Below are 55,372 nucleotides of genomic sequence, written 5' to 3'. Positions count from 1 at the left end.
CGGTCTGGATCCTCGCCTTGACCTCGCCGGTGATTTCAGCACCCGGTTGATACTCAGCCGCCGCCGCCGCAACGACGCGGACCTGCTGCGGCGGCGGCGCCACTTCAGCTTTCTCCTCGCAGGCAGCCAGAACTGCGCAGGCGAGACCAATTCCCAGCAATCGAAAGGACTGCATTTTTTGCTCCGGTACGGTTTGCGAAGAGAGCCGCGTTGTTGGTCGGCCAGCTTCAATCTGCTGCTGCCAGGCTGTTGCCCGATGTTGACAACGCCCACTTAGAGGCTAAAGTAGGCGCTGTCAACATCATCGCTGGGAAATGTTGACATAAGCAACATGGACATGGATGAAGCAGATGCGGTTAGCCGCCGGATATCCGAACAATTCCAATTGGATGATCGAACGAGTTGTTAAAAAAGCATCGCGGGCGGAACGGAAGGCGCGCCGGCCTCATGAAATACTGGAGGCCGCGTTCGAGGAGTTTGCGGCAAAAGGTTATGCGGCAACGCGAGTTGAAGACGTCGCAACCCGACTGGGGATAACAAAGGGAACGGTCTACCTCTATTTCCCAACCAAGGACGTTCTCTTCCAGGAGATGTTTCGCCACGCGTCGACGTCATCAGCAGACCTGTCGACCGCTATCTGCAGCCTTCGGGGATCCTGCGCCGAGCGGATCCGCGCCCTGCTGCTTATCGCTTATGAAAACACGGCCAACGACCGAAAGACGAGAGAACTCCTGCGCTTGTCCGTCGCCGAAGGAGCTCGTCTTCCCGAAATGGTCGACTGCCGTCATGAGCTATTCATCGCACCGACGCTTGCAGCGCTCACTGCTTTGATCGAGGAAGGCGTGAAATCGGGAGAGTTGAGACATGATACGGCGGCCGATACGCCTGACGTGCTCGCGAGCTCGATTTTTCATGTTGCCGTCTGGCGTCTTATGTTTGCCGATCGAAAGCCGATCGACGGCAAGGCGCTTATGGAGGCGCACATTGACCTCGTTATGAACGGACTTCTGCGCCGTTCGAAACGAATGGTCTGATTTGCGAGGTGCGCCGTTCGGCGGACGGAGCCGGGCAGTTTTCGATGCTGGCAAAGGCCGGATGTCGTGCGACTCCGGCCTAGACCTCTTCTCCATGCTGAGCTGAATCTAATTTCCGCTAGGAACGCGATTGTCATCCGACGGCGGGACTTCGCCCGTGACCGAGATGTTTCCCTGGATCTTATAGACGATCCGTAGATTGGCGGCCGCCGCCTGAAGCCAACCGACCGCATCTTCCGATGTCCATGCCGTGCCCTCCGGCGGCAGGCTCTCGAACAGGCCGGCAATCAGCGGATTCACGGACTGGGAGTTGCCATTGCCGCCGCCCTGGTTCGTCCCGCCCTCCGTGCCGCCAACGGGCGGGCCGGAGCGGCTTTGATCGGAAGAACTCGCATATATTCCGCCGGAAAAGCCTGAAGATCTGGCATGAGAACCCGAAGAATCCCCGTGAGACGAACCCGGCGACGCCGCGTTAGCAGAGCTCGCGCTGCCTTGGGACGAACTCGATGACGTTGCGCCAGAGGAACCCGTAGAGGATCCAGACTGATCTCCATAGGAAGAATACGTCCTTCCGCCAGTGCTGGAGGCGGCGGCCGCACCAGTGACGACGCCCGCCGCATACCCGCCCAGGATATAGGCGTCGCGGCGATAGTATCCACGCCCGTAGTCTCCACCGCCATACTCTCCCTGACCATAGTCGCCGACACCATGGTCTCCACGACCATAATATCCACGGCCAAAGTATCCGTTGCGGTTGCCCGAGACCTTGAGATCGCCTGAGTTGTTGACGGTGAGATTGCCCGAGTCCTTCGCGACGATATTGCCCCCGGAATTCATGAAGGTGCGGTTCCCGTTGATGTTGCCGCCCGAGTTCAGCGTGTTGCGGACGCTTCCGGACACGTTACTCCCTCTGCGGCCTGGCCCTTCCGCCAATCGCCCTTTTGCGCCGCCGACACCTGGCATGCGAGTATGTGGGTTCACTGGTGGGCGGTTCTGCGCGCCCACCGGCGGCCGACCGTGGCTCGCCATCGGCGGACGCGGCGTGCGGCCTATCTGCGGACGTGGGAACCCGCCCGGCCCTCCCGACGGGAAATGGGGTGGCCCTCCAGACGGCAGGGGTGGCGGACCGCCGGGAGGCGGCCCAAACTGAGCGAAGGCTGCGTCCGATGTGATGGCCGTTAAAGCGAGAAAAGCAAGGCAGGTGCGCTTAAGATAATTCATCACTTGCTCCCTTCCGTTCCCGACGCGACGGCTGGTGTCGGGTCGATCTTTTTCACATCGGCGGGAGGTTCAAAGATGAATTCGGAATCCGATAGACGAGGCTCGGTCTTCCAACTGGTGAATTCGGCAACGAAGCTTGGTTGACCCTGCAGCAACGGGTAGGTGACGACCAGGCGATGAGGCGTCGCCGCGTCATTCTTCTCGACCCACAATTCCACATCGATGCCGGACTTCTGCGAGAAAAGCAGATGCCGGCACTCGATCCCGTCGACGGTAGCCGTGCCCACCTGCCAGGCTGCCATGGCATCGCCCAGCAGAACTTCGTCCGGAGAGCCTGCAAAAAGGACGCCGAGCGGAAAATCGAGATCCAGCTTGTCTGCGATCTCGTCGAGCGCGGACGGTATGTCGCCCGACGCGGGGATCGTCATATATTTCTTTCTGTCGGGAAAGAAGACCGAAGCTTTCTTGCCGTCGTAGAATAGATCGTGTCTGCCGTCATCGCCGATAAACTCGACGGCGATCCGATCGGGCCGGCGGGCGGCAATTTTGATCGTATGGAAAATGTGAAGCGGTTGTCCGGATTCGTCCAGATAGACGCTGACCGTTCTTGCCGTGATCGACATGTCCCTGGCATGCAGCGCCCTTGCCATCTGCGAAATGGCAGTCGCGGCCTCGTCGCTGATCGCCGGCTTGAACGGAGGTGCCGGTTCATCCGCGCGGGCTGTCGGCAGCGTGGCGAATCCCACAAGAACGCCGAACGCGGCAGTCTGAACGACATTCCGCAGCAACGTCGTCACTCCATGCGCGCCTGCGCCATCGACAGAGCGGTTCGTACCCGCCGCAGGTCGCCGGGCCCTCGTGAAGGGCCGGTGCAAACCATTACAGACTTCCATGTTCATTTCCTTTGACACTAAACGAGATAGCGCGAGCGCGCTGCAGCTCGGCGCGAGGTAGAGTTGGTTCGGGGTGCTGGAGTGTTTCTGTCAGACGGCACCGCAAAGGGTGTCGTCCGCCTGCCCCAGTCGGATCCTACTGCATGAACCAGCCGTGGCTCACGACCAGCGACTGACCCGTCACGGCATTGGATCTGGCCGCCGCGAAATAGAGAACGGCGTCGGCCACGTCATCGGTGCTGGTAAACTCGCCGTCGACCGTGTCCTTGAGCATTACCGTCTTGACCACCTGCTCCTCGCTGATACCGAGCTCCCGCGCCTGCTCGGGGATCTGTTTGTCGACGAGCGGCGTTCGCACGAAGCCGGGGCAGACCACGTTGGCCGTGACGTTGTGCTCGGCCCCTTCCTTTGCCAGTACCTTGGCCAGTCCGATCAGTCCGTGCTTGGCCGTGACATAGGGCCCCTTCAGCTTCGAGGCTTCCTTGGAGTGCACGGAACCCATGTAGATCACCCGGCCGTAATTGGCGGCATACATGTGCTTGAGGCAGGCGCGAGTGGTCAGAAAGGCACCGTCGAGATGGATCGAAAGCAGCTTTCTCCAGTCCGCAAAGGGAAAGTCGACCAGCGGCTTGACGATTTGGATGCCGGCATTGCTGACCAGCACGTCGATCTTGCCGAACCTGGAGATCACCTCGCCGACGGCCTTTTCCACCTGCTCTTCGTCGGCGACGTTCATCGCCACGGCGAAGGCATCGCCGCCCTTGCTTTTGATCTCGGCCGCCGTTGCATTCGCGGCGTCGAGATTGAGGTCGGCGATCACGGGAATGCCGCCCTCGGCTGCGAAGCGAAGCGCGATTTCCTTGCCGATGCCGCTCGCAGCTCCGGTGATAACAGCTACTCTTCCATCAAATCGAGACATGGATAGTTCCTTTCAATTGCGGGAGATCCGTCGTGTTGGAGGTAGTCGAATACAACCTCGCCGAGGCCGAGCGTCAGGTCGGCGATATAATGGCTGGCCGACTTGACCTCGCGCACGGGTAGACGCGCGACGTCGCACATTGCGTGTTCGAACAATTGCAGGGCGGCAGGTCCGACCCATGCGCCCTTCAGCGTCACATCCTCGAGATAGTAGCGCACGAGTTCGCAAATCCGGGGCGAACCGTCGACGTGCGGGATGACCTTCAGCACGAAGGCGGGCTTCGCCATCGCCTTTGCCAGCGGCTCCAGCGGGAGTTCGCGGTGTTTGTAGCCCATGGTCGCCCTCACGCACAAAACCGAGCCGTAGTGCAGCGTCCCGACGAGCGTCTCCTGCTCGTGCGACAGCTTCGGCGTCGCCAGCTTCTTCGGAAAGCCCCAGATCTCGCGGCCGCCGGCGATCGGAGAGTTGTCGTCAAGGTACATGGCATGCACGTAGCTGCCTTCCTGCACCTTGCCTGATGGCGTCGTGAAGCGCACCGGAATGACCTGCCCGGTTTCCGTATAGTCCCCGAAGCCGGTCGAATCCGGCATGCGGATGAATTCATAGGCGACGGTGTCGCCGATCACTTCCAGCGGCTCCGGAACGACGGCGCGCAGGGCCTCCGGATCGGTCCGGTAGTTGATGACGACAAATTCGCGGTTGTAGAACTTGTAGGGTGGCCTCGGATAGGCCGGGTTGTTGAGCGGCATCGCGAAGGCATTTTCGCGGACTGCGGCGATCTTCATGGTCGTGCTCTTCTCTTTGGGTGAAATCTCAATCGAAGTCGAAAATGGCGACGCCGTCCGGCGTGCCGGGCCGCTGCAGCACCTCGGGGTGGCGCAATGTTTGAAGGGCGTCGTTGTAGCCGGAGGCCCAGTGCTCCTCCATCGTCAGGCGGGAGAACTCGTAATCCTTGGAGCTCGCTTCGTATTTCTTGGCGCGATATATGAGCTGGACGATGTTGTAGACCTTCTCGTCGGCCTGATCGACGAGCAGCTTGATCTCCGGATCGGCTTGCAGCAGCGCGTCCTGCGGGACGAGTTCGACCAGATGGCCGAGTGCGCGGCGCAGCCGCTGCTGCGTCTTGAAATGGTCGGTCGCCGCGCGTGTGCGGCTCGAGAAGCGAATATCCTTCTGCCGCAGTTCGATTCCGAGAAGGTCACGCGGGAACTCGCCACTCGCGCTCCAAAGATCGACTTGAAAGGCCAGCGTGTCCTGACGCGGCGCGTTATCGAGGACCCATTGCAGCGGCGTGTTGGAGATGAGGCCGCCGTCCCAGTAACACTCGCCGTCGATCCTCGTCGCCGGGAAGCCAGGCGGCAGGGAGCCGCTCGCCATGATATGTTCGGGGCGGATAGTGTGGGTCGTAGTGTCGAAATACTCGAAGTTGCCGGTGCGCACGTTGACGGCGCCGACGCTGAAACGCATGGCGCCTGTATTGATGCGGTCGAAGTCCACCAGCCGTTCCAGCGTCGCCTTCAGCGGTGCGACGTCGTAGAAGCTTTCCGCCTCGATGCTGCCGGCGGCGGAAAAGAAGGGTGGCACTGGACGGGGCGTGAAGAAGCCCGCGGCGCCGTCCATAAGGGTGGCGAAGGCGTGTGCCTGATTGAGTAGGCCACGCGCGAAATCACCCTGGAGTCCCATCGCCCCTAGCATCGCCGAAAACAGAGTGGGAAACCCGTGAGCCGGGGCGGTTATCGTCTCCCAGAAGCTCCTGAGCGCCTCCACTCGTCTTTCTGGCGGATTGCCCGCAATCAGCGCACTGTTGATGGCACCGATGGAGATGCCGGCGACCCAGTCAGGATGCAGACCGGCTTCGGCCAATGCTTGATAGACGCCGGCCTGATATGAACCGAGCGCCCCTCCGCCTTGCAACAGCAGCGCGATACGCTCGAATGGCGGACGCTCCGCTATGCGGTGCCTCTTGTTTTTGACGGGATGTTGAGGGGTCATGCAGTTTACCTCGGTTGTTGATCCCACTGCCGTTCCAGATCGGCCGCAGCATATGTTGACATCGCCCACTTAAGTGCTAGAGTGGACAATGTCAACATACCCCGTCAGAATGTTGACGAGAGCAACTTAACAATCTAAATGGATGGCATGACCCAAGACATTTCCACGAAAGACCCGCGCCCGTACCACCATGGCGATCTGCATAGGGCCATCGTAGAGGCCGCACTCGACGTCCTCAGCGAGTCTCAAAGCACGGAGTTTTCGCTTCGTGAACTCGCACGTCGGGCGGGCGTCAGTCACAACGCCCCGTACAAACACTTCGCCGACAAGCGCGAATTGCTGGCAGCCGTCTCGGCGGTTGGGTTCGAACTACTGGCGAAGCGGATGGCCGAAGCGACCAAGGAACTCGACAGTCCGAGCGAGCGGCTGGCGGCTATGGCACGCGCATATGTCTCCGGCGGCGTTAACAATCCGGCGCTCTACAGATTGATGTTCGGCGGCTACCTCGGTCAGGACGATGGGCGTCCCTTGATCGAAAGAACTGCGGCCTACAGCATGAAAGCCCTTATCGTCGACGCGATTTCCGACGGCGCTCTCGGGCACCCAATTGCAGATACTGAGGCGAATACCCGCACGTTCGATGGGGCGATTCTTGTTTTCTGGTCCCAAATGCACGGTCTAACTTTGCTGCTGGCGGATCGCCTCGTCGGCCCCAGCGACAAGATGGAGGAGCTGACCGAGAGCGTCTTGCAAGGCATGCTCGAGGGATTGGCGAATTGTATCCCCGCAATACCATCAGGCGTGTGGGTGGGTCCTCCGCTTGCCGAATAGGCCGCGAGGCTCGCGGGCAACCACTCTGTCATTTGCGTGGTGCCCACTCCGGCTCGTTCCAAGAGGAGAAATCTCATGGACGCATACATCTCTGCTCTGATGGGGCTCGCCGGCATCGCGATTGGCAGCCTGACCTCGTTTGCCTCCACCTGGATGACGCATCGATCACAGGTGAAGGAAAAGCAACGCGAAGCCGAGGCTGTCAAACGCGAAAAGCTGTTTTCCGATTTCATCGCTGAAGCCACGCGGCTTTACGGTGACGCACTAAGCCACCAGAAGGACGACGTTTCCGACCTCGTGCTGCTTTATGCACTGGTCGCCCAGATGCGTCTGATCTCATCCCGTCCGGTCGTGGATGCAGCCGAGCTGGCAATGGTAAGGATCGTCGAAACCTATTTGACGCCCAATCGCTCACTCTCCGAAATCCGGGATCTTGCCCGTTCCGGCGCGATGAACTTTCTCCTCGATTTTGGTGAGGCTTGCCGGGCAGAATTGGCGACAGGGCACCTGTCTATCGGACGATAGGATCTTACGGCACGTGCTAGCAACGTTGGCAACCCCTATTTGTGGAGAGACAATCTTAAGGCCCGTTCGGTGCTCGATCACTGGCGAGGTATGCCAAGGCACTTGCAGAATACGCCAACACGGTTGTTCCTGCATCGCTGCGAAACACGAAAAATCTCCTAAAATCGTCAACCAGAACGCGGTGCTGCTGCCGTTGTCGAAACTGTCACATCAAGACGCTATAAGGATTTTCGCCCGGCGCCTCTTGCGCCGACAGCGTTTCACCTTCAAAATTACGCCATGCCTGACAGCGACCCATCCAGTAGAAGCTCCGCCCGTTCGAACCGGGATCTCCCGGCCGAGGACGCGGGTGACCGCTGTAGACGGCGTGGCGATGCCCGCCTCACCTCGGGTCTATCACGGTTCGCGCTGAGAGGGCCGCTTTCCGCTTTGCCGATGACAGGCCTCGTATGGCCGGCTCCCTCTTACCGACGGCATATGACTTCCACTTCAGAGGAGCGGTCCTTCGTGACGACGACCGCGCCTCGCCGCGTCGCCTGATGAATGCGGCATTGCAACCTCAAAGAATAGGGTCCCTGTGTTTCTGGAAATTGGAATTGTGGCGTTTCTCACCATCCTGAATGGTGTGCTCGCCATGTCGGAACTGGCCGTTGTGTCTTCTCGGCCAGCCCGCCTGAAGGTTCTCTCCGACAATGGCAGCAAAGGCGCAGCGCAAGCAATCAAACTTGCCGAACACCCCGGTCGCTTTCTCTCCACGGTGCAGATCGGCATCACGCTGGTCGGTGTTCTCTCCGGCGCTTTTTCGGGGGCGACACTCGGGGGCCGCCTGAGCGGATGGCTGGAAGCCCAGGGATTGTCGTCGACGGCCGCCGATGCCGTTGGCGTCGGCTCGGTCGTCGTGGCAATCACCTATCTTTCGTTGATCATCGGCGAACTTGTTCCCAAGCAGATCGCATTGCGAGAACCCGAAGCGGTTGCGGCGAAGGTGGCGCCGGCTATGGCGGTGCTTTCAAAAATTGCGCTGCCCCTCGTCTGGCTTCTGAACGCTTCCGGAAATCTCGTCCTCAAGCTCTTGGGCCAAGCGGGAAAAGGTGGAGACAATGTCTCTGACGAAGAGATCAAGACCGTTCTGGCCGAGGCGCAGTCGGCTGGCGTTATCGAAAGCGAAGAGTCCGCGATGATATCAGGTGTGATGCGGCTGGCGGACCGCACTGCCCGCGCGCTGATGACACCCAGACGAGACGTCGAAATTATTGATATTGACGACAGCCTTGATGAAATCCGCACCCAGTTGCACAGGACGAAGCGGTCGCGGCTGCCCGTTCGCAAAGGCAGTTCGGACGAGGTGATCGGTATCCTTCCGGTCAAGGACTTTTACGATTCGATGTCCGAACACGGCAGTGCCGACATCAAGGCTCTGACGCAGGACGTTCCGGTGGTTTCAGACCTTTCAACGGCGATCAATGTGATTGAAGCCATCCGGAAATCGCCGGTTCACATGGTGCTGGTTTTCGACGAATACGGCCATTTCGAGGGGATTGTTTCGTCGGGCGACATTTTGGAAGCGATCATGGGGGCTCTGCAGGAGGGACCTGTCGACGAACAGGCCATCGCTCGCCGAGACGACGGTTCGTACCTGGTGTCCGGCTGGACGCCGATCGACGAATTCGCCGAATTCTTGAATCTCAAGCTCGATGACGATCTCGAATATCAGACTGTGGCCGGCCTGGTGTTGGAAGAGTTGAAACATCTGCCGGAACTGGGTGAGAGCTTCACGAGAGACGGATGGCGCTTCGAAGTCGTCGATCTCGACGGGAGGCGCGTGGACAAAATACTCGTGTCTGCGGCGTGAAGGTCGGGGTGCTTTCGTTTCCGATAACGTCGCCTGCGAGATCGTCAAGCTCGACGGCCGCAACATCGACGGGATCGGCCTCCGCCACATGGGATGTGGCCTGACATCAGGAGTGAACGCCATGGCCTGGTCTGCCAGCCAATATGCGAAATTCGAGGATGAACGCACACGACCGGCACGTGACCTTCTGGCGCAAGTGCCGCTGCAAAGCATCGGCCGCGCCGTCGACCTCGGCTGCGGGCCGGGCAATTCGACCGAACTCATCATCGAGCGTTATGGGGCCGAAGGCGTCTCCGGCCTCGACAGCGACACGAACATGCTGGCGGCGGCGCGCAAACGGCTTCCGGGCACCGATTTCGTCGAGGCCGATCTTGGCAGCTGGCGACCAGCTGAACCAGCCGACCTGCTCTTTGCCAATGCCGTCTTCCAATGGCTGCCCGACCATCTCGATATTTTCGACCGGCTGATGGACGGGCTGTCCGAAGGTGGCGTACTTGCCGTGCAGATGCCCGACAATCTAGGCGAACCCTCGCATCTGGCGATGGAGGAGACCGCCCATGCCGGTCCGTGGAGGACTGCTTTCGAAGGAAAGAGCGTGCGCCGCAAGGGGCTGCCTGCGCCATCCGCCTATTACTCCAGGCTGATCGCCAAAGCCGCGCGCGTCGATATCTGGCATACCATCTACAATCACCCGATGGCGGATGCTGCCGCGATCGTCGAATGGGTGAAGGGAACCGGGCTGATGCCTTATCTCGCCCAGGCCGGCGAAGAGCATCGCGAGGCGTTTCTGGCGGATTACCTCAAGCAGGTGGAAAAAGCCTATCCCAAGATGTCGGACGGGCGGGTGCTGCTCAGGTTTCCGAGGATTTTCATGGTGGTGGTGAAGGGTTGAGGCCGCCCAGGAGGGTGTCAAATGCTCGTTATCCCTCGCCTCGCATGGTGCTTGCGGCAAAACCGGCACGGACTATAGTCGGCCGGAAAATCTCAGGAGATGACACACATGGACGCTGCCCCAACACCGCCGGTCACCCTCGTCATCTTCGGCGCCACGGGCGACCTGACGCGCCGCCTGCTGGTGCCGGCGATCATCAACCTGACGCGGAGCCGCCTCGTCGGCGACGATCTCCACATTCTCGGCATAGGCATCGAGCCGGGTGACGACGAATTCCTGCGCGGGCGGCTCGACCAATTCCTCAACCATCTGAGCGGCGAAGAGCCGACCGTGAAGGACGGAGCCTGGGAAAGCCTGCGCCGGCGCATTTCCTATACATCAGGCGATTTCACCAAGGACGATATTTTCGTCGAGATCGGCAAGCGGCTGGGGCCGAATGCCAATGCCGCCTTCTATCTCGCGGTGCCGCCATCCTTCTTCGGCACGATCGTCGAGAAGCTCGCCGCCCATGGCCTGACCGATGAAAAGGAGGGGGTCTTCCGCCGCGTCGCCATTGAGAAGCCGTTCGGCACCGATCTCGCCTCGGCGCAGGCGCTGAATGCGCAAATCCTCGCCCAGATCGGGGAAAGCCAGGTTTACCGGCTCGACCATTTCCTCGGCAAGGAGACGGTGCAGAACCTGATGACGGCGCGCTTCGCCAATATGATGATCGAATCCTTGTGGAACAGCCGCTATATCGACCATGTGCAGATCACCGCCGCCGAGATCGTCGATGTCGGCAGCCGCGGCAAATTCTACGATGCAACAGGCGCGCTGCGCGACATGGTGCCGAACCACCTCTTCCAGCTGCTGGCGATGATCGCCATGGAACCGCCGAACAGTTTCGACGCCGAGGCGATCCGCAACGAAAAGAGCAAGGTGCTGAAGGCGCTGCGCATCTATACGCCCGAGGAGGCAAAGACGCATGGCGTGCGCGGCGCCTATGGCGCCGGCCCGCTCAACGGCGCCGAGCTTCCGGCCTATCGCGACACCAAGGACGTCTCGCCCGACAGCAGGACCGAGACCTATGTGGCGCTGAAGCTCTACGCCGACACGTGGCGCTGGGCGGGCGTGCCCTTCTATGTCAGAACCGGCAAGGCGCTGACGGCGCGCGATACCGAAATCGTCATCACCTTCCAGCCGGTGCCCTTCGCGCAATTTCGCGAGACGGAAGTCACTCGCCGCCTGCCGCCGAACCGGCTGGTGATCCAGGTGCAGCCGGACGAGGGCTTGAGCATGGAAATCTCGATCAAGTCGCCGGGGCTTTCGGTCGATACCGTGCCGGTCTCCCTCGACTTCCGCTATGCCGACAAGTTCGATATCGGCAAGACGACCGGCTATGAATCCCTGCTCTACGATCTCTTCATCGGCGACCAGACGCTGTTCCAGCGCGCCGACGGCATCGAGGCCGGCTGGGCGGCGGTGCAGCCCTTCCTCGATATCTGGGCTGGGGATGAAAGCGTGCCTGACAGCTACGCGCCGGGCAGCATGGGACCGGGCTGCGCTGACGTGCTCATCGAGCGCGACGGGCGGCGGTGGCATGAACTCGGCGTTTTGCTGCACAAGAACGGCAAATAGCCGGTCCTGCTTTCTGATCCGGGACTATCCCGTCAGCGGCAGGCGTCGCTTAGCGTGCCGTCGCGTTCGGCCGCGCGATACTGGCGTGTTCCCGGACGCGGGCAAGCCGTCCGATCGGACGGGATGACGACGGTGATATTATCGCTTTCAATGGGAGCGAGATCGAGAGGAATCCTGATTCCGCCCGATTCCGCATCCGGCACGGTGCCGGGCGGCATGCCGCCGAAACGTCCGCTATTATCCATGTCGCCGAGGGCCTGGGAGAAGGCAGGAGCGGCAAAGCCGAGGAGAATGATCGAGGCTGCTGCAATCAACGTACGCATGACCATATTCCTTCTGATCTGGCCGATATGAAACGAGCGGGGATGCACCGTTCCAGCCGATCCGGCCACCAGTGAAAAAATCCGGCATCACCTAACGTAGGGTCGGTCGATGCCGATTTCCATCTTGCGACGCACGCAGCCGGATGGATTGGCCAGACCTTGGAAGCCGATCGACGCGTTGACGATCAAAGTTTGGTGATCGGCCGACGCGGCCTCGGAGTGGTGCGATATCAGGCTCAGTCGCGCCAGCGCAGCAGCAGGTTCTCGAGACCTGTCGGATAAAGGTCGATGCCGGCGTCACGCAGCATATCGCGGCCGAACCAACGCGCCGTCGCCGCCGTCTCGTCGAGCTCGGAATAGCGGATTTCGTCGCGCTCATAGAGCGATGCGTCGGCCAGTTCAATGTCGGCGGCGAAGATGAATTCGTGGCCGGTCGCGCCATGATGCTCGAAGATGTTTTCGAGCAGATGCCAGGGGCCGACGATACGGATGGCGGTCTCGAGTTCCTCCCTGAATTCGCGGTGCAGGGCCTTCTCGCGGCTCTCGCCGAACTCAATTGCGCCGCCGAGCGGGCGAACACCCTTAATGCGGCCACTGTCATCCTCCACTTCCGCAGCCAGCAGCCGATCCTCGCGCCAGGCAAGGCCGATCACCTTTACCCTGATCTGCTGCGACGGGCGCCAGACGGTCATGGGCTCTCCTTCTATCCAAGGGACAGCGCTTACTCTTCACCTCGATGCTTCCGGGGCGAGAACAATGAGCCCGCCGCGAAGCGAGGCTCCTGATGATCTGTTATTTCAAACGAACTGGCTGAGGCCCGGAACAGAGCCTACGACCTCGTCGACGACCTCCTCGCCGGCATATTGCTTGGCGATCGCGATGGTCTCCTTGGCGAGCGAGGTGATCTCGCCCATGCCGAGGCCTTCGCCCATCAGCTGCTGGCGGAGCGCCATGATGCCACCGCCGCCGAGCGAGCTCATCAGCCCGCCGAGCAGACCGCCGCCGCCGGCACCTGCGCCATTGAACTGGGCGACGAGATCGGCGCCGCCGGGGATCGCTTCGATCATCTTGGCAACCGGGCCATCGGCGGCTTCGCGCTGCAGGAAGCCAAGCATCATGCCGAGCGCCTTTTCGGCCAAATCAGGCGCAATACCCACGCGATCGGCGATCTGGGTCACAATTTCATTCATCGTCAGCCTCCTATTTTTGACGTTAACGTCAACGTTATTCGAAATTCCACAGCAACTCAAGCCGGCCCTCCCCGGGCGGCACTTTGTCCAGTTTGGCTTTTAATGCAAACAGTTGTCCGTACCCATCTCCCTGCTTATAACAGGGAAACGATGGTTCGATGAAGGCGGCGGAAGCAAGCCTTCTCATAAATGGCGGCAGAGCCCCAAGGGAGCATTCCGAATGATCGAGGAAGGCAAGATTTTCATCGGCGCGAGCCGCAATCCCGATGACAGCATCAACAAGCCGGAATATCTCGACCTGAAGTTCGGCAACCGCCACGGCCTCGTCACCGGCGCTACCGGCACCGGCAAGACGGTGACGCTGCAGGTACTGGCCGAAGGCTTCTCCAGGGCAGGCGTTCCGGTCTTTGCCGCCGACATCAAGGGCGATCTTTCCGGCATCGCCGCGAAGGGCGAACCCAAGGATTTCCTCACCAAGCGCGCCGAGCAGATCGGCTTCAGCGACTACGAATTCGACCAGTTTCCAGTGATCTTCTGGGATCTGTTCGGCGAGAAGGGCCACCGGGTGCGCACCACCATCGCCGAGATGGGACCGCTGCTGCTCGCCCGGCTGATGGATGCCTCCGAACCGCAGGAAGGCGTCATCAACATCGCCTTCAAGATCGCCGACCAGGCCGGGCTGCCGTTGCTCGACCTCAAGGATTTCAGCTCGCTGCTAAACTATATGGGCGAGAACGCCAGCCAACTTTCCAACCAATACGGGCTGATCTCCAAGGCCTCGGTCGGCTCGATCCAGCGGGCGCTGCTGGTTCTCGAACAGCAAGGTGCCGAGCACTTCTTCGGCGAACCGGCGCTGAAGATCACCGACATCATGCGCACAAGCAATAATGGCTACGGCCAGATCTCGGTGCTGGCCGCCGACAAGCTGATGATGAACCCTCGGCTTTACGCCACTTTCCTGCTCTGGCTGCTCTCGGAACTCTTCGAGGAACTGCCCGAGGTGGGCGATCCCGAAAAGCCGAAGCTCGTTTTCTTCTTCGACGAGGCGCATCTGCTCTTCAACGACGCGCCGAAAGTGCTGACCGAGCGCGTCGAGCAGGTGGTGCGGCTGATCCGCTCCAAGGGCGTCGGCGTCTATTTCGTGACCCAGAACCCGCTCGACGTGCCGGAAACGGTGCTCGCCCAGCTCGGCAACCGGGCACAGCATGCGCTGCGCGCCTATTCGCCGCGCGAACAGAAGGCGGTGAGGACGGCGGCCGATACATTCCGTGCGAATCCGGCCTTCGATTGCGCCACCGTCATCACCAATCTCGGCACCGGAGAGGCGCTGGTCTCGACGCTTGAGGCCAAGGGCGCGCCGTCGATCGTCGAGCGCACGCTGATCCGCCCGCCATCCGGCCGCGTCGGCCCGGTGACCGATGCCGAGCGCCAGCAGATCATGGACAGGAGCCCGGTTCTCGGCGTCTATGACGAGGATGTCGACCGCGAATCCGCCTTCGAGATGCTGGCGGCGCGGGCGAAGAAGGCAGCGGATGCCGAGGCCGCCAAGCGAGCGCAGGAAGCACCACAGCAACAGGGTGGCACGACCTCCGGCTGGTCCCTGCCGGGCTTCGGCGGCGGCAATGACGACAATCAGGGCCGCGGCCAATCACGCGGCCGGGCTTCCGGCTACCAGCGCGAGACGGTGGTGGAAGCGGCGATGAAGAGCGTGGCGCGGACCGTGGCGACGCAGGTCGGCCGGGCGCTGGTGCGCGGGATATTGGGGAGTTTAAAGCGGTAGGTTAGTCGCGTACCGCCTGCCCCTCATCCGCCTGCCGGCACCTTCTCCCCGCAAGCGGGGCGAAGGGGCATGCCGAGACCTTCCGTTCCCCACCAACCTCTCGCAGGGCATGTCCCCTCTCCCCGTAAAACGGGGAGAGGGTTAGGGTGAGGGGCAGCTTTTCACCCGTTTCTGGAAGAAGGCGAGATCGTTCCCCTTCTTGAACCTTCCGCCTTTCTTCCCTACATTCCCCGCCATCGACCATTTCAACAGGATGTGTGCCGCAATGGATTTCAACCCGATCGCAACGCCAACTTGCCTTGCCAACGGGGAAATCCATATCCATGCCTGCATCCATCACTCTCTCGCATCTTTCGTGGTCCGCGCCTGACGGGCGGTCGCTTTTTTCCAATCTTGACCTGAGCTTCGGGGCGGAGCGGACCGGCCTCGTCGGTCGCAACGGCGTCGGCAAGACGACGTTGCTCAAGCTCATATCTGGTGAGGTTCGTCCTCTTTCGGGGACGATATCCGTCAACGGCAGCCTCGGCATCTTGCACCAGAGCGTTCAGGTGGCGCCCGAGGAAACGGTCGCCGATCTCTTCGGCGCAACCGGGGGACTTGCCGTTCTTCGCCGTGCCGAAGCCGGCGACGCGACTGCCGACGAGCTTGCATCCGCGGACTGGATGCTGGAGGCCCGCATTGCCTTGGCGCTCAATCGGACCGGGCTCGACGTGCCGCCGGACACACCACTTGCCGCACTCTCCGGCGGGCAGCGCACGCGTGCCGGGCTTGCCGCTCTGATCTTTGCGGAACCGGATTTCCTGCTGCTCGACGAACCGACCAACAATCTCGATCGTGAGGGCCGCGAAGCCGTGATTGCGCTGATCGGGAGCTGGCAGGCAGGTGCGATCATCATCAGCCATGATAGGGAATTGCTCGAAAGCGTGGATGCGATCGTGGAGCTGACATCGCTCGGCGCGACGCGCTACGGCGGCAACTGGAGCCATTATCGCGAGCGCAGGGCACTGGCGCTCGCCGCCGCGCAGCACGATCTCGCCGATGCGGAAAAGCGCATGGCCGAGGTTGCGAGGAGCGCTCAGGCGACGGTGGAGCGGCAGGCGCACAGGGACCGTGCGGGACGAAAGATGGCCGCCAAGGGCGGCATCCCGCGCATCATGCTCGGCGGAATGAAGGAACGGAGCGAAACGACGGGCGGCGACAATGCCCGTCTCGCCGAGCGCCGGCAGGCTCAGGCACTGGAAGATGCAACAGCAGCGCGCAAAAAAATCGAGATCCTCCAGCCGCTGTCAGTAACTTTGCCGGCGACCGGGCTGCCAGCGAACAAGATCGTGCTGAAGATGGATGCGGTGATATCGGGCTATCAGCCTGACGATCCTGTCATCAGCGATTTCTCCTTCGACATAACCGGACCGGAGCGTATTGCCGTCACCGGTCGAAACGGCTCGGGCAAGACGACGTTGCTGGCGCTTGTCACCGGTGATCTCGAACCCTGGAGTGGAATGGTCAAAATCATGACCGCTTTCTCGATGCTCGACCAGAAGGTGAGCATCCTCGATCCGTCAGAGTCGATCCGCGACAATTTCCGCCGGATCAATCCGCAGGCTGATGAAAACACCTGCCGGGCGGCTCTTGCCCGCTTCATGTTCAGGGCTGATGCGGCACTACAAACCGTATCGACGCTGAGCGGCGGGCAGTTGCTGCGCGCCGGCCTCGCCTGCGTTCTGGGGTTTGCACCGCCGCCGCTGCTGATCCTCGACGAACCGACCAATCATCTCGACATCGACTCGATCGCTGCAGTCGAGGCCGGACTGCTGGCTTACGATGGCGCACTGCTCGTCGTCAGCCATGACGAGACGTTCCTTGAGAATATCGGGATCACACGGCGGCTGGAGCTGCCTTCCGGCGCTGTCTGACACGCCCCGGCCTCTTGCCTCTTTTTGCAGGCAATGTTATTTGCACCTTGCAACCTTTTCGAGAAAGGAGGATCACGCAATGCAATATTATTTCCGGCATCATCGCCAGCGTGGTCCCGTCAACGCCCTGCAAATGCGTTTGCAGGGCTGACCAGAGACCGTTTCTCGACATCTCTTCCTGGTCTGCCCTCGTGGCCAATGCGGCGCTGTATCCCAAGATTCGAGCACGCATTCCTGTAACTTCCCGGGCCTGATACGCGCAATCCTGTGATGGCTGAACGCCCCGGATCGTGCCGACCACCCGGTCAAGACCAGAGAACGATCATGACTCTCATCAATATCCGCAATCTCGGCGTGACGCTGGGCAATCCGTTGTTTTCCAAGCTCAATCTCGTCGTCAACACGGGCGACCGCATCGGCCTCGTCGCCGCCAACGGGCGAGGGAAATCGACGCTGCTTGCCTGCATCACCGGCGCGCTGGAGCCGAGCGAGGGCGAGATCACCAAGGCGCGCGGGCTGACCGTCGGCCATGTCGCGCAAAATGTGCCGCCCGGGCTTTTCGACACGCCGTTCTACGATGCGGTGCTGCAGGCGCTGCCGGCCGATCAGGCCGAAAGCGAAAGCTGGCGCGTCGACGTGGTGCTGGAATCGCTCGAGGTGCCTGAGGTGATGCGCGGCCGGCCGCTGAAACAGCTGAGCGGCGGCTGGCAGCGGCTGGCCATGCTGGCCCGCACCTGGGTGAGCGAGCCCGACGTGCTCTTGCTCGACGAGCCGACCAACCATCTCGATCTCGAAAAGATCGCCCGGCTCGAAGGCTGGCTGAATGCGCTGCCGCGCGACGTGCCGGTCATCCTGTCCAGCCACGACCGCGCCTTCCTGGATGCAACGACCAACCGGACGCTCTTTCTGCGGCCGGAGCAATCGCCGGTCTTCGCCCTGCCCTACACCCGGGCACGCGCCACACTCGATGAGGCCGATGCCTCCGAGGCGCGGCGCTACGAGCGCGACATGAAGGTGGCCGAGCAACTGCGCAAGCAAGCGGCGAAGCTCAACAATATCGGCATCAATTCCGGCAGCGACCTGCTCGTCGTCAAGACGAAGCAGTTGAGACAGCGGGCGGAAAAACTCGAGGATGCGGCAAAACCGGCGCATCTGGAGCGCTCGGCCGGCGCCATCCGGCTTTCCAACCGCGGCACGCATGCCAAGGTGCTGGTGACGCTGGAAGACGCGGCGGTGACGACGCCTGACGGGACGCTGCTCTTCCGGACCGGCCGGCAATTCATCTGCCAGGGCGACCGCATCGTGCTGCTGGGCCTCAACGGCGCCGGCAAGTCACGGCTGATCTCGATGCTGAAGAGGGCGATCGAAACGCCGGAGACGGTGCGGGACGGCATCAAGGCGACACCGTCGCTGGTTCTCGGCTACGGCGACCAGGCGCTTGCCGATCTCACCGACACCGACACGCCGATCGGCACGATCATCCGCCGTTTCGATGTCGGCGACCAGCGGGCGCGTGCCTTGCTGGTTGGGGCGGGCATGACGATCGACATGCAGGCAAAACCGATCGGCCAGCTTTCCGGCGGGCAGAAGGCGCGGCTCGGCATGCTGGTGCTGAGGCTGACGGAACCGAACTTCTACCTGCTCGACGAGCCGACCAACCATCTCGACATCGAGGGGCAGGAAGCGCTGGAGAGCGAGTTGATGGCGCACGAGGCGAGCTGCCTGCTGGTATCGCACGACCGCAGCTTCGTGCGGGCGGTCGGCAACCGGTTCTGGTTTATCGAGAAGAAGCGGTTGGTAGAAGTCGAGAACCCGGAAGGGTTCTTTGCTTCGGTGGGATAGTGAATGTTGGGCGTGCCGTACGGCACGCCCAAACACCTATCGCTTCGGCGCCACCAGGCAGAAAAAGGCACCCTGCGGGTCGGTGGCCTGGATGATCCAGCTGCCGCCGGGGACTTCCATCGGGCCGTGGACGACCTTGCCGCCGCCTGAGGTGACGCGTTCGATCGCGGCATCGATCGCCGGCACGATGAAATAATAGCACCAGAAGGGCATCGGCATATTGTCAGGCTTGGTCATCATGCCGCCGATCTGCCGGCCATTGCGAGCGAAGAGGTAGTAGACGCCCATCGGACCCATGTCCATTTCGCTGTCCTTCGTCCAGCCGAACAGCTTGGAATAGAAGGAGACAGCGTCCTTGCCGTTGCCGGCATAGAGTTCATGCCAGCCGATATTGCCGGGCGCGTCGAAGGCCAGTTCCGGCATGGGCTTCTCCATCGGCGCCGGCGTCATGATGCAGAGCACCGCGCCGCCCGGATCGGCGACGACGGCGAAGCGGCCGATGGCCGGGATGTCTTCCGGCGGACGGCGGACCGAACCGCCATTGGCGGCAAAATCCTTGGCCGACTGATCGACGTCGTCGACGTCGACATAACCCGTCCAGTTCGGCGGAATGCCCTTCCCCTCGAGTTCGCCCGGAAATTCCATCAGGCCGGCGACGCCGATGCCGTTCGCCTCGAAGATCGTATAGGGCGGCATGCCCTCCATTTTCATTTCGGAGGTCGTCCAGCCGACGACCGAGCTGTAGAATTTCGCCGCAGCCGATGTGTCGGGGGTCATCAACTCGCACCAGATGAACTTTCCATGCGTCTCAGACATCATACTCTCCCTTTTTCGACGCTCCTCTTCGGAGGCCTCTTTGCAAGGCCCCTATTTCGAGGGTGAGCGCCGTGATTGTCAGATCCTGCGGGCGTAATGCGCTTCCATGAACTGCTTCCAGGCGCCATCCGGCTGCTTGGCGCTGGAGACGAAGGTGCGGTGATCGGCATCGACGAAGATGATCTGCTCGCGGTAATCGGCAAGGCCCTCGCCGTCGAAGGCAGGCCCTGTCGTATAAAGGTCCAGCACATTGCCTGACGCGTCGAGCTCGCCCTCATAGACCCACATATAGTCCATCATGCTGCCGATCCAGTTGCCGACATACTTGCCCTTTGCGGCGTTGTAGCCGAGCGTCAGGATGCTGGTGGCCTCCTTGCCGTCCGGCATGCGGCCGGTTCCCTCGGCGATGAACCAGATGCCGTGCAGCGAGCGGACGGTCTCGGTCCAGGGCTCGCCGCCACTCATGTCGGGTGCGGTGACGGTCCAGTCGCCGATCAGTCTTTCCAGGAAGGAATGTTCCTTCAGCACTTCAGCGGTCTTCATCATCTCTTCTCCCTTGAGTGATGGTGCGCTATGTCAGTGACAGCAGGATGGCGCCTTCGGGGCCTCCTGGTATTCGTCGTGGCGGCGCACGAAATTCATCGTGCTGTCCTCGTTGCGGCCCTTCGGCGCGCGATCGAGGATCATCAGGGTGCCGATCAGTTCTTCCGGCCCGCGGGCATAACTCGAATAGGTATGGAAGATCTCGCCCTTGTCGTTGCGGTAGAAAGCGCTGAGGCCCGGCAGTTCGTCATTGGCATCAGCCGGCTGCATAGGCGTGAAATTGTAGAAGACCTTGTCTTTGGCAAGATCCTCGGGGCTAAAAGAAACGTGATAATCGAAATTGAAATCGGTGCCGAAGGAAGAGACCCAGGGAAATTTCCAACCCATGCGCTGTTTATAGGCAGCGATCTTGTCGAGCGGCGCGCGCGAAACGGCGACCCAGGTGACATCATGATGGTTCAGATGCGGCAGGGCGCCATCGACATGATCCGACAGGAAGGAGCAGCCGGTACAGCCGGCATCCCAATCCGGGCCGAGCATGAAATGATAGATCAGCAGCTGGCTGCGACCGTCGAAGAGATCGGCGAGCGACTTCCTGCCCTCGGGCGATTCGAAGAGATAATCCTTGTCGACCTTTACCCAGGGCAGCGCCAGACGGGCGGCGTTGACGCTGTCGCGCAGCCGCGTCGCCTCCTTCTCCTTTGCCAGCAGGGCACGGCGGGCCTCGAGCCACTCCTCGCGGGAAACAACGTCATTCTGCATGGAGTGCGCCCTCCTCCGGCGCTTGCCGGTGAAGCCGGCTCATCTCCTTCTCCTTGACTAAATACATTGATATCAATAGAAATGGAGCATGTCAAATTCGATCGAGATTCCCTTTTCCACGACGCTGTTGGTGCGCGACACCTGCCTCTGCCTGCATGTGCAGCGGGCAGCGCGTGCGCTTGCCCGGCTGTTCGACGATGCGCTGAGGCCGGCCGGGCTGACCAACGGGCAGTTTTCGCTGATGATGTCGCTGAACCGGCCGGAGCCACCGCCAATGGGGCCGGTCGCCGCACTGCTCGCCATGGACCAGACGACGCTGACGGCGGCGCTGAAGCCGTTGCAGCGCAAGGGCTGGGTTGATGTGATGGAGAACCCGAGGGACAGGCGCGGCCGGCTGCTGAGCCTCACCGCTGAGGGCAAGGCGGTGTTGGCGAGAGCGCTGCCGATCTGGGAAAGCACGCATGCGATGATCGACGGAAAGCTGCCGGATGGCAGCGTCGCAAGGCTGCGGCAGGATCTGCAGGCGCTGTCATGAATGATGGCAGAGACGCCGAAGCCGGCCGGATAGTCCCCTACCCGGACGGCAGATGGCGGCAGCCGATACGGCTACCAACTTTTTAAAATCGATCAGGCGACCGTGACCGGAACCTCGGTCGAGGTGCGCATGGCGTGGCTGTAGGGGCAGACGATATGGGCTGCGGCTGCGAGCTTTTCAGCCGTTTCGCGGTCGAGACCCGGAATGTCAACCGTCAGCGCCACTTCGATGCCGAAGCCGGTTCCATCTTCACGCGGGCCGATGCCGACCTTGGCGGAGACCGTTGTGTCTTCGGGAATCTTGACCTTCTGCTGGCCCGCGACAAATTTCAGGGCACCAAGGAAGCAGGCGGAGTAGCCGGCAGCAAAGAGCTGTTCGGGATTGGTGCCGGTGGCGCCGTCGCCGCCGAGCTCCTTGGGAACGGTCAGCGTCACGTCCAGAACGCCGTTTTCGGAAACGGCGCGGCCTGCGCGGCCGCCGGTGGCAGAGGCTTTGGTCGTATAGAGAATAGGCATGACGATCTCCTTTTGATTGGCCCTTCGATGGGGTTGGATTTTTAATATCGCACAATTAAATTGTACGCAAGTGAATTTTGCAAATTGCATTTCGACGTCGAAAAGAAGACAATCGCAGGCTCAGGGATGATGGATATGAAAGCGCAAACGGTAAAGACCATGGAGATACCGCAGGAGGAAAAGCGACTGGAAAAGCAGTTGTGCTTCGCGGTCTATGCGACGGCGCATGCCTTCACCCGCGCCTACAAGCCGATCCTCGACAGGGTCGGCCTGACCTATCCGCAATATCTGGTGATGCTGGTACTGTGGGAACGCGGCGAACTGCCGGTGAAGACGATCGGCGAGCAGTTGGATCTTGATTCCGGCACGCTGTCGCCGCTGTTGAAACGGCTGGAGCAGAGCGGGCTGATCAAGCGCATCCGCGACCTGCGCGACGAACGGCAGGTGATCGTGTCACTGACCCCTGGAGGTGAGGCGATGAAGGGCGAGATCGATACGATCATGACGGCGATCGGCCAGGCCGCCGGCTGCACGCTTAAGGAAATGGCCGAGATGCGCGACATGCTGCATCGGCTGCGGGGCAATCTCGGGCGGGCCGGCACGGGCGGCTGAATGCATCACCAGCCAGTCTAAATAGCGGCGCCGAGGATCAGGGCCGCCTCGCAGCCGGCTTGGCCGGCGACCGGCGCTTCTTGGCAGGCGCTGCCTTGGGTTCGCCTTCGGCCTCCTGCTGCAGACGCAGGGCCTTCAGCTTCTCCGTCTTCTTGTCACGGGCCGATGCCTCGGCGGCGATGATGGCGCGCGCCGTGTGATCGGTCGCTTCCGCCTTGTCGCGAGACGAAAGCTTGGCGGGATTGAAGAATTCTCCCTTGGTGGCGGTCATGTGCCCCTTTCTCGGGTGATGGCGCGCTGGAGCCGTGGCTCCGCGGCTGGAACCGTGGTCCCACGGGTATAGCCGTGATTCCCACGGCGGGCCGTGAGTCCACGGGTGTAGCCGTGATTCCCACGGCTAGGGTTAGCGGGCGCGGAGAACCTTCTTCGGCGCCGGCAGCAGACCTTCGCGCTGCAGCTTCTTGCGGGCGAGCTTGCGCTGGCGGCGAATGGCCTCGGCCTTTTCGCGGGCGCGCTTCTCGGACGGCTTCTCAAAGGCGCTGCGCGCCTTCATTTCCCGGAACAGGCCTTCCCGCTGCATCTTCTTCTTGAGCACGCGGAGCGCCTGATCGACATTGTTATCCCTGACGAGAACCTGCAAAACGATATCCTTCCTGTCGGCGGCGAAGCCGCGCTGTCAATGATGAAAAACGGCGGGACTACTTGCCCGTCCGGATGCTCGAAAACTTCAGCCAGGGTTCGGCGCTGTCGGCCTTGGCTGCTGCCTCGGGAGAAATCCTGGATGGCGTTTCCCCGGTATCGATGTCGGCCTCAGTGATGCGGCGTTCGAAATTCTCCGCGTCGAACTGGACGCGATACTGCACATGCCCGTGGTCGTTGGGCAAGATGCTGGAGATCCGGCACCGCTTGTCGGCTTTCGCCGTGCGGGTGAGGCCGGATTTCAGCACGATCATGTCGCCGACTTTATAGTTTGGTCTGCCCATTTCAGCGTCCCTTCAACTCTTCGGCTGCTCAACTGTCAATCTGAACGACCCGCGCTCAAAGCAAAAAGGCCGGGCTGGCACCCGACCTCTTCCAGTCACTCAGCCATTTCACTGCCGGTACGGCAGCACGGGCGAATGACAAATCATGCGGCCTGAAGGTTGTCGGCCGAATTCTTGCCCGACTTCTTGTCGCGGACGAGATCGTAACGGATCTTCTGACCTTCAACGAGTTCGCGCATGCCGGCGCGTTCGACCGCTGAAATATGGACAAAAACGTCCGTAGAACCATCATCGGGCTGAATAAAACCAAAACCCTTGGTGCCATTGAACCACTTGACGACGCCTGAATTCATAACGATCTCCTTTTCAACCGTTTGTGCTTCGCTTGCGGAAAAATGTCCGACAAGCCGTATCGATGTTGAGAGGATATCTGACGGAGCGCTTCAGCGCGTGGACAAAGGTCGCAAGCAATTCGATACGCACCATGTAGGTTATTTATCGAATTAAGCAATGGTATTCCAAAAAATAAATCTCCTGCCGGGGCAAAATGAAAACTCTTACCCCTGGGGCAAGCACCTGCTTCCCCTGAGGAAAGGGTCCGCGGCGGCCGGATCAGGGCCGCCCGGTGAGATCACTGCAAGACGACGATCGGGGCCTTTGTCGGAACGCGGTCGTAGAGATCGATGATGTCCTGGTTCATGAGCCTGACGCAGCCCGACGAGACGGCCTTGCCGATCGAGCGCCAGTCGGGATTGCCGTGCAGGCGGTAGAGCGTATCCTCGCCATTCGAGAAGATATAGAGCGCACGGGCACCCAGCGGGTTTTTCAGGCCCGGCTCCATGCCGCCGTTGTCGATCGAATATTTGACCAATTCCGGCTGGCGGGCGACCATCTCGTTCGGCGGCTTCCAGCGCGGCCATTTCTGACGCCACTGGATGACGCCCGAGCCCTGCCAAGCGAAGCCCTCGCGGCCGATGCCGACGCCGTAGCGCATCGCCATGCCGTCGGCCTGGACGAGATAGAGGAAGCGCGACGGCGTATCGACGACGATGGTGCCGGGCGGCTGGCCGGTGGGATCGACGACACGCTGGCGATAATAGCGCGGATCGATCTGCTCGTAAGGAACGGCGGGAATGAGGAAGCCGCCATCCTCAACCGGGCCATACATGACGGCAAGCTCAGGCCCGCTCGGCACGCTCGACGCAGCCGGGGACTGGAACAGGCGCATGGGCGAACGGTAGATGATCGTCGTATCGCCCGATGTTACCGTATTGGCTGAGGAGGCGCAGCCGGTGAGCGCGGAGGCTGCGGTCAACGCCGAAAAGGAAAGGAAGCTGCGGCGGGAAAGATGTCTATCGAAGCTCATGACGCGGGACTGATTTCCTCTGATGCGGGACGCCGGACGAGACGCCGCATAAACCAGCGATTCGTCCGATGCCGATAACAACAAGAGAAGATCTATCGGCTTGCGCCAAATAAACCATAGCTTCACGCAGACGTGTCCGGCTTGAAGCGGACGATATGAGCAGCGCTGTTGCAGCGCTACATCACAACGATCTCGGCCTTGGCGGGAACGCGGTCGTAGAGATCGACGACGTCCTGGTTCAGCATGCGCACGCAGCCAGACGAGGTGGCCTTGCCGATCGACTGCCAGTCGGGCGTGCCGTGGATGCGGTAAAGCGTGTCCTGCCCGTCCTTGAAGATATACATGGCGCGGGCGCCGAGCGGGTTCATCAGCCCCGGATTCATGCCGCCATTCTCCGCTCCGAAGGGGCGAACCTCAGGCTGGCGCGAGACCATTTCGACCGATGGCGTCCAGCGCGGCCATTTCTGCTTCCATTGAATGGTGCCGCGCCCTGACCAGGCGTAACCGTCGCGGCCGAGCCCGACGCCGTAGCGCATCGCCTTGCCGTTGCCCTCGACGAAATAGAGAAAACGCGCCTTGGTATCGACGACCACGGTGCCGGGCCGCTCGGTCGTCTGGTAATCGACCTCCTGGCGCAGGAACTGCGGCTGCACGCGGCTGATCGGGATCGCCGGCAGGGTGAAATCCGCGTCGCGCAGCTCGCCATACATCGCCATGTGCACGGGATTGGTGACCGGCAGGCCGTAGGTCTGGTGGAACTGGGTCTTGTAGAGCTCACGCGTCTGCGGCACCGGCTGATCTGGGATCGGCCGCACCCGGCGCGGATCGACGCCGGGCGGCTGATAGAAGACCGGCGAGGTTTCCTGAACGAAGCGGGCCGGCGAATCGGCGGCGACATCGGGAATGAGGATGTTGCAGCCGCTGAGCGACGCAACTGCGATCACCAGCCCGGCAATCGGGAAGACCCGGCGCAGAAAATTCATGGAACCACCCTTATCAACGATCGGCGAGACAGCGATATCTGCCGGGACGATGGCATATGCGGCTGGCGCGAGGCTGGCGTTGGGGTGGGAAGGCCGGGAGCTAAGACGACCAGAGCCGGCGCGAACGGAAAATCAGGAAACGAGCAGGACGCCATTGCCATAGGTGGCAGCCAGATCGCGGATCAGCTGCACCTCTCGCTCGGTCAGCGCCGGTATCGACGAAACGCCATTGCGTTCATACAGCGCGAAAGCCTCGCAGGCAGGCCGGATCACGATTCCAGACGAGCGATTTCAGCTCGGGGAAGTCGTTCGGCACGATCATTGTCTCTGCGTCCGTCGTCATGCCGGGAATATAGGCCCAATGGGCCTGTATTTGAAGCGGCCGCGAAAAATCAGGCCGCCACCCCGTGGAAGAAGCGGATGCTCTGTTCGATCTCGGCCGGCAGCGCGGAGGTGTGATTGCCGGCGACGGTGTCGGTCTCGATATGGATGCCGGCGGCGCGGGCGCGGCGGGCGAGCAGATCGGCGCGGTCGTTGAAATGGGCCTCTTCGGTGCCGTGGACAACACGGACCGGGCATTTGAAGCTCTGGGCATAACACAGCGCCGACCGCACCTCGAATTCATGCGCATTGCTGTCGTCGAAGCGGATATCCTGGGGATAGCGGCTGAAGAAGCGGAAGGCATTGGGATTGCCCGAAATCGGCGCGGCGGCGCGGAATTTATGGGTGCTCATCGCCGTCAGCATGGTGAGCGTGCCGCCGATGCTATGGCCGGCGATGAACAGGCGCTGGGAATCGACGCCCGGCAGGTGCGCCAGGCGCTCGGTGGCGGCAAGCACATCGTCGACTTCGTCATAGAAGCCGGAGAAATTGCCCATCTGGCCGTTTTCGCCGCGCAGCGACGGCATCATCACGACGTAGCCGGCATCCATATAGGGCTTCATCAACTGCCAGTGGCCGATGCCCATGGCGTTGCCGCCGTGCAGGAAGAGCACGGCGGGCTTGGGCGCGCGCTCGCGCTTGTATTTGGAAACCCAGGCCGCAAGCTCCAGCTCGCCGCCGTAACCGGAACGGTAAAAGATTTTCTCGGCATCGGCAGGCGCTGCCAGCGGCTCGTATTTGTCGGGCGCCGGGCCCTTCTGCAACAGCTTCGTGCGGAAATGGTGGCGGACCTGGGCGTAGTCATGCTTGGCAAGCCGCGGTTCATCCGGGACATCGAAAGCGGCGGCCATTTGCGGCAGGACGAGTGCACCGGCGATACCGGCAAGCACTGCACGGCGCTGAAGGAAAAAGGAATTTAGTTCACGCGAGCTCATAAGGCAGCACCCAATCATTTCCCCGGCCTGAAACAGCAGAGCAAAATCTGCACCGGAAGATCGTTGCCGCCAATACACATCATGTTGAAAATTGGCCCTGCGTCATTGTTGCGCAGGGGGTCCAGCACAGAGGGTACAGCGTCGCGTTTTCCGGCCGGTCGGTCGAGATCACGGCGGCTTGGCGTCGATCATGGCGATCAGCGTGCGCAGCCGGTCGGCCTCGTAAGTCGGCTTGTCGGGGCGAAGGCGGGCGATGCGGGGGAAGCGCATGGCGACACCCGATTTATGCCGGGTCGAGCGGTTAATGCCTTCGAAGGCCACTTCGACGACGAAGCCGAAGTCCTTGTCGGCGCGCACCGCCCGCACCGGACCGAAACGCTCGGTCGTGTTGTTGCGCACGAATTTGTCGAGCACTTCGAGTTCGGCATCGGTGAAGCCGAAATAGGCCTTTCCCACCGGCACCAGTTGCTCGCCGTCCTCGTCATCGGCCCAGACACCGAAGGTGAAATCGGAATAATAGCTGGAGCGCTTGCCGTGGCCGCGCTGGGCATACATCAGCACCGCATCGACATTATACGGATTGCGCTTCCACTTGAACCAGGGGCCCTTCATCCGGCCGGCCTGATAGATGCTGTCGCGGCGCTTGATCATCACGCCCTCGATGACCGGATCGGGCGGGGCCGCGCGCAGCGCGTCGAGCTCGTCCCAGGCCGAAAAAGGCACGAGCGGAGAGAGGTCGAAACGGTCGTGCGGAGCGCGGTCGATGATCTCGGCGAGGCGCGCGCGGCGATCGATATAGGCGCGGCCGCGAACATCCTCCTCACCGTCGAAGAGCAGGTCATAGCTGCGGATGAAGGCGGGGTAGTCGGCCAGCATCTTTGCCGTCACCGTCTTGCGGTTCAGGCGCTGCTGCAGGTCGGAGAAGGTGCGCGTCGGGCTGTTGGAGCGGGCGGTGCCGCCAACCAGCAGCTCGCCATCGACGACGCCGGAAAAACTGATCGCCTCGAGGATGTCGGGAAAGGCGCCTGAAATATCGTCGCCGGAGCGGGAATAGATCTTGCGCCTGTCGCCGGAGCGCGAGAGCTGGACGCGGATGCCGTCCCATTTCCATTCGGCGGCGTAGTCGGCCGGGTCGAGACCCGTGAGATCCCCCTCCTCCACCGCATTGGCGAGCATGACGGAATGGAAGATTGCCGGTGTGGCGAGGACCGGTTTCTCGCCGCCCCCAGCCAGCCATGCAAACAGCGCCTCGTAGGGCGGCTGCAGTCCGTGCCAGAGGGTTTCGATCTCGGTGACGTCCTTGCCGCCGAGATCGGCCAGCGCCTGCTTGGCGAGGCGAGCGGAAACGCCGATGCGCATGGCGCCGGTCGCCAGCTTGATGAAGGCGAAGCGGCCGGAGGCATCCAGCCGGTCGAGCAGATCGCGGACGAAGCCGCGCACTTCGGTGCGGCCGAGCGCATTCATGCCGGTGACGACCTCGCCGAGACGCGGCTGGGATAGGGCCGAACGGTCGATATCCCGCTCATTGTCCCAGACGAGCGAAATGGTTTCGGCGAGATCGCCGACATAATCGTAGGAATAGCGAAACAGCACCTCGTCCATGCGCTCCAGCACCAGCTCGCGCAGCATGGCCGGCTTGACGTTGCGCACCTCCAGCGTGCCGGCGATGGCGGCAAGGCCGTAGCCGCGGTCGGGGTCCGGCGTGTCGCGGAAATAATCGGTCAGCAGCTTCAGCTTGCCGTTGCGGCTGGGGGTGAGGACCAGGCGGTCGAGGAGATCGGCGAAGGCTTTCATGGAAGCCTCTCGACTCGGGAGGGGTTTTGACGCGGGATATTGCTCATCTCCTCAATCGCCCTCGTCCTCATAACCCACCAGATGCAGCGGTTTCGCTTTGATGCCCTGCAATTGGCACCAGCGCACCAGGGCCTCCTCGCGGCCATGCGTCACCCAGACCTCGGCCGGGTGCAGTTCCCGGATCGTTTCGGTCAGCTCCGGCCAGTCGCAATGATCGGAGATGACGAGCGGCAGTTCGACGCCGAGCTGTTTGGCGCGCTGGCGCACCATCATCCAGCCGGAGGCGAAGGCCGGCAGTGGCTCGTTGAAGCGCCGGGCCCAGCGGTCGGCGAAGGCTGATGACGGGCCGATGACGACCGCACCCTTGAAGGCAGACTTGTCGCGGCTTTCGATCGTCGCCGGCAGCAGCTCGCCGAGATCGATGCCCTGCCCGACATAATAGTCGCAGAGCCTTTCCATGGCGCCGTGGATATAGATCGGCTCGGCATAACCGGCGTCGCGCAGCAGCCGGATGACGCGCTGGGCCTTGCCCAGCGCATAGGCGCCGACGAGATGGGTGCGCTCGGGAAATTGCCGGAGCGAAGCCAGCAGTTTGCCGATCTCATCCATCGGATCGGGATGATGGAAGACCGGCAGGCCGAAGGTCGCCTCGGTGATAAAGACGTCGCAGGGCACCGGCACATAGGCGGCGCAGGTCGGGTCGGGGCGGCGCTTGTAATCGCCGGAGACGACGATGCGGGTGCCGTTCCTCTCGATGGCGATCTGGGCCGAGCCGAGTACATGGCCAGCCGGATGAAAGCTCACCTTGACGCCGTTGATCAGCAGTTCCTCGCCGAAGGCAGCAGCCTGCTCGCTGGCACAGAAGCCGTCGCCATAACGCAGGCGCATGATGTCGAGCGTCTGGCGGGTGGCAAGCACGTTCACATGCCCCGGCCGAGCGTGATCGGAATGACCATGGGTGACGAGCGCCTGCTCGACGGGCCGTACCGGATCGACATAAAAGCCGCCTTCCGGGCAATAGAGCCCTTCGGGGGTGGGATAGAGCAGCGCATCAGGTCTCATGAGGCTAGAGATAGCGGGAAATGGACGCGAGGCCAGAGGGATCGTTTCATGAACCGATCCCATCCAGGAAGGCCGCCACCGCCGCGTTGAACGCCGTCGGCCGCTGCAGCGGCGCGAAATGGCTCACACCTTTGAGATAGATCATCCGTGCGTCGGGAATGCTGCGGGCAAGATATTCGGCATGGTCGGGTTTGATGAATTCGTCGTGCTCGCCGAGGACGATTGCCACCGGCACCCGGATCAGGCCCAGGTCGGCGGCCTGGTAGTTCGGCTCCGTCCGCATCATCAGGCTGACCGCCTCGACGAATAGATTGAAATCGTCAGGCGTGGTGGACAATGCGGCATAGTCCTTGGCGTGCCGGCTGAAGCATCGGTCGATGACCGGGGTCGGGACGAATTCCAGCGTGCCGCTCGGATCCATGTTGCAGGCGAAAAAGAAGACCCCCTCGACACGTGAGGGCGCCGTCATGGCAAGAATCAGGGCGATACAGGCGCCGTCGCTCCAGCCGACGATGGCCGCCTTGTCGAGATGCAGTGCGTCCATGACGGCGAGCACGTCGGAGGCCATCAGCTCATACGTATAGGGACGGGCATCGCGGGTGCTTCTTCCATGGCCGCGGCTGTCAATCAGTACGACGCGGCGGCCGCGGCGCAACAGAGCCGGGGCCTGATAGCCCCAGTTGCCGCTGTGACCAAGGCCGCCATGCAGCAGAATGACAGGGGGACCTGCGCCGCAGGATGCATACCAGATGCGGGCACCGTCGCGCGCGACATGCCCTTCGACTGCTGCCGCCGGCAAAGTTGCTGCGCCCTGCGCTTCGAAACGGATGAGCTCGTCGTCGTGTGGTTCCATGGCGATAACACTCGATTGTTGCGGCAGTGATCAGCCGGCCGATGCGGCGGTGAAAACCGCCAGCTGCGCGGCGAAGGCACGTTGGTAAGCCGGCCGCGCTTCGCCGCGGGCGACATAGGCGGCAAGGTTGAGATGGTCGGCCAATAGATCCGATCCCTTCAGCCTGAGCAGAACCGTTACCATCAGAAGGTCGCCGGCGCTGAAGGCGCCGTCAAGCCAGTCGGCATCGCCAAGCCGACGGGAAAGATCGTCCAGCCGTTTCCGGATGCTGACTTCGAGGGCATGCAGGCGCTGCTCGTACCAGGGCTCGTTGCGCTCCAGGATTGTGGCGAGGGCGCGGTCGAAGACCGGCGGCTCTATCGTGTTGAGCGCGGCAAACATCCAGGCGATCGCCCGCGCCCGGGCATTCGCCTCCTCCGGCAGCAGGCCGGCATGGCGCTCGGCGATATGGAAGACGATCGCCCCGGACTCGAAGAGCGCGAGATCGCCTTCCTCATAGGTGGGAATCTGCCCGAAAGGCTGAAGGGTCAGATGCGCGGGTTCTCTCATCGTCTTGAACGAGACAAGGCGGACCTCGTAAGGCTCGCCCGCTTCCTCGAGCGCCCAGCGAACCCGCATGTCACGCGCCAGCCCCTTGCCGCGATCGGGTGACCGTTCAAAGGCGGTAATGGTAATCGTCATTGGTGTTCTCCATGGCCTGTCCGTCTTGAAGACGACCGGCTAAACGAGATTCCGACATCCTATGCTCTTGCGCGGCAAATCGTTTCGCCTTTTCCCAGCCCTGCTCCAGAAAAGCCGGAAAACAGCCCAACAACAACCAGAATCGCTTTCTAGCTGTTATATCCCTCGATGCAATCAGGAGGGGCAGAATTGGGCAGGAAGCTTTTCTGTTGCGCGGCGGCCGTAGCACTCGCTGCAGCCGGCATCTACCTCAACAATACCAGCCTTCTAGCGGAGCATCGGCCGGGAAAGCCGGTGCTGCTCGCCCATCGCGGCATCGCCCAGCGGTTCGACGAAACCGATCTGAAGAACGACACCTGCACGGCCGCCCGCATGCTGCCGCCGAAACATGATTATCTCGAAAACACCGTCCGCTCGATGCAGGCCGGTTTTGCCGCCGGCGCCGATATTGTCGAGATCGACGTGCATCCGACGACGGACGGCGAATTCGCCGTCTTTCACGACTGGACGCTCGACTGCCGCACCGATGGGCACGGGGTCACGCGTGCGCATGCGATGGCCGACATGAAGAAGCTCGACATCGGTTACGGCTATACCGCCGATGGCGGCAAGAGCTTTCCCTTTCGCGGCCGGGGCATCGGCATGATGCCGACGCTTGCCGAGGGGCTGTCGACCTTTCCGGATCGACGCTTCCTGATCAACGTCAAGAGCCGTGACCCTTCCGAAGGCGAAAAGCTCGCCGCCGTGCTCAACGGGCTTCCCGCTGCGCGACGGGCTGATATCATCGTTTATGGCGGCGACGAGCCGATCGACGTCGTCCGTCGGCTTTCGCCCGATATCAGGACCGCCTCGCGCCAGAGCCTGAAGGGCTGCCTGTTCGGTTATATCGGCTATGGCTGGACCGGCGTGCTGCCGGACGCCTGCAAGCATCGGATGATGCTGGTGCCGATCAATATCGCCCCGTGGCTCTGGGGCTGGCCGGACCGTTTTCTCAACCGGATGGCGGATGCGGGAACCGAGGTCTTCGTGCTCGGCCCCTATCGCGGCAGCGATTTTTCGACCGGCATCGACGACCCCTTGCTGCTGGCGCGACTGCCGCAAGACTATGCGGCGGGCATATGGACGAACGAGATCGAAGCGATCGGCAAGCTTGCGAAATGACGTTTGCGCAGAGACGGAATTGCGTTCGAAGTGTTCGAAGTCACGCCGCTCTTGCTTGAACGGCGGCGGCCTCGACGCGGTCGCGGCCATGTTTCTTTGCCGCGTAAAGCGCCCGGTCCGCAGCCTCGACCAATTCTGCCGACGTCGCAAATCGATCCGACATGTGCGCCACACCGATACTGACCGTCACGATCGTCTTGCTGCTTTCACGGTGCGGGATTGCCCGCCGATGCAATGTCGAACGCAGCATTTTGGCGAGCCGCAGCGCGCCATCCCGGTCGGTGCCGGGAAGCAGAATGGCAAACTCCTCCCCGCCAAATCGCGCCGCGAGGTCTGAGGGCCGCTTGGCAATCGAGCGGAGAACCTCGCCGATCATCCTCAGGCAATTGTCTCCTTCGAGGTGACCGTAGGTATCATTGTAGGCCTTGAAGTGATCGACATCGATCAATAGCAGGCTGAGAGCGGATTCGGCCCGGCGGGCGCGCGCAAACTCTTCCGAGATCGCCTCGTCGAATACGCGTCGATTGGCAATACCGGTCAATGCGTCGGTGTCCGCCAGCCCTTTCATTTTCAGGGCGAGTTGCGTCAGCCGTTCCTCGGAATGCTTCATCGCGGTGATGTCGGAAACCACCACCAAGGCGGAGCCGTCGGCCGCCAAACGCGTGCGCTGCCTGAGCCAGCGTCCATCGAACATCGGCATTTCACTATCGTGGGTCAGGAAAAGCTGTGCTGCTTCCGTCTCTATCCAGCCCTCGCCGGCCTCCGGGCCGACGTCGATCCGCTCGCCGTTTCGCATCACGGCCCGCAGGATGTCGGTTATATCGGCGCCGGGCTGCCTGGCATCGGCGGAGCGGGGAAAGGCGGCACGATATTGATCGTTGCAGAACACCAGCCGGCCCTCGGAATTGAACATGGCAAGGCCATCGGACATTTCCGTCATTGCCTGGGAAAGCACATTCTTGCTGTCGAGGGCCTGCTGAATGAGACGCTTTTTCTCGGTGACATCGCGGGTCACGCCGGAAAGCCCGATCAGATCGCCGTGGCGGTTTCTCAACGGGATCTTCGACGTCACGAACCAGCGTTCCCGGCCGTTATCTTCGACGAGCGGTTCCTCGAAGTCCACGATGGGCTCGCCGGTCACCATGATCTCCTGTTCGCGATCGAAGAATATCTGCGCCATTTCGCTGGGATAGAGATCGAAATCGGTCAGGCCGACCATCTCCGAAGACTTGGTGCGGTCGTGGTTTCGCGCGACGTTGAGGTTGGTGACGACGAACCGGCTGTTGCGGTCTTTGACATAATGGAAATCAGGCGCCTGGGTCAGCGCGGCCTTCAAGATATCCCGCTCCAGGGTAAAGGCATGGAAATAGGTAATGACGGATGCCGCGGCCAAAGTCGCTGCGAATTTCACGCCGATGACGGCAAGGCTGACGGTCGTGATATGCGACCAGCCGCCGCGATGGAAAATGCTCAACGTCAATGTGACCGCGGCCACCATGACGGCACAGGCCAGAGCTTTTTTGACATCCGCCGAGCCTCTGCCGAACCGGAAGTGAACCGCCAGTCCGAACACGGAGACCAGCAAGATCGAGATCAATGCCGGCTCGACACCGGCGCCACCCATGGAGATCCTCTGCACCGACGTGAGAGCTGCCGTCATCAGAACCGCCAATGGACCGCCGTAGACGGCCGAGACCGCCAGCAAGGTCGAACGGAGGTCGAGAAAATAGCCGCTGTCGACCTCGACCGACAGCAGCATCGACAAGACGGCTCCAAGCCCCATCATCAAGCCGAAGCCGAGTTCTGCCTGGACCTTGGAAAGACGGTAAAGCTTGTAATGCAGGTGCATCCATACCGAAATAACGAGCGAGACCGCCGCCACATTTCCGATCAAGACTTGCCAGGGCACGATATCTTCCCTCTAATATGCGCAATAACTTAATATAAATTCGTTGACAAAATCCGACTGGATGGAACCGCTGCCGATCTCGACCGTATCAAGTCGAGACCAGTAGCGGCCTATACAGCTCAGAACTCTTCCCACTCGCCGCCGGCCACCGCGGCATTGCCATGAAAGGCGGAGACAACCTTGGCGACCCTCGCCCGCGCCGGCGACGTCACAGGCTTGGAGGCAGCAGTTGCCGCGGTCGGGCGATGTTGACGTGACGCTATGCTGCCGCCGATGTTGAACTGACCCAGCAGCTGGAAAAGCGCGTCAGCTTCCTTCGCGAGGTTATGGGCCGCCGCCGTCGATTCCTCGACCATGGCCGCGTTCTGCTGTGTGCCCTGATCCATGATGTTGACGGCAGTGTTGATTTCCTTCAATCCCGTCGCCTGTTCCTTGGAGCTTTCGACGATTGCGAGAACATTACCGTTGACCTGCTGAACCTGGCCGACGATCTCCTCCAAGGCCTTGCCGGTTTCTGCAACGAGAGCGACGCCGCTTTTCACATGCTGATTGGACGTGGTGATCAGCTCCTTGATTTCCTTTGCCGCTTTCGCCGATCTCTGAGCAAGCTCGCGGACTTCCTGAGCTACGACCGCGAAACCTTTGCCGGCGTCGCCGGCACGTGCAGCCTCGACCCCGGCGTTGAGCGCCAAGAGATTGGTCTGAAACGCGATCTCATCGATCACACCGATAATATTGCTGATTTCGGCGGACGAGGTTTCGATCCTGCCCATTGCATCGACCGCATTTCGCACCACCGCCCCGGACCGCTCGGCGTTTTCGCGTGTCCTTCGCACCAGTTGGCCCGCTTCCTGGGCGCGGTTGCTGGAATCGGCGACAGTCGTGGTGATCTCTTCAAGGGCGGCCGCGGTTTCCTCGACGGAGGCCGCCTGCTGTTCCGTTCGTTTCGACAGGTCGTCCGAGGCGGAGCGAATTTGCTGGGCGCCGGCGGCGATACCGGTTGCGTTTTCCGCCACGGTCTGCATCGCGCCGCGCAGCTTGCCGACCGCAGCATTAAAGTCGGTCCGCAGTTTTTCTAGGGTGGGCGTGAACGGAGTTGTGACCTGCTGGGTCAGATCCCCGCCGGACATGGCCTGCAACGACCCGGCAAGCTCGTTCACATTGTTGACGCGGGCCGTGACGTCGGTCGCGAATTTGACGACCTTGAAGACCTTGCCATTCATGTCGAAGATCGGGTTGTAGCAGGCTTGGATATGGACCTTCTTCCCGCCCTTGCCGATGCGAAGAAACTCATCGGCGACGAACTCGCCATCGGCCAGGCGTTGCCAGAACCGACGATAATCGTCGCTGCTGACGTAGGCACTGTCGCAAAACATCGAATGGTGGCGCCCCAGGATTTCCGGAAGCTGATAACCGAGCACGGACAGGAAATTCTCATTCGCCGACAGGATCTCGCCCTTCAGCGTAAACTCGATGACCGCTTGGGCGCGTGAGAGCGCGTTCAGCTTGCCGGCATCCTCGGCCGCCTTGAGCTTTTGCTCGGTGATATCGGTTGCGAACTTGACGACCTTGTAGGGTTTCCCACCGCGGAAGACGGGGTTGTAGGATGCCTCGATCCAGATCTCCTTGCCCCCCTTGCCGATGCGTTTGTACTGGCGCCGGTCGAATTCGCCTCCGTTCAGCCGCGCCCAGAAATCGCGATAATCGGCGGACGAAGCCTCTGCCGGATCGACGAACATTCGGTGGTGCTGGCCGACAATCTCGCGCAATTCGTAGCCGAGAGCGGCGCAGAAATTTGCGTTGGCCGTGAGGATTTTTCCCGTGAGGTCGAATTCGATGATGGCCTGTGATCTGTTCATCGCCGCGAGTATCGCCTTGGCATCGGATCCGAAGCCGAATGCTATTCCGTTCATGCTGTTTCCCATTCAGGACAAGAGAGCTGACCGCTACCATCCCAATACGCTGATCGGACGAGCAATCTGAGGATAAAATCTATGAAAATCTTTAAGCATCCATTAACCCCGCAATTGCTGAGGCCTGCTCATCCCATCGAAAAAAAATGGTACAGTTTAACAAACGAAATCAGCTTGTTATAACTTTATCAACGAACGCCTTCGTGAAGGAGACGTTCCGCGAGGCGGGTGCCAAATGCGCGAGCCCAGCAATTGCGCGCCTTTCTTCGCCAATGAAATCGGACGATATATTTACCAGTTGTTAATCTAATCTCCCGCAGGATGGCGCTCGCGGCAGGCCTTGCAATTGTGTGCCTCAAGTGCATCTTGGAGCGCCGGATATAGTTGTGGAATCTACTTCGATACTACCGGATCCGAGCTGTTCAACAGCCGCTCGTCAAGCGCTCCAGCTTGACAATTGATCGGAGAAAAACATGAAGCTCGAGGCCGAATTCAGCCGTATTGAGGAAGTCGCGGCCGGCTTCAACACGCATTACGAAGTGTTCAAATATATGAAAGGTCTCACCCAGGACCTTCAGATGAATGCTTTCCTGTTCATGACGCTGCCGACCGTCGACAGTGTCGAAATCGGCGCGACCAAAATCATCACCAATTGGCCGGCGGAAATGGTGGATTATTATGACGCCCATAACCTCTTGATCGACAGCCCGGTCATCCGACGGATGCTGAAATCGACCAGCCCGTTCAATTATGACGTCGAAGCGATCAACACCAATCGCGGCGAAGGCAAGAAGTCCACGGTCATCGAGCTGTTTTACCGGTACGGCATGGAAAAGGGCGCCTATTTTCCTGTCCACGATGCTGCGGGCGGACGCGGCGCCATGTCGATTTCAGGGCCGCGCAATTTCAGCATGATCGAAATGGCGAAGCTCCTCTTTATCGCCACACTCATCTATGACCGGCTCTCACAGCTGACATTGAACGAGAAACACAGGCCCATCGAGTTTACGCCGAGCGAGCTGGACTGCCTGCGGCTGACCGCCGGCGGCAAGAAGAGCAATGAAATTGCCAAGCTTCTCGACCTCACGGAAAATGCGGTCAACAATCACATCGGCAGCGCGATCAAAAAACTGGGATGCACGACAAGAACGCAGGCCGTCGTCAGCGCTCTGCGGCTCAACATCATTCGCGTCTAGAGATCCGGGCTGAGAAGACTGCCACAGTGAGGGTCAGAGCCCCCGCCCCCGCAGCAATGCCGGGATCTCCTCCGGGGAGACCGGCTTGGAGAAGCGGTAGCCTTGCGCCTCCTCGCAGCGCGCGCGACGCAGGAAATCCATCTGGGCGTCGGTTTCGACACCTTCGGCGAGCACCGAAAGCTTCAGCGTCTGCGCCAGCGAAATGACGGCCGAGGCGATGGCGACGGCGGTTTTGTCGCCGGGCAACGCCTCGACCAGCGACCGATCCATCTTGAGGCGGTCGAAGGGGAAGGTCTTCAGCGCCGCCAGGCTGGAATAGCCGGAGCCGAAATCGTCGATCGACAGGCGCACGCCGAGCGCCCGCAGCGATTCCATCATGGCGAGCGCCCGTTCGGCATCCTGCATCACCACGCTTTCGGTGACCTCAAGCTCCAGCCAGCGCGCCTGCAGGCGGTGGCGCTCCAGCGCCTCGGCGACGTGGGTTGCGAAATCCGGATCGGCAAACTGCTTGGCGGAGACGTTGACGGCGATGGTCAGCGGCGTCAGCCCCATATCCTGCCACTGGCGCGCTTGGCGGCAGGCCTCGTTCAGCACCCAGAGACCGAGGGGAACGATGAGGCCGGTCTCTTCGGCAAGCGGAATGAAATTGACCGGCGGCACCCTGCCCTTGGCCGGATGGTTCCAGCGCACCAGCGCCTCGATGCCGGTGATGCGGCCGGTGGCGACATCGACCTGCGGCTGGTATTGCAGGAACAGCTGGTGACCGGTGATCGCCAGATGCAGTTCCTCCTGCTCGCCGAGCGGCATTCCCACAGGCGTGCCGCCGCCATCGTAGTGCTGCAACGTGTTGCGGCCGAGCTCCTTGGCGCGGTACATGGCGCGGTCGGCATTGGCGAGAAGCTCTTCCGAAGTTGCGCCCTCGAAGGGAAAGGCGGCAACGCCGATGCTCGAAGTGACGATGATCTCGCCATCGGCGCCGCGCACCGGCCGGTTGATCGCCTTTTGCAGCTCGCGAAGTCGGCGCGTGATGCCAGCATCATGGCTCGACTGGTGGACGAGCACCACGAGGAATTCGTCGCCACCGAGACGCACCACCATATCGGACGCCCTGATGCTGTTGGCCATGCGGGTGGCGATCTCCTTCAGCACCTCGTCGCCGGCAGCGTGGCCGCGGCCGTCGTTGATGTCCTTGAAATTGTCGAGATCGATATAGGCGACCGTCACCTTGCGGTTGTTGCGCCGCGCCTGGTCGAGGATATTCGCCAGCCGTTCCTTCAGGAAAGCGCGGTTCGGCAGGCCAGTGAGATCGTCATGATGGGCCATGAAATGGATGCGGTCATCGACCCGCTTGCGCTCGATGGCGATGCCGGCGATGTGGGTGGCGAGCGCCACCAGCGTCATCTCATACTCGGTTGGACGGCGGACCTCCCTGGAATAGAGCGCGAAGGTGCCGAGCACGTTGTTCTGCGCGGTGGCGATCGGCGTCGACCAGCAGGAGCGGAAACCGAACGGGGCAACCAGCGCACGGAAATCCTCCCAGAGCGGATCGCTCATGATGTCTTCGACGATCACCGCCTGGCCGCGCCACGCGGCGGTGCCGCAGGAGCCGACCTTGGGACCGATCGTGACGCCGTCGATGAGGCGGCTGTAACCGCCGGGCAGATTGGGCGCCGCGCCGTGGTACAGCCTGGTGCCCTCGCCGTCGAGCAGCAGCACCGAGCCGTCGATATCGGTCAGCTGCGCCTCGATCATCAGCACCAGCGCTTCGAGAATCATCGGCAACGGCTCGTTGCGGGCGATCATTTCGAGCAGTTTCGCCTGACCGCGATGGAGGTCCTCCTGAAGCTTGCGCTCGGTGATATCGCGGGACACACCGATCAGGCCGATGACCTCGCCGCGATCGTTGCGCAGCGGTATCTTCGAGGTCAACCGGCATATCTGTTTTCTGCTGCCGGGAACGACGTATGATTCCTCCATGTCGATGCGGGCTTCGCCCGTCGCCATGATCTGCTGCTCGATATCGAAATGACGCCGCGCCGTCTCGAAATCGAACAGGTCGAAATCGCGCTTGCCGGTGATCAGCGCCGCACTCTCCACGCCAAGGCTGCTGGCGGTGACGGCATTGGCGAAGACGAAGCGGCTGTCGCGATCCTTGACGTAGAGAAAATCCGGAAGTTCATGGACGATTTCCTTGAGGCGCAGGTTTTCGATGCCTTCGGAGAGGTGATGGGCGGTCGAGGCCATCATCGCCTCCGTCGCGGCGACGATGCGCCGCGTTTCGGCCGACAGGGCATCGGCCGATTCCCATCGCCTGACACTCGGTTCGTGCATGACGCCATTCTCCCCGGCGGCCGAAAGCCGTACCCGCATAATCCCTAAAATTCCCCTCAAAGTAGTCCTCATTCCCTTCGGCTTGCTTAAATGAAAGGGTGAACAAGAGGACAATATCGGCGGCGATATCCTGCCGTCGGCGGCAGCGGTAACGGCAATTCGGCCGGCCTGCACCAAAAAAACACAAGCCCATCTGGCACATTTCCTGCTACGGGCGCGTCATGACATGTGAGCCCCGGATGCCTTCACGCCGCGACATGCTTTTCTTTCTCGCCGCCTCGGCCGTTGCAGGAGGAACCTCGCGCGCATTTGCCTCGCCGCTGACGGCTGTTGCCGAGCCCGATCTGCGCGGTGCAATCGACGCGGTGGAATACCGCGCCATTCCCGAAAGCGGCGACCGCAAGACCCGCAACCTGCAGCAGATGATCGAACAGGCGGCGCGCGAAAACGTGCCGGTCTTCCTGCCGCCTGGCACTTACAAGGTCTCCAATCTTGCCTTGCCCGACAATACCCGCATCACGGGCGTGCCCGGCGCCTCGCGGATCGTCTATACCGGCGAAGGTCACCTGTTTTCGGCCGAGAACGTGCGTCGCATCGAGCTTTCCAATCTGGTCATCGACGGCGGCAACCGCTGGCTCGGCGATTATGCCGGCGGGCTCGTCCAATTCACCGGCGTCGACGAGGTGCTGATCGACAACTGCGAGATCGGCGGCAGCCGCAAACACGGGTTGCAGCTGGAGCGCTGCGGCGGGCGGCTCGAGCGCAGCCGTATTTCCGGTGCCGCCCAATCCGGGCTTTATGCCGTCGATTCAGCCAATCTGTCGGTCACGGGCAATACGATCGCCGATTGCGGCAATGGCGGCATCCTGGTGCATCGCTGGAAAAAGGCGGAGGACGGCACGGTGGTCTCCGGCAACCGCATCTCCAACATCCGCGCCAATGACGGCGGCACCGGCCAGAACGGCAACGGCATCAATATCTTCCGCGCCGACGGCGTGATGGTGGTGAATAACCTGATTTCCGACTGCGCCTTCACGGCGATCCGCGCCAATTCGGCCTCGGACATTCAGATCAACAGCAATCAGTGCCGGCGATCCGGCGAGACGGCGATCTATGTCGAATTCGCCTACGAGGGCGCGGTGGTTTCCGCCAATATGATCGACGGGGCGGCGAACGGCATCTCGATCGCCAATTTCGACGAAGGCGGCAGGCTGGCGAGCGTCACCGGCAATGTCGTGCGCAATCTGACGCTGAAAGGCCCCTACCAGCACGAGGTCGGTTTCGGCATCGGCATTGCGGCGGAGGCCGATACGCTGATTTCAGGCAATGTGATAGAAGGCGCACCGCGCTGGGGAATGCAGATCGGTTGGGGTCCCTATCTCAGAAACGTCGTTGTGACAGGGAATGTGGTGCGCAAGGCGCCGGTGGGATGCGCCGTCTCGGTCGCCGACGGCGCCGGCACCGCCGTCATCACCGACAACATCTTTCAGGAGACCGCCGAAGGGGCGGTTCTAGGCTTTGCGTGGGAGAAGAAGGTGTCGGGCGAGATGGCCGGCGGCGGCGCCCCCTATGCGCAACTGACCGTCGAGCGAAACCGCGCCTCCTGACGAGAGCATTTGCGTCACTGACGCCATAAAAATTCTCTATCTCTCTGTTTTCATGTCATTTCCGTGACAGAGACTGCCTTAGGGCAATAGCCTGATATACGTTTGACGTACGCCTCCTAGACCTGGGTGTGATTCCGTCTCCAGCGCGAATGGAGATAATGAACCACATCAGCAACGGACAGTCAGGAGGAGACGAATATGGACAATATCGCACGCCCCGGTAGCCCGAAACCCGACGAACTGGTTCCGTCGCGCTACTCTTTGCAGATCGGCGACATCGACGTCATGGTGGTCAGCGATGGCGTGCTGACGCTGCCAGGCGCGATGTTGGGCCACAACGCCGACCCGGCCCTGCGGTCGGCCTGGCTGGACTATAATTTCCTGCCGACGGAGACGCTCGATTGGGGGCTGAACGTGGTCGTGGTGCGCAGCGGCGGCCGAACCATTCTCCTCGATGCCGGGCTGGGATCGGACCCGAACTTGAACTTGCCGCGGGCCGGGCAACTGGCCCATCGACTTCAGGCCGCCGGCATCGATCTTGCGTCGGTGACCGACGTGGTGCTGACCCACATGCACATGGACCATATCGGCATGCTGCTCGTCGACGGGGTGAAGGAGCAGCTGCGTCCGGACCTCAGAATCCACGTGGCGGCGGCTGAGGTCAAATTCTGGACCGCGCCCGATTTCTCCCACGTCTCCATGCCGCCGGGGTTCCCGGACGCGCTTCGGCGGGCGGCCAAGCAGTTCGCGGAAGAGTACGGCAGCCATCTGCAGACGTTCGAGGAGGAGTACACGGTGGCGCCGGGCGTGGTCGTCACCCGCACCGGCGGCCACACTCCCGGGCACAGCGTGATCCGCCTGGCGTCCGGCAGCGACCGGCTGATGTTTGCCGGCGATGCTGTGTTCGCGGTCGGGTTCGAGCATCCCGACTGGTTCAACGGCTTCGAACACGACCCGGAAGAGGCGGCTCGCGTCCGTATCCGTCTTCTGCAGGAGCTGGCGGCAAGCGGCGAGCTGCTGGTGGCGACTCACCTGCCCTTCCCATCCATCGGCCATGTGGCGATCGAAGGCGACGCCTTTCGTTGGGTGCCGATCTTCTGGGACTACTGACCGCTTTCGGTCGGGGCCGAACTGGACGACCGCAGGGTGTTTGAACGAAACGAAGCCGGCGGCGTGGAGGCGATCATGGATGTATATGAGGCAGTCAAAAGTCGACGCTCGGTGCGCGGGTTCAAAGACAAGCCGGTGGCGCGGGAGGTGCTCGAGCGTGTGCTGTCGGCCGCAGCCTGGTCGCCATCGGGATCGAACATCCAGCCGTGGAACACCTACGTGATGACCGGCGCACCGCTGGCCGAGCTCAAGACATCGGCCGTCGAGCGTGTGGCCCACGGCGACGCCTGGGACAAGCGGCAGTACGAGATGTACCCGTCCGCGCTGAAGCCCCCCTATGGCGAGCGCCGATCCGCCTTCGGCAAGGAGCGCTACAGCGCACTCGGCATTGCGCGCGAGGACTGGGAGGCGCGCCAACGGGCGGCAATCGCCAACTGGAACTGTTTCGGCGCGCCCGCCGCGCTGTTCTGCTACATCGACCGTGACCTGGGCCTGCCCCAATGGGCCGACGTCGGCATGTATCTGCAGACCGTCATGCTGCTGCTCCGCGCCGAAGGGCTGCACAGCTGCCCGCAAATGGCGTGGTCGCAGGTTCGCGAGACGGTGGCGGAGGCCCTGTCACCCCCGGACGGGCTCATCCTCTTCTGCGGCATGTCGATCGGCTACGAGGACCCCAACGTAAGTTACGCCCGTACCGGCCGCGCCCCGCTTGCCGAGACGGTCACGTTCCTCGGCGAATAGCGACTGCGATCAAAGGACAAGAGGGAGAACGCCATGACCACACATAAAGTCGGTTATCTCATCGGCAGCCTCGCCAAGGGTTCGATCAATCGCAAGCTCGCCAAGGCGTTGGTGCGGTTCGCCCCGCCGGAACTTGATATGTCGGAGATATCCTTCAAGGATCTGCCGCTCTACAGCTACGACTATGACGCCGACTACCCTCCGGCCGGCAAGGCATTCAAGGCGGCGATCGCGGCCGTCGACGCCGTGCTGTTCGTCACGCCCGAATACAATCGATCCATACCCGGCGGGCTGAAAAACGCCATCGACTGGGCAAGCCGCCCCTACGGCACCAACTCGTTCACACGCAAGCCGTCCGCGGTGATCGGCACGTCGCCGGGCGCGATCGGCACAGCCGTCGCCCAGCAGAATTTGCGCAGCGTGCTGAGTTTCTGCAACTCTCCCCAGATGAATGCCCCGGAAGCCTACATTCAGTTCACACCGGGGCTGATCACCGATGACGGCGAGGTCACCAACGAGGCCACCGCCAAGTTCCTTCACACCTTCATGCAGGACTTCCATGTCTTCATCGCAAGGGTTCGCTCGGTGCTGCCGAGAGATGCCTAGAGGGCGTATTCGGAATTCGCGGCCATGAACTGTCGGCCGCGACGTTGACGCAATTCCGGACGCAAAACCGCGACGCACTTTTGCGGGACTTGTTTGCTATCAAAAGCTTTCATCGTCCTATCAGCGCCACGGACTTTTCCGAGGCCGATCCGGCATTTACCCTTGCTCGCACAACATCGCGGGGAAACGTTCATGCTGACAATCTACGGGGTCTATCGATCGCGCGCCTCACGCGTCTACTGGATGGCGGAGGAGCTTGGGCTCGAATTTCAGTCGGTGCCGGTGCTGCAGGCCAGGCGGCTCGCAGATCCGCTGGCGCCCGAAGCGCCGCTCAACACGCACTCGCCTGATTTCATCGCCGTCAACCCGATGGCGCAAATCCCCAGCATTCGGGATGGCGACCTCGTCATGCACGAGTCGCTGGCGATCAATCTTTACCTCGCGCGTAGACATGGCGGGCCGCTTTCCGGCCAAACCGTCGAGGAAGACGGATTGCTGACGATGTGGACGGTCTGGGCGGCGGCGGAGGTCGAGCCGCAGACGGTGAAGATCGTGCTGACCTATGATAACGAGCTCGAAAACAGCGACGGCGGCCAGGAGACGATCGCCGTTGCCTGCCGCTCGCTGCGCCGGCCGCTGGCGGTCCTCGAAAGCCACCTTGCCGGCCGGCAATGGATCGTCGGCGACCGCTTCACGGTTGCCGATCTCAACCTCGCCGAGGTGCTGCGCTATGCCCAGAGCGAAGAGGCCCTGTTCGATGCGCATCCGAATGTCAAAGCCTGGATCGAGCGCTGCCAGTCCCGGCCGGCCTATCGGGCGATGCAGGCGACGCGCGGCAGGGAGCCGATCGAGATATGAAGATTACCGGAAAAGCGCGACGGTGCCGGCCATCTCTTCGCGGATCCAGGCCTTGAAATCCTTGACCTTCTTCGGCTCGCGAATGCCTTCGGCGGTGACGAAGTAGTGGCCGAAGCCAGTCCGGGCGCGAATGCCGAAGGGGGCGACCAGCCGGCCTTCGGCGAGCGCAAAGCCGGAAAGGGTCTGCCAGGCAAGCATGACGCCCTGCCCGGCGATCGCCGCATCGAGGCAGAGCGAGGCATCGTTGAAGACGTGGCGCGTTGCCAGCGTCGCGCCTGACAGTCCGGCCGCGCGCATCCAGACCTCCCAGGGGAACATGGCATGGTCATCGATGATGGCAGGCAGGGCGAGAATATCGGCGGGCTCTTGCAATTTCGCCGCCATCTCAGGCGAACAGACGGGAAAGACCTCCTGTTCCAGCAGCAGTTCGGCCTTCACGTCAGGCCATTTGCCGGTGCCGACGCGGATGCCGATATCGACATCGCAAAGCGCCGGACTGACGAGATTGGTCGTTGCATCCAGCCGCAGCTTGATATCCGGGTGACGCTCGGCGAAGCGATCGAGCCGGCAGACCAGCCAGCGGGCGGCGAAAACCGGCGCCACCGAGATGGTCAGGATCGTATCGTCCTTGCGGCTTGCGATCGATACCGCCGCCGAAAGCCGAGCGAACCCCTCGTCGAGCGCCAAGAGCACCGGCCGGCCGGCTTCGGTGGCGATCATGCCCCTTGCGGTACGCTCGAAGATCACCTGACCGAGCTGGGCTTCGGCCTTGATAACCTGCTGGCTGACGGCGCCGACCGAGACGCCGAGCTCATCGGCGGCGGCCTGGAGCGAGCCGAGACGACCGACGGCTTCGAGCGCCCGCAGGCCGTTGAGATGCACCATATTCAAGTTCTTCATATAGTTTTTCTATAGCAGCACCGCATTAATCTCAATTGAAAATCCGCCTGGCAGAGGTGACATTGCAGCATGCGGTTGAGATCCCTCACCGCTTGAGAAAGCGAGGCATGCCATGTCGTTGCTGAAGTTTTTCTTGAGAGATACCGTTCAGGTGGAAGGCGCAGACATTGCTCCGGCCTGGAAGGACGACCCGCTTCGGCATCCCGAGGTCGAGCGCATGTCGATGCGGGAGATCGCCGATCTGCCGCTCGGGATGCCGGCCGGCTTTCCCACGGAGGCCAAGCCGAGGCTGGCGAAATGCGCGTGAAGATGTGCTAGGTTTCGCCCTGACGGAAAGGGCTGGCATGGCCGACAATGTCGATGAGATCTTCGAGCGCCTGAAGCGGCTGGCGGCGGAAGCCGGCCTGCTCGATGTCGAGGAGAACACCTCCTACGGCCATCCGGCCCTGAAGGTCGGCGGCAAGAGTTTTGTCGCGGTGAAGAACGCCGAAACGATCATCATCTCGATTTCGCTCGACGACAAGGATCACCTGCTGGAGATGGCGCCCGACATCTACTTCCAGACCGACCATTATGTCGGCTGGCCGCATCTGCCGGTGCGCGCCGCCATGATCGGCGACGAGGAATTGCGGTTGCGGCTGATCGGCGCCTGGCTGTTCCGGGCGCCGAAGAAGCTTGCCGAGCGGTTTGGATATCCGGCGCGCTCTTAATGCATGTCGCGCGGAAAAAAGGCCGTCTTCGGGATCAATGCGCCCGCCGGTGCGGATCAAATCCGTTGCGCTCGAGCGAGATGCAGGGCCGCAACTGATCACACTGCGCGGCGAGCCCGCGGCTGTCGTGCTGTCCTCCCGCGATTACGATGCCTTGCGCGCCGGTCGGCCGACGCTGGTCGACGACCTGCTCGGCGGTCCCGCCCGGGACGAGGAACTTGCGGATGCGGTCGAAACGCGCGCCAATACGCCAAGCCGCGGCGCGAGCTTCTGATGTAGCGCCGCCCCTTGACGAGATCGTGTGACAGCAGATGAAGGCCGCCTTTCAACATTCCCTGGCGGAGCCCTTCTTGCAGGCCTTTAAACCGGTTGCTATGCTCGGTTTTGGGCGCCTCTCCCAACCTGCTGCCGGGTTAAAGGGTGATTGTTGATGAATGACGACCGTGTCCACATAGGTCGAGGCGTAATCGGCAGACTTCGGCCAAGACAACGGATCGTCCGATGATGATGCACGCCACGATTAAGTTTTCTCCCTCCAATATAGCCACTCTGAAAAAGGCCCTTCGAAATCAGTATCCGAAGATCAGATCATCGCATGCCGACGAAGCCCTGGCTGCCTCGTTTGGATTTAAGTCATACGCAGCAATGCTCGCCGTTTTGAACCAGGTTAGCGGCTCGGCGCGGCTGATGGTCCAGTCGGACCCCTGTTTGCTACTCCTTCGCCTCGATCAATTGGGGTATAGCGGGCTCAGCCTGCAAGCTTTGCGTCGGTTGACCTGGGAAGTGCCGTATCCTGATCGCTGGCAAGACGATGAGCTGCAACAGGCTCTCAACGGACGCTTCGCACCGGTCGCCGCCAATTCGGACGCCGTGCCTTCCTAGAGCATGTCGCGCAAAAGTATGCAGCGACTTTGCCAGGCAAAGCATGAAACGCTTTTGCCGAGACATGCGTAAAAACAAAGAGCTAAAGCGCGAGGAGCGAATCTGAAAGATCGCGACGCGCTTTAGGCTCGTTCTTCCCGAGCGAAAAAATGGCTGAATTAGGCCGACTCGAGCTGTTTTCCGTCCGGAATCGCCATGTATCAGCCGCGATCGTAGGCCAGTGCCCGCTGGACGGCCGGACGCTGCAGCATGCGGGCGTGGTGGTCGCTCGCCTTTTCGAAGCGGGCGGGATCGACGCCGTCCGACGGCAGCCAGTCGGTCATGACGAAGAGATAGGGATCGGCGAGCGAATAGGCCTCGCCCATCACCCAAGGGCCTTCGAACATCGTCTGTTCGATCAGCGTGAAACAATCGGCCATATTCTGCGGCACCTTGGCCTTCATCGCCTCGATGGCGGCCGGATCGTCGGCCCAGCGCGAGCCGCGCGGGCGATGGGCATGATTTACATGCACGGTCGAGCAGATATAGCTGTTGAAGGCCTGCAGCCGCGCCATTTCGAAGGCATCGTCCAGCGGCGCGAGTTTCGTGGCCGGCGCGCTTGCGGCGATGAAGCCGAGGATCGCCGGCGTTTCCGTCAGCACGCCGCGGTCGGTGACCAGCGCCGGCACCCGCCCCTTCGGGTTGATCTTCAGGTAGTCCGGCAGGCGCTGCTCGCCATCGCGGATGCTGATCTTCTTTGTTTCGAAGGCCAGGCCGGATTCTTCCAGGGCAATAAGGCTTGCGAGCGCGCAGGTTCCCGGCGCGTAATATAGTGTCAGCATGATTGTCGACTCCCTTTCGGCAAGGGTTATAGCGTAGCGGTCGGTGCGCCGGAACTGCGGAGATTGGTGGTTTGATCTTCCGTCGGGACGAAGGTGGGTGTGAGGGTATGATCGGTGTGCCGTGTCGCGCCCCTCATCCGGCTGCCGCCACCTTCTCCCCGCGCGCGGGGAGAAGGGACATGCCGCACCCTTTCCGTTCCCTCCCAACTATCTAGCCGGTTGCACATGGCACCTGAGATTGCCTTGTCAGCCAACGCAGCCGGATACGATAGGCGCCTCTTCTTTCTCCGGAGCAAACAGGCGCCGCTCACCCGCAGCCCGGCACATCCTCCAGCCGGTGCCAGACCGGGATGCCGCGGTCCCTGGCGATGCGGACGTCGTTGTCGGCGCCCTTGGATTCACCCGGCAGACGCAGCACGCCCTCGCAGAGTTCAAGCAGCCGGCCGGCGACCGGGTGGAAGATCTCCTCGTAGAGCACATCGCCGACCGACTTGCCGCCGGCGGCGCGCCAGATCGGCAGGGCCACCCATTCGCCGATCATCGGCACGTGGCCGGCTTCAAAGAGCGCGTGCGAAGGCGCTTCCAGCCGCTTCAGGTTGGCGGCCATCTTTTCCGGGTCGTCACCCGTTCCCGACCTGTAGGGGCCGGCAATCAAAATCAACATGATCCACTCCTTCGCTCCGCTTATGCGTGAGCACACTCCTGGCTTCATGCGCGGGATAGCGTGAAAATGCACGATATTTCTTGAATGTCGAGTCACTTCGTGCAATATCATGCCATCTCGTTCATTTTCGTGCGGAGAGACGATGCTGACGACGCAACGCAAGGCCCTGATTCTCGATATCCTGCGCCGTGACGGCCAGGTGGTGGCCAAGCGCGTCGCCGAGGATTTTTCGCTTTCGGAGGACACGATCAGGCGGGACCTCCGGGAAATGGCGGCCGAGGGGCTGTTGAAACGGGTGCATGGCGGGGCGATGCCGCTTTCGCCTGATCTGCCGGATTTTTCCGCGCGGCGCAGCGTTTCATCACAGATCAAGGCGCGGCTCGGGGCCGCGGCGGCGGCAATGATCCGGCCGGGCCAGATGATCTTCCTCGACGGCGGCACGACGACGGCGGAGATCGCCAGGCGCTTGCCGCGCGACATGCCGCTGACGGTTGCGACCCACAGCCCGACGATCGCCGCCGAACTGGAGCACCATCCGACAGCCGAAGTGATCCTGGCCGGCGGGCGGCTCTATAAACATTCGATGGTGGCAACAGGCGCGGCGGCGGCGGCGGCGATCTCGCAGCTTCGCCCCGACCTGTTCTTCCTCGGCGTCACCGCCGCCCATCCGGTGCACGGGCTTTCCACCGGCGATTTCGAGGAGGCGGCGATCAAGCGCCATATCGCCCGCTGCGCGGCCGAAACGCATGTGTTGCTGACGGAGGAGAAGTTCGACCTCGTCTCGCCCTGCCCGGTGCTCGGCGTTTCCGAGGTGGCGGGGCTGATCGTGCCGATGGAGATGACGGTCGAGCGGCTGAAACCCTATCGCGATCTCAACGGCACGATCGCCACAGCGTGAGGACCCTGCGGGCTGCCCTGCCCTTGCGGCATCCATGCTCAGCTCGCCGGCAAATATGCGCTTCAGCGCTTATGCGGTCAGGGCGGAGGTGACCCTGATATCGCCGACATGGATGCCGTTCCAATTGCGCATCGACGTGGCGGCATGGGCCATCAGGGCGGCATGCACCTCGTCCTCGGTCTCGAAGAACCGGGCGAGTGTGGCCGCCACCATCGCCTCGGCGGCCCGGGTCGTGCCGTCCTCGCATTTCAGCGCGATGGCGATGCCCTTTTCCGGGATCGCGGCGCAGAAGACGCCCTCGGCGCCTGTCTTGACGAAGATGCGGCCGGGGGCGATCTGCATCAACGCGGTGCAGGCGCGGCCGGTGCCGGCGACATAGAAGGGCTCGGCGATGCAGGCCTCGATCAGCCGGCGGGATGCCTTGGCGCGCAAGGGCTCCAGGCCGGCGCCGGTCGCCATTTTGGCAAAACCGTGGGCAAGGCTTCTGAGCGGCACGGCATAGGTCGGAATCGAGCAGCCGTCGGTGCCGCAGCTCTCGGCGCCGAGCACGGCGCCGGTCAGGCTTTCCATCCCCGCCCGGATTTCGACCTGCAGCGGATGCTCGTAGCCGACATAGCCCTTTGGATCGAGATCCTGATGGCAGCAGGCGCAGATGAAGCCCGCATGTTTTCCCGAGCAATTGTTGTGCAGCGCATTCGGCGCATCGAGCGTGCGGGCCTGATGGATCAGGACCTTCTGGCTCATCGACCAGTGGGCGCCGCATTCCAGCGTTTCGGCATTGCGGCCGGCACGTGCGAGCATGGAGGCGGCAAGCGCCACATGCTCGTCTTCGCCATTGTGCGAGGCGCAGGCCAGCGCCAATTCCTTGTCGCCGAAACCATAGGCATCGGCAGCGCCGCTCTCGACCAGCGGCAGCGCCTGCATCGCCTTGCAGGCCGAACGCGGAAAGACCGCGGCGTCGATATCGCCGAGCGAGAAGACCAGCCTGCCGTCGCCATCGACGACAGCCACCACGCCGCGATGGCGACTTTCGACGAGCAGGCCACGGGTGACTTCGACGGTGACGGGATTGGTCATGAGCTCTTGTCCGGATGCTGGCGGGATGGGCAGGCATAACGCGTCACGCGGCGAAAGCCAACGGGGGTTAGGCTGCCCCTCACCCTAACCGTCTCCCCGTAAAACGGGGAGAGGGGACGTGCCCTGCGAAAAGTTGGCGAGGAACGGAGAGGTCGCGGCATCCCCCTTCGCCCCGCAAGCGGGGAGAAGGTGCCGGCAGCCGGATGAAGGGGCTTTTGTGGTCTCGGCCCATCGATATCGCGAACGCCTACCTTCCGGTCTGCGCTTTTCTATTCTCTTTCAACAACGATTTTACGCAGGACACCGCCACTGTCAGGAACCTGGACTTCGATGGCTTTGCTCTTATTTCCGGGTTTCGCCTTGCCGCAAATTGCAATCGCAGCTCTCATGAGGCCTCTGTCAGTCATGCGTTCTCTGTCAGTCGGTATGACTGGCTTAAAGGTGTCTGTGGCTTGTCTCGCCGATTCCCATGTCATCTGGAAACCACATCCCCTCATCACAATATCCCGAAAGAAGTGTTGAATGAGCGGCCGACCGTCAGGAGCAACGCTACTGCAACCTGCAACGGCGAAAGAAAGCGCAACAGCGCCAACAAAGCGAAATTTCATTGTCCCCATCCAATTGATCAACCCCGGCGAGCACTAAGGGCAGAAGATTGATAGAGTCAATCGGTTGCGGGCACGGCGAGCATTTACGCCGGAGGCGGCGAGTGTTGGTGGGCCGCAGCCCGCAACCTCCGCCATCCCAGGCCTTGAGTTTCGGCGCATCGAGACGCTATCGTGCAACCCGGTTCACATTCCAAGGAATTATTTTGCAATCGGGCATATCTATCACCGAGTCCACTTTGTTGGCACTTTTCACGATTGTCTCTCTGAGCTTAGCGTGTTGGTTGGCACGCCGGCCCGCAAAGGCGAGCGTCGGAATCGCCCTTGGAGTCCTTCTTGGACTGGTGTTGATATTCACCACCTCAGCTCTGGCCGCTTTTTTGGGACACGTTCTTCCCGTGGGGCAAATCGACTTCTGGTTCTCCAATCTGGTCGCGAAATTCTGAGGCGTTCAGCCCCCGTTGCGGACTCCGACGGCAATCACATCCCCAAACATTCATCACATAAATTGACCGAAGCGATCGAAAACTATCGTTTCTCTGATGTGTCCGATGCAGCTAAGAGTGGTGCATCAGGAACCATCCCATGTCATCCACTTTCTCCTTGATCCTTGGCGACAACAGGATTCGCATTCCGGCCGTGACCCTCGTCGCGCTCGCCTTCACCTATGCCTCGACCGCGCCCTATCAGTCGATCATCGGGATCAACGAACTCGGCCTTGGCAATGGCACCTATTCGGCGCTGATCTTCTTCTCGGCAATCGTCAACGTCACGACGAGCCTGACGCTCGGCATCTGGTCGGACAGGCTGAAAGAGCGCCGGCCGCTGGTGCTGGGGCTTTCGGTCGCCGGCATGCTCGGCTTCGGGTCGATCGCGATCATCCACAGTCCCGCCGTCTTCATCGTCTCGACCCTGTTGCTGGTGCCGATGAGCAATTCCAGCTATTCGCTGCTGTTTGCCAGCCTGCGCGCCAGGACCAATCAGATGGACCGCGGCCAGGGGGCGGCGATCACCGCAACGGTGCGGGCGCTGTTTTCCGGCTCATGGGCACTGGCGCCGGGGATGATCGGCCTCTATCTCGTCAACTCGCCGTCGATGACGCCGGCCTATGGGATCGCGGCCTTCGCAAGCCTCAGCTGTTTCTGCCTGTATTTCTTCTTCGCGCCCGGAAACGGCACTGCCGGTCCGTCCCCCGATCAGCCCGGGTTCTTTGCGTCGCTGAAACGGATATTCATGCCCTATGTGCTGGTGCGCGTCATCGTCATGGCGCTGCTGTTCGGGCTGCAGCGGCTGAACAGCATGCTCCTGCCGCTGATCATCACCCATGCGGCTGGTGGAACCGTGGTCGATGTCGGCTTCATCGCCGGGCTGACGGCCCTTCTCGAAATGCCGTTCATGATGATCTGGGGCATGGCGCAACGGCACTTCCGCACCGTGCATGTGCTCGCCTTCGGCGCGCTGATCTATTGCGCCTATCTGCTGCTGCTCGGTTTTGCGTCCGCGCCCTGGCACATCTATGCGCTGCTCCTCCTCAATGCCTGTGGCGCCGCGGCGATCCTCAGCGTGCCGATCACCTATCTGCAGGACCTGATCGCCGACCGGCCGGGGCTCGGAACCTCGCTGCTCTCGCTCAACACCTTCATCGGGACCGGCATCAGCGCCGGGCTCTTCGCCTTCGGCACAGCGATCACCGATTATTCCGGCACCGCCTTCGTCGGCGCGGCCGCCGGTCTCGCATCGATCGGGGTGCTGCTCTATCTCGAAAGCAGCCGCCGGCAGGTGCGCCAGCCGGCGTGACACGCGTCGGGTTTCCGATCGCTCCGCCTCAATGCGGGGTTACGCGGTAGGCGCAGCGGCGGGCGCCGGCGAGAATGTGTTCGCTGCGCTCGACGTCGGCGCCGAGGACGGCGCGGAAGGTTTCGAGTTCGGAGCGGCAGAAGCCGGCGCAGGCGGCCGCCGCCGCGCAGATGGGGCAGTGGTTTTCGACCAGCATGAACGAACCGTCCGCCTCCCGCCAGCTGTCGGCCATATAACCTTCGCGGGTGCGGATGGCGGCGAGGCCCTCGACACGCGAGGCGAGGTCGCCCGCCCTCTCCAGTTCCTGCCGATAGCGCTGCAGCGTCTCGGCCTCGCGGGCCGAGATGACGGCGTCGAGCGCTGCCGGGCCGAGTTGTTCGACCAGTGTGCCGAGCAGATTTGCCGTCAATTCGGCATGGCCGTCGGGAAAGCGGCGGTTGCCGGCGGCGGTGAGATGCCAGAGCTGGCGCGGCCGTCCCCTGCCGGCAGCGGCAACGGTCACCGGTTCCACCAGCCCCTCCTCCGCCATCCTGGCGAGCTGCTGGCGGGCAGCCTCGCCCGAAATGCCGAGCGCATCGCCGATGGCGGCGGCAAGCTGGGGGCCGTCGGTCTTTATCAGGATCAGAATCCGGTTGGCGGGGGATTGGCGCATATTTTCCAAGTCAAGTCTTGTTTTAATCGACGCAGCATGTAATTTTCCAATTTATAACTTGGAAAATAATTCTTCGCCAGCAAAAACCTCGGGGAATCATCCCATGTCGAATATCGATCAGACCGCCGCCATTCCGGAGTCGAGCTCCGTTCTGGCGCTTTTCCTGCCCCGGCATCTGCCGGCAACGCTGATGCTTGCCGGCGGCGTCGCGCTCTATGCGGTCGAGAGTTATATCACCGCAACGATCGCCCCCTCGATCGTGCGCGATATCGGCGGGCTGGCGCTGTTTTCCTGGGTCACCAGCCTGTTCGTCGCCGCTGCCGTGCTCGGCTCGATCTTCGTCGCCATGCGGCCGCGCGGGATCACGCTTCGCGCCGTCTATGTCATCGCCGCGCTGGTTTTCGGCGTCGGCAGCCTGATTGCCGCAGCCGCCCCGTCGATGCCGGTGGTGCTGATCGGCCGTGCCATCCAGGGTCTTTCGACAGGTGCGCTGGCAGCACTCGGCTATGCCTTCATCCGCTTCGTCTATCCCGAGCCGCTATGGCCGAAGGCCTCGACACTCTATGCGGCGATCTGGGGCGTGGCGACCGTCGTCGGGCCGACGCTCGGCGGCTTCTTTTCCTCAGGCGGCAGCTGGCGCTACGCCTTCATCGTGCTCGTGCCGCTCGGCCTTGTGATGGCGGTTCTGGCGCCGCGGCTGCTGCCTGAGGTCGAGGACGACCGCGAACAGGTCAAGACGCCGGTCGTGCAGATCGGGCTGCTGCTTGCGGCCGTGCTGATGGTCAGTACGGCAGGCACGATCGAAATGACGGGCGCAAAAATTGTGCTGATCGCCGCCTCGGTCGCCGCGGTATCGGCCATGCTTGCCGTCGAGCGGCGAAGCCGCAACCGCCTGCTGCCTTCCGGCGCCGCCAGCCTTTCCACGCCGATTTCACGGGTTTACCTGACGATGTTCGCCGTCACCGTCGTGCTCGTCAGCGACGTCTTCATTCCTTATTTCCTGCAGGTCCTGCACGGGGTGACGCCGATCATTTCCGGCTACCTCGTGGCGCTGGTTGCGCTCGGCTGGACGTTTGCGGCCTTCCTCGGCGGCTCGTTGACCGGCAGCAGAGCGCACGCCGCGATCGTCATCGGGACGCTGATCGAGGCGGCAGCGACCGCATCGCTGGCTTTCTTCCTCGCCAGCGACAATCCCTCGGCGCATATGCTCGTCATCGTGCCGGCGGCGATCGGCATGTTCATGATGGGTTTCGGCATCGGTCTCGGCTGGGGGCATCTCGTCGCCATGG

General features: G+C 61.9%; 58 protein-coding genes and 1 pseudogene (2 of these 59 running past the window's edge). 25 read left to right on the top strand and 34 right to left on the bottom strand.

Translation table 11 applies throughout. The features are described 5' to 3' along the window. Positions 1-175, bottom strand: the 5' end (the start) of a protein-coding gene (locus QMO82_RS29210; protein ID WP_183606150.1) for an efflux RND transporter periplasmic adaptor subunit. The gene continues 890 nt to the left of window position 1, outside the view; 175 of the gene's 1,065 nt are visible here — the first part of the coding sequence; it begins with the start codon at positions 173-175; the stop codon falls past the left edge of the window. 166 nt (positions 176-341) lie between these two features. Here QMO82_RS29210 and QMO82_RS29205 point away from each other — a divergent pair, with 166 nt between their 5' ends. Further along, positions 342-1,034, top strand: coding sequence for a TetR/AcrR family transcriptional regulator (locus QMO82_RS29205; RefSeq protein ID WP_246788323.1), 693 nt, complete (start codon positions 342-344; stop codon positions 1,032-1,034). 108 nt (positions 1,035-1,142) lie between these two features. On the opposite strand, the gene QMO82_RS29200 is transcribed toward QMO82_RS29205, so the two are convergent. The 5 genes from QMO82_RS29200 to QMO82_RS29180 all read right to left on the bottom strand — a co-directional run bounded on the left by QMO82_RS29200 (position 1,143) and on the right by QMO82_RS29180 (position 6,059). Further along, positions 1,143-1,934 (bottom strand): hypothetical protein, encoded by a 792-nt coding sequence (locus QMO82_RS29200; protein ID WP_277543978.1) that lies wholly within the window; start codon positions 1,932-1,934, stop codon positions 1,143-1,145. A gap of 320 nt (positions 1,935-2,254) precedes the next feature. Beyond that, a complete protein-coding gene (locus QMO82_RS29195; RefSeq protein WP_246718202.1) occupies positions 2,255-3,154 on the bottom strand; it encodes a DUF2092 domain-containing protein in 900 nt (299 codons plus the stop codon). A gap of 130 nt (positions 3,155-3,284) precedes the next feature. Continuing rightward, a complete protein-coding gene (locus QMO82_RS29190) occupies positions 3,285-4,067 on the bottom strand; it encodes a 3-hydroxybutyrate dehydrogenase (protein WP_183606149.1) in 783 nt (260 codons plus the stop codon). Further along, positions 4,043-4,852, bottom strand: a complete 810-nt coding sequence (locus tag QMO82_RS29185) for an acetoacetate decarboxylase (protein ID WP_183606148.1) — start codon at positions 4,850-4,852, stop codon at positions 4,043-4,045. The genes QMO82_RS29190 and QMO82_RS29185 overlap by 25 nt, the downstream gene beginning before the upstream one ends. 28 nt (positions 4,853-4,880) lie before the next feature. Next, complete coding sequence (locus tag QMO82_RS29180) at positions 4,881-6,059, bottom strand: patatin-like phospholipase family protein (RefSeq protein WP_183606147.1); 1,179 nt, start codon at positions 6,057-6,059, stop codon at positions 4,881-4,883. 147 nt (positions 6,060-6,206) lie between these two features. Here QMO82_RS29180 and QMO82_RS29175 point away from each other — a divergent pair, with 147 nt between their 5' ends. The 5 genes from QMO82_RS29175 to zwf all read left to right on the top strand — a co-directional run bounded on the left by QMO82_RS29175 (position 6,207) and on the right by zwf (position 11,776). Continuing rightward, positions 6,207-6,890, top strand: a complete 684-nt coding sequence (locus QMO82_RS29175; protein ID WP_183606146.1) for a TetR/AcrR family transcriptional regulator — start codon at positions 6,207-6,209, stop codon at positions 6,888-6,890. Positions 6,891-6,965: 75 nt separating this feature from the next. Continuing rightward, the gene (locus QMO82_RS29170) at positions 6,966-7,415 is read left to right on the top strand and encodes a hypothetical protein (RefSeq protein WP_183606145.1); all 450 of its coding nucleotides are present in this window, start codon (positions 6,966-6,968) and stop codon (positions 7,413-7,415) included. A 577-nt stretch (positions 7,416-7,992) separates the two neighbouring features. Beyond that, on the top strand, positions 7,993-9,267 hold the full coding sequence (locus QMO82_RS29165) for a hemolysin family protein (protein ID WP_183606144.1): 1,275 nt from the start codon (positions 7,993-7,995) through the stop codon (positions 9,265-9,267). Between the two features lie 121 nt (positions 9,268-9,388). Then, on the top strand, positions 9,389-10,159 hold the full coding sequence (gene tam / locus QMO82_RS29160) for a trans-aconitate 2-methyltransferase (protein WP_183606143.1): 771 nt from the start codon (positions 9,389-9,391) through the stop codon (positions 10,157-10,159). A gap of 108 nt (positions 10,160-10,267) precedes the next feature. Further along, positions 10,268-11,776: a glucose-6-phosphate dehydrogenase gene (gene zwf / locus QMO82_RS29155; protein ID WP_183606142.1), complete on the top strand. Its 1,509-nt coding sequence runs from the start codon at positions 10,268-10,270 to the stop codon at positions 11,774-11,776. Positions 11,777-11,808: 32 nt separating this feature from the next. Here the strand turns inward: zwf and QMO82_RS29150 are convergent, their stop codons facing one another. From QMO82_RS29150 to QMO82_RS29140, 3 genes are all read right to left on the bottom strand, one after another. Then, the gene (locus tag QMO82_RS29150) at positions 11,809-12,099 is read right to left on the bottom strand and encodes a hypothetical protein (RefSeq protein ID WP_183606141.1); all 291 of its coding nucleotides are present in this window, start codon (positions 12,097-12,099) and stop codon (positions 11,809-11,811) included. A gap of 236 nt (positions 12,100-12,335) precedes the next feature. After that, positions 12,336-12,791, bottom strand: coding sequence for an NUDIX hydrolase (locus QMO82_RS29145; RefSeq protein WP_183606140.1), 456 nt, complete (start codon positions 12,789-12,791; stop codon positions 12,336-12,338). A gap of 105 nt (positions 12,792-12,896) precedes the next feature. Beyond that, on the bottom strand, positions 12,897-13,289 hold the full coding sequence (locus tag QMO82_RS29140; RefSeq protein ID WP_283196556.1) for a hypothetical protein: 393 nt from the start codon (positions 13,287-13,289) through the stop codon (positions 12,897-12,899). A gap of 220 nt (positions 13,290-13,509) precedes the next feature. On the opposite strand from QMO82_RS29140, the gene QMO82_RS29135 reads away from it, so the two are divergent. The 3 genes from QMO82_RS29135 to QMO82_RS29125 all read left to right on the top strand — a co-directional run bounded on the left by QMO82_RS29135 (position 13,510) and on the right by QMO82_RS29125 (position 18,824). Further along, positions 13,510-15,069 (top strand): helicase HerA-like C-terminal domain-containing protein, encoded by a 1,560-nt coding sequence (locus tag QMO82_RS29135; RefSeq protein ID WP_183606138.1) that lies wholly within the window; start codon positions 13,510-13,512, stop codon positions 15,067-15,069. A gap of 323 nt (positions 15,070-15,392) precedes the next feature. Then, positions 15,393-16,982 carry an ABC-F family ATP-binding cassette domain-containing protein gene (locus tag QMO82_RS29130; RefSeq protein ID WP_183606137.1) on the top strand — a complete coding sequence of 530 codons (1,590 nt, stop codon included), beginning with the start codon at positions 15,393-15,395 and terminating at the stop codon, positions 16,980-16,982. A 324-nt stretch (positions 16,983-17,306) separates the two neighbouring features. Further along, on the top strand, positions 17,307-18,824 hold the full coding sequence (locus tag QMO82_RS29125; RefSeq protein WP_183606136.1) for an ABC-F family ATP-binding cassette domain-containing protein: 1,518 nt from the start codon (positions 17,307-17,309) through the stop codon (positions 18,822-18,824). A 36-nt stretch (positions 18,825-18,860) separates the two neighbouring features. Here the strand turns inward: QMO82_RS29125 and QMO82_RS29120 are convergent, their stop codons facing one another. The 3 genes from QMO82_RS29120 to QMO82_RS29110 form a co-directional block, all read right to left on the bottom strand. Beyond that, positions 18,861-19,640 (bottom strand): VOC family protein, encoded by a 780-nt coding sequence (locus QMO82_RS29120; protein ID WP_183606135.1) that lies wholly within the window; start codon positions 19,638-19,640, stop codon positions 18,861-18,863. A 78-nt stretch (positions 19,641-19,718) separates the two neighbouring features. After that, on the bottom strand, positions 19,719-20,186 hold the full coding sequence (locus QMO82_RS29115) for a DUF1579 domain-containing protein (RefSeq protein ID WP_183606134.1): 468 nt from the start codon (positions 20,184-20,186) through the stop codon (positions 19,719-19,721). Between the two features lie 30 nt (positions 20,187-20,216). Then, positions 20,217-20,945, bottom strand: coding sequence for a thioredoxin family protein (locus QMO82_RS29110; RefSeq protein ID WP_183606133.1), 729 nt, complete (start codon positions 20,943-20,945; stop codon positions 20,217-20,219). An 88-nt stretch (positions 20,946-21,033) separates the two neighbouring features. On the opposite strand from QMO82_RS29110, the gene QMO82_RS29105 reads away from it, so the two are divergent. Then, positions 21,034-21,480, top strand: coding sequence for a MarR family winged helix-turn-helix transcriptional regulator (locus QMO82_RS29105; RefSeq protein ID WP_183606132.1), 447 nt, complete (start codon positions 21,034-21,036; stop codon positions 21,478-21,480). 92 nt (positions 21,481-21,572) lie between these two features. On the opposite strand, the gene QMO82_RS29100 is transcribed toward QMO82_RS29105, so the two are convergent. Continuing rightward, positions 21,573-21,995, bottom strand: a complete 423-nt coding sequence (locus QMO82_RS29100) for an organic hydroperoxide resistance protein (RefSeq protein WP_010065781.1) — start codon at positions 21,993-21,995, stop codon at positions 21,573-21,575. A gap of 126 nt (positions 21,996-22,121) precedes the next feature. Here QMO82_RS29100 and QMO82_RS29095 point away from each other — a divergent pair, with 126 nt between their 5' ends. Beyond that, positions 22,122-22,607, top strand: a complete 486-nt coding sequence (locus tag QMO82_RS29095) for a MarR family winged helix-turn-helix transcriptional regulator (protein ID WP_183606131.1) — start codon at positions 22,122-22,124, stop codon at positions 22,605-22,607. Positions 22,608-22,644: 37 nt separating this feature from the next. Here QMO82_RS29095 and QMO82_RS29090 read toward each other — a convergent pair whose 3' ends face one another. From QMO82_RS29090 to QMO82_RS29035, 12 genes and pseudogenes are all read right to left on the bottom strand, one after another. Beyond that, positions 22,645-22,878, bottom strand: a complete 234-nt coding sequence (locus tag QMO82_RS29090; RefSeq protein ID WP_183606130.1) for a hypothetical protein — start codon at positions 22,876-22,878, stop codon at positions 22,645-22,647. A 132-nt stretch (positions 22,879-23,010) separates the two neighbouring features. After that, the gene (rpsU, locus tag QMO82_RS29085) at positions 23,011-23,247 is read right to left on the bottom strand and encodes a 30S ribosomal protein S21 (protein WP_003569533.1); all 237 of its coding nucleotides are present in this window, start codon (positions 23,245-23,247) and stop codon (positions 23,011-23,013) included. A 58-nt stretch (positions 23,248-23,305) separates the two neighbouring features. Then, the gene (locus tag QMO82_RS29080) at positions 23,306-23,590 is read right to left on the bottom strand and encodes a cold-shock protein (RefSeq protein ID WP_183606129.1); all 285 of its coding nucleotides are present in this window, start codon (positions 23,588-23,590) and stop codon (positions 23,306-23,308) included. Positions 23,591-23,733: 143 nt separating this feature from the next. Beyond that, positions 23,734-23,943: a cold-shock protein gene (locus tag QMO82_RS29075; RefSeq protein ID WP_003546468.1), complete on the bottom strand. Its 210-nt coding sequence runs from the start codon at positions 23,941-23,943 to the stop codon at positions 23,734-23,736. A gap of 278 nt (positions 23,944-24,221) precedes the next feature. Then, entirely contained in the window at positions 24,222-24,956 is a 735-nt protein-coding gene (locus QMO82_RS29070) for a L,D-transpeptidase (protein WP_183606128.1), read from the bottom strand. A gap of 176 nt (positions 24,957-25,132) precedes the next feature. After that, on the bottom strand, positions 25,133-25,939 hold the full coding sequence (locus QMO82_RS29065; protein WP_183606127.1) for a L,D-transpeptidase: 807 nt from the start codon (positions 25,937-25,939) through the stop codon (positions 25,133-25,135). Between the two features lie 132 nt (positions 25,940-26,071). After that, positions 26,072-26,282, bottom strand: a pseudogene (locus tag QMO82_RS29060) (hypothetical protein). 49 nt (positions 26,283-26,331) lie between these two features. Then, complete coding sequence (locus QMO82_RS29055; protein ID WP_097621510.1) at positions 26,332-27,255, bottom strand: S9 family peptidase; 924 nt, start codon at positions 27,253-27,255, stop codon at positions 26,332-26,334. Positions 27,256-27,423: 168 nt separating this feature from the next. Then, positions 27,424-29,049, bottom strand: a complete 1,626-nt coding sequence (locus QMO82_RS29050; RefSeq protein ID WP_183606126.1) for a cisplatin damage response ATP-dependent DNA ligase — start codon at positions 29,047-29,049, stop codon at positions 27,424-27,426. Positions 29,050-29,100: 51 nt separating this feature from the next. Then, entirely contained in the window at positions 29,101-30,111 is a 1,011-nt protein-coding gene (locus QMO82_RS29045) for a ligase-associated DNA damage response exonuclease (RefSeq protein ID WP_183606125.1), read from the bottom strand. Positions 30,112-30,157: 46 nt separating this feature from the next. Further along, positions 30,158-30,964: an alpha/beta fold hydrolase gene (locus QMO82_RS29040; RefSeq protein WP_183606124.1), complete on the bottom strand. Its 807-nt coding sequence runs from the start codon at positions 30,962-30,964 to the stop codon at positions 30,158-30,160. Positions 30,965-30,994: 30 nt separating this feature from the next. Beyond that, positions 30,995-31,645, bottom strand: coding sequence for a glutathione S-transferase family protein (locus QMO82_RS29035; RefSeq protein ID WP_183606123.1), 651 nt, complete (start codon positions 31,643-31,645; stop codon positions 30,995-30,997). Positions 31,646-31,834: 189 nt separating this feature from the next. Here QMO82_RS29035 and QMO82_RS29030 point away from each other — a divergent pair, with 189 nt between their 5' ends. Then, positions 31,835-32,806 carry a glycerophosphodiester phosphodiesterase family protein gene (locus tag QMO82_RS29030; RefSeq protein ID WP_183606122.1) on the top strand — a complete coding sequence of 324 codons (972 nt, stop codon included), beginning with the start codon at positions 31,835-31,837 and terminating at the stop codon, positions 32,804-32,806. A 40-nt stretch (positions 32,807-32,846) separates the two neighbouring features. Here the strand turns inward: QMO82_RS29030 and QMO82_RS29025 are convergent, their stop codons facing one another. Together QMO82_RS29025 and QMO82_RS29020 are read right to left on the bottom strand one after the other, a co-directional pair. Further along, the gene (locus QMO82_RS29025) at positions 32,847-34,715 is read right to left on the bottom strand and encodes a diguanylate cyclase (protein ID WP_183606121.1); all 1,869 of its coding nucleotides are present in this window, start codon (positions 34,713-34,715) and stop codon (positions 32,847-32,849) included. A gap of 119 nt (positions 34,716-34,834) precedes the next feature. After that, on the bottom strand, positions 34,835-36,628 hold the full coding sequence (locus tag QMO82_RS29020) for a PAS domain-containing methyl-accepting chemotaxis protein (RefSeq protein ID WP_183606120.1): 1,794 nt from the start codon (positions 36,626-36,628) through the stop codon (positions 34,835-34,837). Between the two features lie 473 nt (positions 36,629-37,101). Here QMO82_RS29020 and QMO82_RS29015 point away from each other — a divergent pair, with 473 nt between their 5' ends. Continuing rightward, positions 37,102-37,824: a LuxR family transcriptional regulator gene (locus tag QMO82_RS29015; protein WP_183606119.1), complete on the top strand. Its 723-nt coding sequence runs from the start codon at positions 37,102-37,104 to the stop codon at positions 37,822-37,824. Between the two features lie 33 nt (positions 37,825-37,857). On the opposite strand, the gene QMO82_RS29010 is transcribed toward QMO82_RS29015, so the two are convergent. Then, the gene (locus QMO82_RS29010; protein WP_183606118.1) at positions 37,858-40,155 is read right to left on the bottom strand and encodes an EAL domain-containing protein; all 2,298 of its coding nucleotides are present in this window, start codon (positions 40,153-40,155) and stop codon (positions 37,858-37,860) included. A gap of 239 nt (positions 40,156-40,394) precedes the next feature. Here QMO82_RS29010 and QMO82_RS29005 point away from each other — a divergent pair, with 239 nt between their 5' ends. The 5 genes from QMO82_RS29005 (at position 40,395) to QMO82_RS28985 (ending at position 45,077) form a co-directional block, all read left to right on the top strand. Continuing rightward, complete coding sequence (locus QMO82_RS29005; RefSeq protein ID WP_183606117.1) at positions 40,395-41,762, top strand: TIGR03808 family TAT-translocated repetitive protein; 1,368 nt, start codon at positions 40,395-40,397, stop codon at positions 41,760-41,762. A gap of 198 nt (positions 41,763-41,960) precedes the next feature. Then, the gene (locus QMO82_RS29000; RefSeq protein ID WP_183606116.1) at positions 41,961-42,872 is read left to right on the top strand and encodes an MBL fold metallo-hydrolase; all 912 of its coding nucleotides are present in this window, start codon (positions 41,961-41,963) and stop codon (positions 42,870-42,872) included. A gap of 75 nt (positions 42,873-42,947) precedes the next feature. After that, a complete protein-coding gene (locus QMO82_RS28995; protein WP_183606658.1) occupies positions 42,948-43,613 on the top strand; it encodes a nitroreductase in 666 nt (221 codons plus the stop codon). A 33-nt stretch (positions 43,614-43,646) separates the two neighbouring features. After that, positions 43,647-44,219, top strand: a complete 573-nt coding sequence (locus tag QMO82_RS28990) for an NADPH-dependent FMN reductase (protein ID WP_183606115.1) — start codon at positions 43,647-43,649, stop codon at positions 44,217-44,219. A gap of 192 nt (positions 44,220-44,411) precedes the next feature. Continuing rightward, complete coding sequence (locus QMO82_RS28985) at positions 44,412-45,077, top strand: glutathione S-transferase family protein (RefSeq protein ID WP_183606114.1); 666 nt, start codon at positions 44,412-44,414, stop codon at positions 45,075-45,077. Between the two features lie 3 nt (positions 45,078-45,080). On the opposite strand, the gene QMO82_RS28980 is transcribed toward QMO82_RS28985, so the two are convergent. Continuing rightward, positions 45,081-45,977 (bottom strand): LysR substrate-binding domain-containing protein, encoded by an 897-nt coding sequence (locus QMO82_RS28980; RefSeq protein ID WP_183606113.1) that lies wholly within the window; start codon positions 45,975-45,977, stop codon positions 45,081-45,083. A gap of 112 nt (positions 45,978-46,089) precedes the next feature. Between QMO82_RS28980 and QMO82_RS28975 the strand changes: the two genes are divergently transcribed. The 4 genes from QMO82_RS28975 to QMO82_RS28960 all read left to right on the top strand — a co-directional run bounded on the left by QMO82_RS28975 (position 46,090) and on the right by QMO82_RS28960 (position 47,569). Further along, positions 46,090-46,284, top strand: a complete 195-nt coding sequence (locus QMO82_RS28975; RefSeq protein ID WP_183606112.1) for a hypothetical protein — start codon at positions 46,090-46,092, stop codon at positions 46,282-46,284. Between the two features lie 37 nt (positions 46,285-46,321). After that, positions 46,322-46,687, top strand: a complete 366-nt coding sequence (locus tag QMO82_RS28970) for an MmcQ/YjbR family DNA-binding protein (protein ID WP_183606111.1) — start codon at positions 46,322-46,324, stop codon at positions 46,685-46,687. A gap of 49 nt (positions 46,688-46,736) precedes the next feature. Continuing rightward, positions 46,737-46,961 (top strand): type II toxin-antitoxin system prevent-host-death family antitoxin, encoded by a 225-nt coding sequence (locus QMO82_RS28965; protein ID WP_272783215.1) that lies wholly within the window; start codon positions 46,737-46,739, stop codon positions 46,959-46,961. A 227-nt stretch (positions 46,962-47,188) separates the two neighbouring features. After that, the gene (locus QMO82_RS28960) at positions 47,189-47,569 is read left to right on the top strand and encodes a hypothetical protein (RefSeq protein ID WP_246718199.1); all 381 of its coding nucleotides are present in this window, start codon (positions 47,189-47,191) and stop codon (positions 47,567-47,569) included. A 200-nt stretch (positions 47,570-47,769) separates the two neighbouring features. Here the strand turns inward: QMO82_RS28960 and QMO82_RS28955 are convergent, their stop codons facing one another. Together QMO82_RS28955 and QMO82_RS28950 are read right to left on the bottom strand one after the other, a co-directional pair. Continuing rightward, positions 47,770-48,390, bottom strand: a complete 621-nt coding sequence (locus tag QMO82_RS28955) for a glutathione S-transferase family protein (protein WP_183606109.1) — start codon at positions 48,388-48,390, stop codon at positions 47,770-47,772. A 307-nt stretch (positions 48,391-48,697) separates the two neighbouring features. Further along, positions 48,698-49,054 carry a DUF4406 domain-containing protein gene (locus tag QMO82_RS28950; protein ID WP_183606108.1) on the bottom strand — a complete coding sequence of 119 codons (357 nt, stop codon included), beginning with the start codon at positions 49,052-49,054 and terminating at the stop codon, positions 48,698-48,700. Positions 49,055-49,196: 142 nt separating this feature from the next. On the opposite strand from QMO82_RS28950, the gene QMO82_RS28945 reads away from it, so the two are divergent. Further along, positions 49,197-49,952, top strand: coding sequence for a DeoR/GlpR family DNA-binding transcription regulator (locus QMO82_RS28945; protein WP_183606107.1), 756 nt, complete (start codon positions 49,197-49,199; stop codon positions 49,950-49,952). Positions 49,953-50,021: 69 nt separating this feature from the next. On the opposite strand, the gene QMO82_RS28940 is transcribed toward QMO82_RS28945, so the two are convergent. After that, complete coding sequence (locus tag QMO82_RS28940) at positions 50,022-51,029, bottom strand: asparaginase (RefSeq protein WP_183606106.1); 1,008 nt, start codon at positions 51,027-51,029, stop codon at positions 50,022-50,024. 269 nt (positions 51,030-51,298) lie between these two features. Continuing rightward, positions 51,299-51,637 (bottom strand): hypothetical protein, encoded by a 339-nt coding sequence (locus tag QMO82_RS28935; protein ID WP_183606105.1) that lies wholly within the window; start codon positions 51,635-51,637, stop codon positions 51,299-51,301. Between the two features lie 582 nt (positions 51,638-52,219). On the opposite strand from QMO82_RS28935, the gene QMO82_RS28930 reads away from it, so the two are divergent. Next, positions 52,220-53,431 carry an MFS transporter gene (locus QMO82_RS28930; RefSeq protein WP_183606104.1) on the top strand — a complete coding sequence of 404 codons (1,212 nt, stop codon included), beginning with the start codon at positions 52,220-52,222 and terminating at the stop codon, positions 53,429-53,431. A 28-nt stretch (positions 53,432-53,459) separates the two neighbouring features. Here the strand turns inward: QMO82_RS28930 and QMO82_RS28925 are convergent, their stop codons facing one another. Beyond that, on the bottom strand, positions 53,460-54,092 hold the full coding sequence (locus QMO82_RS28925; RefSeq protein WP_183606103.1) for a metalloregulator ArsR/SmtB family transcription factor: 633 nt from the start codon (positions 54,090-54,092) through the stop codon (positions 53,460-53,462). A gap of 94 nt (positions 54,093-54,186) precedes the next feature. Between QMO82_RS28925 and QMO82_RS28920 the strand changes: the two genes are divergently transcribed. After that, a protein-coding gene (locus tag QMO82_RS28920; protein ID WP_183606102.1) for an MFS transporter crosses the window boundary here: on the top strand, positions 54,187-55,372 show its 5' portion. 254 nt of this gene lie beyond the right edge of the window; 1,186 of the gene's 1,440 nt are visible here — the first part of the coding sequence; the start codon lies at positions 54,187-54,189; its stop codon lies beyond the right edge, outside the window.

This window comes from Rhizobium sp. BT04, from assembly GCF_030053135.1.
GTDB lineage: Bacteria > Pseudomonadota > Alphaproteobacteria > Rhizobiales > Rhizobiaceae > Rhizobium > Rhizobium binxianense.
This window is presented reverse-complemented; position numbering and strand designations above follow the sequence as displayed.

Bases quoted from the DNA above. Each gene is read 5' to 3' on its own strand.
- QMO82_RS29205 (WP_246788323.1), top strand. From the start codon at position 342: ATGAAGCAGATGCGGTTAGCCGCCGGATATCCGAACAATTCCAATTGG.
- QMO82_RS29195 (WP_246718202.1), bottom strand. From the start codon at position 3,154: ATGAACATGGAAGTCTGTAATGGTTTGCACCGGCCCTTCACGAGGGCC.
- QMO82_RS29190 (WP_183606149.1), bottom strand. From the start codon at position 4,067: ATGTCTCGATTTGATGGAAGAGTAGCTGTTATCACCGGAGCTGCGAGC.
- QMO82_RS29185 (WP_183606148.1), bottom strand. From the start codon at position 4,852: ATGAAGATCGCCGCAGTCCGCGAAAATGCCTTCGCGATGCCGCTCAAC.
- QMO82_RS29180 (WP_183606147.1), bottom strand. From the start codon at position 6,059: ATGACCCCTCAACATCCCGTCAAAAACAAGAGGCACCGCATAGCGGAG.
- QMO82_RS29175 (WP_183606146.1), top strand. From the start codon at position 6,207: ATGACCCAAGACATTTCCACGAAAGACCCGCGCCCGTACCACCATGGC.
- QMO82_RS29170 (WP_183606145.1), top strand. From the start codon at position 6,966: ATGGACGCATACATCTCTGCTCTGATGGGGCTCGCCGGCATCGCGATT.
- tam (WP_183606143.1), top strand. From the start codon at position 9,389: ATGGCCTGGTCTGCCAGCCAATATGCGAAATTCGAGGATGAACGCACA.
- zwf (WP_183606142.1), top strand. From the start codon at position 10,268: ATGGACGCTGCCCCAACACCGCCGGTCACCCTCGTCATCTTCGGCGCC.
- QMO82_RS29150 (WP_183606141.1), bottom strand. From the start codon at position 12,099: ATGCGTACGTTGATTGCAGCAGCCTCGATCATTCTCCTCGGCTTTGCC.
- QMO82_RS29145 (WP_183606140.1), bottom strand. From the start codon at position 12,791: ATGACCGTCTGGCGCCCGTCGCAGCAGATCAGGGTAAAGGTGATCGGC.
- QMO82_RS29140 (WP_283196556.1), bottom strand. From the start codon at position 13,289: ATGAATGAAATTGTGACCCAGATCGCCGATCGCGTGGGTATTGCGCCT.
- QMO82_RS29135 (WP_183606138.1), top strand. From the start codon at position 13,510: ATGATCGAGGAAGGCAAGATTTTCATCGGCGCGAGCCGCAATCCCGAT.
- QMO82_RS29130 (WP_183606137.1), top strand. From the start codon at position 15,393: ATGCCTGCATCCATCACTCTCTCGCATCTTTCGTGGTCCGCGCCTGAC.
- QMO82_RS29125 (WP_183606136.1), top strand. From the start codon at position 17,307: ATGACTCTCATCAATATCCGCAATCTCGGCGTGACGCTGGGCAATCCG.
- QMO82_RS29120 (WP_183606135.1), bottom strand. From the start codon at position 19,640: ATGTCTGAGACGCATGGAAAGTTCATCTGGTGCGAGTTGATGACCCCC.
- QMO82_RS29115 (WP_183606134.1), bottom strand. From the start codon at position 20,186: ATGATGAAGACCGCTGAAGTGCTGAAGGAACATTCCTTCCTGGAAAGA.
- QMO82_RS29110 (WP_183606133.1), bottom strand. From the start codon at position 20,945: ATGCAGAATGACGTTGTTTCCCGCGAGGAGTGGCTCGAGGCCCGCCGT.
- QMO82_RS29105 (WP_183606132.1), top strand. From the start codon at position 21,034: ATGTCAAATTCGATCGAGATTCCCTTTTCCACGACGCTGTTGGTGCGC.
- QMO82_RS29100 (WP_010065781.1), bottom strand. From the start codon at position 21,995: ATGCCTATTCTCTATACGACCAAAGCCTCTGCCACCGGCGGCCGCGCA.
- QMO82_RS29095 (WP_183606131.1), top strand. From the start codon at position 22,122: ATGATGGATATGAAAGCGCAAACGGTAAAGACCATGGAGATACCGCAG.
- QMO82_RS29090 (WP_183606130.1), bottom strand. From the start codon at position 22,878: ATGACCGCCACCAAGGGAGAATTCTTCAATCCCGCCAAGCTTTCGTCT.
- QMO82_RS29080 (WP_183606129.1), bottom strand. From the start codon at position 23,590: ATGGGCAGACCAAACTATAAAGTCGGCGACATGATCGTGCTGAAATCC.
- QMO82_RS29075 (WP_003546468.1), bottom strand. From the start codon at position 23,943: ATGAATTCAGGCGTCGTCAAGTGGTTCAATGGCACCAAGGGTTTTGGT.
- QMO82_RS29070 (WP_183606128.1), bottom strand. From the start codon at position 24,956: ATGAGCTTCGATAGACATCTTTCCCGCCGCAGCTTCCTTTCCTTTTCG.
- QMO82_RS29065 (WP_183606127.1), bottom strand. From the start codon at position 25,939: ATGAATTTTCTGCGCCGGGTCTTCCCGATTGCCGGGCTGGTGATCGCA.
- QMO82_RS29055 (WP_097621510.1), bottom strand. From the start codon at position 27,255: ATGAGCTCGCGTGAACTAAATTCCTTTTTCCTTCAGCGCCGTGCAGTG.
- QMO82_RS29050 (WP_183606126.1), bottom strand. From the start codon at position 29,049: ATGAAAGCCTTCGCCGATCTCCTCGACCGCCTGGTCCTCACCCCCAGC.
- QMO82_RS29045 (WP_183606125.1), bottom strand. From the start codon at position 30,111: ATGAGACCTGATGCGCTGCTCTATCCCACCCCCGAAGGGCTCTATTGC.
- QMO82_RS29040 (WP_183606124.1), bottom strand. From the start codon at position 30,964: ATGGAACCACACGACGACGAGCTCATCCGTTTCGAAGCGCAGGGCGCA.
- QMO82_RS29035 (WP_183606123.1), bottom strand. From the start codon at position 31,645: ATGACGATTACCATTACCGCCTTTGAACGGTCACCCGATCGCGGCAAG.
- QMO82_RS29020 (WP_183606120.1), bottom strand. From the start codon at position 36,628: ATGAACGGAATAGCATTCGGCTTCGGATCCGATGCCAAGGCGATACTC.
- QMO82_RS29015 (WP_183606119.1), top strand. From the start codon at position 37,102: ATGAAGCTCGAGGCCGAATTCAGCCGTATTGAGGAAGTCGCGGCCGGC.
- QMO82_RS29010 (WP_183606118.1), bottom strand. From the start codon at position 40,155: ATGCACGAACCGAGTGTCAGGCGATGGGAATCGGCCGATGCCCTGTCG.
- QMO82_RS29005 (WP_183606117.1), top strand. From the start codon at position 40,395: ATGCCTTCACGCCGCGACATGCTTTTCTTTCTCGCCGCCTCGGCCGTT.
- QMO82_RS29000 (WP_183606116.1), top strand. From the start codon at position 41,961: ATGGACAATATCGCACGCCCCGGTAGCCCGAAACCCGACGAACTGGTT.
- QMO82_RS28995 (WP_183606658.1), top strand. From the start codon at position 42,948: ATGGATGTATATGAGGCAGTCAAAAGTCGACGCTCGGTGCGCGGGTTC.
- QMO82_RS28990 (WP_183606115.1), top strand. From the start codon at position 43,647: ATGACCACACATAAAGTCGGTTATCTCATCGGCAGCCTCGCCAAGGGT.
- QMO82_RS28985 (WP_183606114.1), top strand. From the start codon at position 44,412: ATGCTGACAATCTACGGGGTCTATCGATCGCGCGCCTCACGCGTCTAC.
- QMO82_RS28980 (WP_183606113.1), bottom strand. From the start codon at position 45,977: ATGAAGAACTTGAATATGGTGCATCTCAACGGCCTGCGGGCGCTCGAA.
- QMO82_RS28975 (WP_183606112.1), top strand. From the start codon at position 46,090: ATGTCGTTGCTGAAGTTTTTCTTGAGAGATACCGTTCAGGTGGAAGGC.
- QMO82_RS28970 (WP_183606111.1), top strand. From the start codon at position 46,322: ATGGCCGACAATGTCGATGAGATCTTCGAGCGCCTGAAGCGGCTGGCG.
- QMO82_RS28960 (WP_246718199.1), top strand. From the start codon at position 47,189: ATGATGATGCACGCCACGATTAAGTTTTCTCCCTCCAATATAGCCACT.
- QMO82_RS28955 (WP_183606109.1), bottom strand. From the start codon at position 48,390: ATGCTGACACTATATTACGCGCCGGGAACCTGCGCGCTCGCAAGCCTT.
- QMO82_RS28950 (WP_183606108.1), bottom strand. From the start codon at position 49,054: ATGTTGATTTTGATTGCCGGCCCCTACAGGTCGGGAACGGGTGACGAC.
- QMO82_RS28945 (WP_183606107.1), top strand. From the start codon at position 49,197: ATGCTGACGACGCAACGCAAGGCCCTGATTCTCGATATCCTGCGCCGT.
- QMO82_RS28940 (WP_183606106.1), bottom strand. From the start codon at position 51,029: ATGACCAATCCCGTCACCGTCGAAGTCACCCGTGGCCTGCTCGTCGAA.
- QMO82_RS28935 (WP_183606105.1), bottom strand. From the start codon at position 51,637: ATGAAATTTCGCTTTGTTGGCGCTGTTGCGCTTTCTTTCGCCGTTGCA.
- QMO82_RS28930 (WP_183606104.1), top strand. From the start codon at position 52,220: ATGTCATCCACTTTCTCCTTGATCCTTGGCGACAACAGGATTCGCATT.